The organism is Legionella moravica DSM 19234, from assembly GCF_000423305.1.
Lineage (GTDB): Bacteria > Pseudomonadota > Gammaproteobacteria > Legionellales > Legionellaceae > Legionella > Legionella moravica.
The window spans coordinates 1-57,671 of record NZ_KE384000.1 but is presented as its reverse complement, the minus strand read 5'-3'; the positions used below and the strand labels follow the sequence as shown (position 1 = coordinate 57,671).

Here is a 57,671-nt window from a genome sequence, read left to right as displayed (position 1 = left end):
CTTGTCTGCTTCCAGCTAATGGAACCTGTACATTAACCCTCATCATTAATGGTGCTACTCTGCAAGGAGATGTGTTAGGGGGGCCTGTTCTATGTCAGGCAGGTAATAATTTGATGTGTTACAGCCCGAGTCAGACTAATCAATTGCGTATTCATCTGGCAGAAGAACCTCCACCGCCTTTAGAGTATACGGTCACCCCCATAGCTGGCGCTAATGGAGCCATTGTTCCTGCCGTGCCACAAGTGGTCAATCCAGGATCCAGTATCCTTTTTACCGCAAGCCCAGATAGCAATTTTGGCGTCGATCAATGGTTTTTGGATGGCAACGTAGTCCAAAATGGCGGTACGACCTATCAGTTGAATACTATTAATAGTAACCACACCATTGAAGTAACTTTTAGCCAGACCACATTATCCCCGTTAACTCAAAATTTGGCTTTATCAATTAATAGCCCCTTACCAATTTCTGATCCGGCACTGATTGGCAATCCCCGCATCATCCGAATCCAAAATACTGGCACCATACCTGCAATTAATCTTCAAGTGAGTTCAACTGCATTTCCGGTTGGTACTTCAATAACCAACAATACCTGCACCGGCACACTCAATCCAGGTGCAACCTGCGATATCAGGATTACCCCTGGAGGTACATCAAGCCCAAATGTGAGCGCTATTTCTTGTTCTACGGCACCGGGAACTGCCCCTCTGGCGACCGTAGTGACTGTCGTTGCGGATAATGCCTCACCAACGGACATCAATGTACTTCTTTTGGGACAAGGTTGCATTTATCAGGGGGGGTATTTGTTCTCTGTGGATGATACTACTCCTGATACGGGCAGTATTGGCGGTAAAGTAGCGGCTTTGGCTAATGGGCCAACCTCGGTATGGGGTCCCGGATCCAATATTACTGGAGCGGATAGAAATTTCGATGGCGTTTACAATACGAATATCCTGCAAGCCCCTGCTGGGCAATATCCACCAGTACAGTTTTGTTTTAACAGTGTTGATCAGGGATTTTCTGACTGGTATGCCCCTGCAATTTGCGAGTTGACACGATATATAGGTGTAGGTAGAGATCCTTATTGCTATACCGTTACCTACCCAAATTTGTATTCAACGCTAATAGCGAAGGGTAAAGGTAATTTTCCTTATCAGGACTTATTCAGTTCAACTCAGGCTTACCAATTCCCAGCCAACGATGTGTTTGCAATGCGTGCGTTAAATGGAGTACCTTCCATGGATGGAAAACAGAACCCTTATGGTATCCGTTGCATTCGCTCTTTTACTCCTTAAAACGCAAACAAAAGAAAGTGAATAATGGTTATTTTAACCCAAGTCATTTTCAGCAATGATTGGGTTTTATTGGCGAGGTGAGGAATTAAAGATCTCTCATTGATTTTAATAGATAAAAAATGCAATATGATTAAGAGAAGGGATGACCGGTGGCGCATAGTATTTTGTGCGTTAAAGCTCTGTTGTCTTTTGGGTATACAAAAGATAGCCTTGGGTTTAATTGAATGTTTTACGTAGGCATAAGGACAGTGAGCATGTACGAAACACCAGGAACTTTATTTACAAGGGTGATCGGTAGTTTCTTCTTTTTTCTCTTTTTTATCTTCCTGTCCAGTGCTCAGGCTGCAAAGCCATTATGGACTTTTGCCCCGCAAACACCAATCGATCTTACAGTATATAAAGGCAGCAATACGCAGGTTATCTACACGGTGAAAAATCAATCGACCAGTTCTAAAAATCTGGTGATGAAACAGATTCCAGGAATATCGCAAAGCCAACCCTGCCAGCTTCCTGCTAATGGAACCTGTACATTAATCCTTAACATCAATGGTTCTACTCTGCAAGGTGACGTGCTTGGAGGACCTATTTTATGCCAGCAAGGTAATAACTTGATGTGTTACAGCCCGAGTGAGACTGATGAGTTACGTATTCGTCTGACAAATCAACCGCCATCTCCACCACCACCGCCACCACCACCGCCTGCTTATTACACCGTGATTCCCTTGGCTGGTGCTAACGGAGTCATTGATCCAGTAGTGGATCAAGTGGTTCTTTCCGGATCAAATATAGCGTTTACTGCAACCCCGGATGCCAATTTTTTAGTCGATCAATGGTTACTGGATGGTAATGCCGTTCAAAATGGCGGTACCAGTTATCAGCTCATTAATATTCAGGCCAATCATACTGTAGAGGTAATTTTTACTCCCGTAAAATACACCATCACACCTTCGGCGGGGGCGAACGGAGCCATTTCTCCCGCAGTGCCTCAGTTGGTTAATTACGGATCCAGTATTGCGTTTACCGCAACTCCCGATGCTTATTTTGGCGTTGATCAATGGCTACTTGATGGGAACGTAGTTCAAAATGGCGGCACCACCTACCAGTTGAACACAGTTCAAGCCGATCACACGATTGAGGTGACTTTTAATCAGACCACATTGTCTCCATTAACCTCAAATCTGACCTTATCCATCAACAGTCCCTTACCCACATCTGATCCGGCATTAACCCTCACTCCACGCATCATCCGAATTCGGAATACAGGAAGTATAACTGCTACGAATCTTCAGGTGAGTTCAAGCACCTTTCCATCGGGATCTTCAATATCGAGTAATGCCTGTACTGGCACTCTGACCTCGAATGCAACCTGCGACATCACGATTACTCCCGGAGCTACTGCAAGTCCCGATGCCACTGCCATTTCTTGCAATACATCGCCTGGAAGAACCCCTGTGCCTACTGTAGTGACGGTCAGCGCGGATAATGCCACACCAATCGACATTAATGTACTGATATTGGGCTATGGTTGTATTTATCAGGGAGGATATTTATTCACAGTAGATAATACTACTTCAAATACGGGGAGTATTGGCGGGAAAGTGGCAGCATTACTCGATGAGCCATTTCCATATGCGTGGGCGACATTATTCAATGACACCCTGGCAAACAGTCTTCTGGATGGATTAACCGATTCCAATGCTCTTGCAACTCCCGTAGGTCAATATCCAGCAGCGCAAATCTGTCTCAATAAGAGTGATCAAGGATTTACAGATTGGTACTTGCCAGCGATTTGCGAGTTGGGTCGCTATGTGGGTATTAATACCAATGCTGGCTGTGGGAATTTTAGACCCAACTTATACGCAACACTGTCTTTGAAAAATTTAGGTGGTTTTGTGACTTCTATTTATTGGAGTTCATCCGAGTATGTTCTTAATGCTCAATTCAGCGCCTGGGCGCAGTACTTTGGCTTTGGAGACCAGTTTTTCAACAGTAAGACCATTAGTAGTAGCGTACGATGTATTCGGGTTTTTGTCCCTTAATCTGGTGTTTACAGTATATTGAGGCAGCTTGGCTGCCTCAATATAATTGACAGGACTTTTCCTTTTATCCTTTAATCGAACAAACTGAGGATGAAATCAATGACATTATCCTTGTTTATCTGCTGTGATTCGTGAGCTGACCGTGCCTTGTATTCAACACAATCCTGATCCAGGTTCCGATCGCTAACCACCAGACGATGCGGTATGCCAATTAAATCGTTGTCGGCAAAGAGAACCCCGGGTCTTTCATTACGATCATCCAATAAGACGTCCAAACCTGAATTAGAACACTGTTGGTATAAATACTCCGCATATTCAGACACCTTCTGGGATCTTTGCCCATTTATCGGGATGATGACCAGTTGGAATGGGGCAATGGCCTGGGGCCAGATAATGCCATGTTCATCATGGTGCTGTTCTATAGCCGCTGCAACCACACGACTAATCCCTAATCCATAACATCCCATCAGCATGGTCTGTAATTGTCCTTGTTCATTAAGTACTGCTGCATTCATGGCTTTGGCGTATTTGTCGCCTAACTGGAATACATGCCCAACCTCTATACCACGGCATGAGTGAAGCGTGCCTTTTCCATCCGGACTTGCATCGCCTTCTTTGACATTGCGTAAATCAAAGGCTTCAGTGCAAGTGGCATCTCTATCCCAGGCTGCATGGATGTAATGTTTGTCTGTCTGATTGGCACCACAGACGAATGAGCTCATGGCCAAGGCATGGTGATCGACAATCACAGGTATACTCAGGTTCACTGGTCCCAGGGAGCCAACTGGAGTGTTAAGTGATTTCTTAATTGTCTCTTCATCGATGAAAATCAAAGGCGAGTGCACCATCGGGTGTTTTATTGCCTTCACTTCATTGAGTTCGTCGTCACCTCTTAAAACCAAAGCGACCATAGGATGATCTGTACCTTGGACAATTAATGTTTTGATTGTTTCTTTAGCATCGACTTTTAAAAATTGCGCTACTTCCGCTATGGTTTTTTGATTTGGCGTATCGACCAGTTCCATGGATTTGCTTGTAATATCGTTTGCTTTAGCAGGTCTTAAACTGGTGGCTTGTTCAATGTTTGCCGCATAATCACTGCCATCACTATAAAAAATCAAATCTTCACCTGAATCGGCCAGTACCTGAAATTCGTGGGATGCGGAGCCACCAATAGCTCCAGTATCTGCTTCTACAGCGCGGAATTTTAAGCCCATACGATTAAATATCCGGCTGTAGGCCTGATACATGTCTTCATAGGTAGCCTGCAAACTTTCCATACTCAAATGAAAAGAGTAGGCGTCCTTCATAATGAACTCTCGAGCACGCATAACGCCGAATCGTGGTCTGATTTCATCACGGAATTTAGTCTGAATTTGATAAAAATTAGCGGGAAGTTGTTTGTAGGAGCGAAGTTCGTTGCGCATAATATCGGTGATTACTTCTTCATGCGTTGGGCCAAAGCAATACTCCCGTTCATTGCTGTCGCGCATGGTCAGTAATTGACCGCCAAAAGTCTCCCATCGGCCTGTTTCTTGCCATAACTCTGCGGGTTGTACCGCTGGCATCAAGACTTCCATGGCATGAGTTTTGTTCATTTCTTCGCGAACAATATTTTCAATTTTACGCAGTACTTTAAGACCTAATGGCATCCAGGTATAAAGGCCGGAGCCTAGCTTACGAATCATACCTGCTCTGAGCATTAGTTGATGGGATGTGATTTCAGCATCACTTGGCGTTTCTTTTTGGGTCGCTAAAAACCATTGGGATGCACGCATTTCAGCTCCTGGAGTAGTCTAAATTCTATTTGGTGGGTTATTATATACTTATCATGAGATAATTGGCGATATCTATTAGGAATACTGATGAATACCCTGGGCTTAATTCATACTTTTTGCAAAGTCGCACAATGTGCCAATTTTAGTGCGGCAGCTAAGGTTTTGAATGTTTCTGCTGCGGCAGTCAGTAAACAAATCAGTTTATTGGAATCCAGCCTCGGAGTAATGCTTCTGCATCGTACAACACGACAGGTATCGCTTACCGAGATTGGCGAAACGTATTACCGTGAAGCCCAAAGGGTCCTGCTTGCTGTGGATAAAGCCAATGGGGTGGTTGCTGATGCAAAACAAGAGCCTACCGGTTTATTAAGAGTGAAAAGCTCACGGTATTTTGCTGATCAGTACATTCTTCCCCGACTGAAGGAATACAGGAATCGTTACCCTCAGGTTACTATTGATATACAAATTGCGGAACACATTCCCAATCTTTTGGAAGAGGATTTGGATGTGGTATTTGGTATGTCAGCGCAGGTTGCTTCTAATTCAGTTCAAAAGAAAATTACCTCTACCCGTTATGTCTTTTGTGCCTCCCCAGCCTACCTGAGCTTAAAAAATCATCCTTGCACACCCTCGGATTTATTAAATCATGATTACATCACTCATACCATGAGAACGCCTAATGATGCCTGGACTTTTCCTTCTGGTGAAACGGTGTATCTTATGCCAGTTTTATATCTGAATGATGCTCAGGCCATGCTGGATTGTGCGATTAATGGTTTGGGAATTGTTGCCTTACATCATTACCAGGTTGCGGATTCTTTAGCGTGTGGGAAACTGGAAGAGGTTTTGATCAATTTTCGAATGCCAAAGATTCCCGTATTTCTCTATTATCATCCTGGACGTTATATGCAACCTAAAGTGAGAACCTGGGTTGATTTTATGAGTCAGGGTTTGCCTGAAGAGTTGTAACAATAACGGGTGTTATTTCTCGCATTTAGAAGACGAAATCAATAGTGTTCGACTTTCATGTTGAGACTTTGTATTAAATATTGTGTTGTATTGGAACGAATAATCAATAATGAAAAATCAATGTTTAAATGGAGTTCAGGAAGGTTATAGGATTGATTCACTCTCCAGCATGACTTGAATTGGCAATTATTTTCCTGAGTTACAGTGGGTTTGTTAATCGGTTTGGGATGTACAGTCAATTTATGCGTCTTAATTGCCTGCAGTTCTTTATCAAAAAACAAGTTCATGGGTTCCCATGCTGCATGAGAGTAGTACTTTTGAACCTGTTCAATATCGGCTTGTGTGTCTTGATAGCTTGCAGTTAATGACTCCATTAAGACGTGCTCTGTCCACTGTGTTACGGCTGTGTCACTTAAATGATTGTTTGAGCTGTAACTGGATATGGACGAAATCAGGGTGAACAGCAGTGCACAATGAAGGGCAAACTTGGATAACATTGTCCAATTCCTTTTGTTAAATAAATAACTTACCTAAATAATAGTTTGAGCAAACATTAATATCCAGGATGCAATTAAAAAAATGGTGCGATCAGTGGCCAGGTTCTGTGAACACAATTCATTTTTTGCATAAAAAACGTTATTGCGAGCGATAGCATGCAATCCAGATCGAAATTTTGTGAGAATGCTAGGCTGGATTGCTTCACTTCGTTCGCGGAGCCCAGTTGATATTATGATTTATTGAGAGATTTTTGAGCAATCCTGTTTGCAAGCAAACAGGCTACAACTGCACTAGATAAATTCCGCGGAAATTCGAAATGAGGCTTGTACACACATCTCAAACGAATTCCCGCGGGAGCCAGTGTTATAGCACTGACATCCTGGTTCCACGATCAAAGCCGCTGGGTGTGGGTAAAGAAGTGATCAAGCGACAGTTGTAAGCAAACAGGCCAGGAGATAAATCTATGGGTTATTCCTGATGTACTGAGTATTATCATCCATGACGATTTGAATTCTTTCTTCGAGTTGTATTGGTTGAGAAAAGAAACTTTGTCGTGAATCGGTTAATGAGCTGCTTGCGTCAAAGTCTTTTGGGAATGGAATTACAGAAGTCATCATTTGATGATGGCACAGAGGAGGAGGCTTGTGAATTGGTTTGGTGTGAATACGGTGGTTTCAGGGAGTTGATTAACATATTTTGCTGTACGCTATCGAGTAAAGAAAATAATTTAAGGTATGCGGCAACACGCCCTTTGTCGGTTAATCCATTCTGACTCATGGCACGAGTCCAGGCACTCAGGTCATCATCAGGACGTTGGCTTATGAGTTCTGCAAGTACATGCGGGTCAAATGCAGTCATTCGTTCTAACAAATGCACTTCTATACGGATATACTTTGCTTAAGTCTTGAATTGGTTTAGAAAAGACGCACTGAGTTTTAAATTGTATCATGACAAGGATATTTGTTAAGTCTTTATGTCCATTGAATTTCCACTTTGGAATTTTGCATTTGGCCGGAGTGTTTATTTGGATGCGTTAGACATTTTGTTCACAGAACCTGGGTAACTAGGTGTTAAAAGCAACGAGAATTTAGTTTGTTATTGCCGAGGCTGTTTTAATCTGAATTCAGCAGTTCAAGGCATGAGGAATGTCCGTTTGCTGAATTCAGATTAAAGAATGCTGTTTTCTCAGACTATGCACTCAGTTTAGCTTGTTGAAGAACACTTTCGCATTTCTCAACTAATATTTTTTCTTCCATACCTTCCAGTTTAACCAGTTCAGACGCAAAGTTTTTATAATTGACTTTACCACTGTTGACATCGTATACGGCGCCAACGATACCAACCTCGTCGTTGCTTATCATCGTCTTTAAAATATCGCTTTGTGAGTATATATTGTGCAGTGTGTTGGCAATATTCAGCTCAGTTACTCGAGTAACAAAAGAGGTATTCTGGCCAGTGCGATTCTCAGTTGTTTTAGTTTCAGCCTGAATTGCTGGCTTTATTTTTGAAAGCAACTGGGTAATGTGTCCTTTTTCGATGTTATCGCATGCGGATTGGATTGCGCCGCATCGGGTGTGTCCAAGGACGACGATTAATTTAGCACCAACTACATTACAGGCGTATTCGATACTGGCAAGAACGTCATCATTGATGACATTTCCTGCAATTCGGACACAAAATATATCCCCGAAACTCATATCAAAAATAGTTTCCACAGGAACTCGAGAATCAATACAGCCCAGGACAACCGCGATTGGGTGCTGCATTTTGGCTGTATGTTTTATGTCGATTCGATTCGACCTATGTATGCGTGTGTCATGCAGGAAGCGTTGGTTGCCCTCATGCAATATATTAAGCACCTCAGCAGGTGACAGATTGGATTGAACGTCGTAAGTAGTGACATTAATAAAATCAATGTAGTTATGAATTTTATAATGATCTTTAAAACCGGTCATGTTTAATGCGATATGTTTACTGGGTGCCATATCTTCTTTGTATTCTTTTAAGAATTCCAGAATTTCTTTATCTATGTATTGGGTATATCGGGCATCGATAATCAATTGAGCGTGTTTGGGTATGGAATTTAGTTCAGCTACCAGAGCTGCCTTGTTAAGAAAAGTCATTTGTTGAGGTAGAATAATCCGGCTGGTTATGCCATTCGGGTATATTTCTTTGATAATGTCTATCCGTGTCTGGCTGTTTGATTTTAAGATATAAAATAGAGAGATGGATAAACCGATCAGGATTCCTGCCAGCAAATTAAAGGCAATAATGCTGATTACTGTTACTATAAAAGGGATAAAGCGATCGCTTCCCTGGAAGTATATATTACGGTAAATGGAGGGTTTATTCAGTTTGTATCCAGTATAAATCAGGATTGCGGCAAGAGATGACAGCGGAATTTTGTTTAATGCTCCTGGTACCATCATTACGGCAAACAAGATAAAGAGACCGTGTAAAATTGTTGACATTTTTGTTTTGGAACCGGCCTGAATATTGATAGATGTCCTTACAATTACCGAAGTAATCGGGATGCCTCCAATAAGGCCCGCAGACATGTTACCCACTCCTTGCGCAATTAATTCACGATTGGTAGAGGCATGCAATCTTCTTTTATCGATACGTTCTCCTGCTTTTAAATTCAGCAGAGATTCCAATGATGCGACTATTCCTATGATTAATGCATACAGATACACTTTGGGTTCTGTCCAGGAAGACCATTGTGGGTATTGAAGCTGGCTAAAAAATTCATACAGCCCGGTTGTTTCTGGAATGTTCACCAACTGCGGTGAGTTTTGTACCAGGGGAGAATCGAGCCATTGAAACAGATCGTTAAGAAAAACTCCCGCAACTACCACGACGATCGGGGCTGGAATTTCTTTTAAGAGTTTTATTTTTGTGTATTCGAAGTAAATTAAAATGGACATTGATATTGCAGTAATCAGCATAGCCCCAGTATTAATATGATTCGATAAAGCCAGAAGAGGGCTGAGGGTAATAACGTCTGCAGTTTCCAATAGGTGAGTTTTCAGTTCATCAAAATCGGAGGAAAGGGTAAATGCCAAGGGTAATTGTTTGATTATTAATAAAATTCCCACCGCACAAAGCAAGCCCTGCACAACATTTGTAGGGACGTAATCGGCTACAAAACCCGCTTTAAAACTGCCGATGATGACTTGCAACACACCTGCTAGTAGCAGTGCGAGTAAAAAGGAATTAAAATCACCAATTTGAGCTATTGCAGTGACTACAACGGCCGCCATACCAGCAGCAGGTCCACTGACACTTATATGTGAGCCACTGATACAGCCAACGACTATACCGCCGATAATCCCACTTAAAATTCCAGAAAATAGTGGGGCGCCGGATGCGAGTGCGATACCGAGGCATAAGGGAATAGCCACGAGAAATACAACGATGGCAGCAACAAAGTCAAATTTGAAGTAGCGTTTAGTATATACACGAAATTTACGCGGATTTATAATTGTTCTATTGATCATCGAAAAGTTCCTGTATCTAATTATAAGCCTAAGATTGGGCAAACCAGTCCATTTTATTCGAGGTAATTTGACTACTCATCAAATTGAACACAACTTCATGTACAGCAGGGGTAGGTCGGGCCTTGGCTCGACAATTCCTTATATACAGTCGAAATCAGAATAGTCAACACACACTTTGTATAAGTTAGTCCATTTCAGTCATCACAGGGCATTAAACGCATGCTATGATGATTCATTATGGTTAGCTTGTGCAAATCATATACTATACATTATGTAATATATTTGTAAAGAATGTTACGTATTTTTTTCTTAGGCAGATAGGCAACATTTCTCACACTCTATTACAGTTCTCCCAGACTAAATCTGAGCACAGATTTTTCAAATAACTTCTATCTGCTCTCTCTCCCGCGCTAGGAATTTGACGAGTATGATGATGCTTTTTCGCGGGACGAGGGTTGGGGAGAGGGAATGGAACAATCTGTGCTAAGACCACAAGTTCGCAATTTAGACACAAGTACCTGATCCTGTTATCAATAGGCTGTACGTGATGAAACGTGTCGCTGGCATTATTCTCATTTTAAAGCCGATGTTGCCTAATTAATATGCCAGCGTCGCTAGGGTAATGATGTTCAGTCTTCCAATATTTCAAATTCCTCTATCTCAATTTGAGCACAGATTTTTCAAATAACTTCGATCTGCTCCCTCTCCCGCGCTAGGAATTTGACGAGTAGGATGATGCTTTTTCGCGGGACGAGGGTTGGGGAGAGGGAATGGAACATCTGTGCTAAGACCAGAAGTTCGCAATTTAGACACAAGTACCTGATCCTGTTATCAATAGGCTGTACGTGATGAAACGTGTCGCTGGCATTATTCTCATTTTAAAGCCGATGTTGCCTAATTAATATGCCAGCGTCGCTAGGGTAATGATGCTCAGTCTTCCAAAATTTCAAATTCCTCTATCTCAATTTGAGCACAGATTTTTCAAATAACTTCGATCTGCTCCCTCTCCCGCGCTAGGAATTTGACGAGTAGGATGATGCTTTTTCGCGGGACGAGGGTTGGGGAGAGGGAATGGAACATCTGTGCTAAGACCAGAAGTTCGCAATTTAGACACAAGTACCTGATCCTGTTATCAATAGGCTGTACGTGATGAAACGTGTCGCTGGCATTATTCTCATTTTAAAGCCGATGTTGCCTAATTAATATGCCAGCGTCGCTAGGATGATGATGTTCAGTCTTCCTGAATCTCAAATTCTTCTGTTTTAAAAACCTCCATCTCTGAACTGTGATTAGAAGTGATTAGCTCCTGCTCAAGATTTTTAAAATTCCACATACTTTGATCCATCAATTGACTTGGTTTTAAACTTTGCAGTGCATGGAGAATATTGCTTGGCACTTTAGGATTTTCTTCGGCCAGTTGATCAATTAAACGCGCTACTTTTTTGCGCATCAGATTTTCCTGAGAACCACAAAGGTTACACGGAATGATAGGGAAAGCCTGTTCTCCAGCAAAGGTAATAATGTCCTTTTCCTGCACGTAGCACATTGGGCGAATGACTATATGTTTTTTGTTATCGCTCAATAATTTGGGGGGCATGGAGCGTATATCGCCATTATATAATATGGACATCATTAAAGTGCGAATCATATCATCCCGATGATGCCCCAGGGCAATCTTGTTAAACCCATGTTCCTCTGCGTAGCGGTAAATAATGCCACGACGTAATCGTGAACAAAGTGAACAATAAGTTTTACCTTCAGGAACTTTTTCCTTGACGATGCTGTAGGTATCACGTGTCAGTATTTCATGTGGAATACTTCGGTCAGCCAGCCATTGGCGAAGTATGGAATCATTCCATCCCGGTTGTGCCTGATCGAGAGTAAAAGCGAACAGCTCAAATTTGTTGCCTGACCGGCGTCGTAATTGATCCAGTATGGTTAGCATGGTAAATGAATCTTTACCACCGGACAAACAGACCATTACGCGGTCTCCTCGCTGAATCATGTTAAAATCAGCGATGGCTTTACCGGTATAGTGCAATAATTTTTTTTCTACTAATGTGGGATTGGACGACATATAACAACCTAATCAAATTATTTAGTGGTAGCGCTAGATACTGAAGCTATTCCATTAACCCGAGTAGTCGCTAACCATGAGTTGACCAGCTCAATATCATTTACATTTAAAGTGCCGGCGAGATATTTTAAAGTTAATATAGCATTAATCAAATCGTACTGATCTTTTGCCAATTGTTCCTGAGCCTCAAACAATTTTTGTTGGGCATTCACTACATCCACCATGGTTCGGGTACCGACTTCAAATTGTGCTTCAGTACTTTCCAGGGAGTTCTGTTGTGAAATAATGGTTTGTCTGTCGGCTTTGACTTTGCTGATTCCATCCGTAATTGTATTGAACGCGATACGACTGTTTACAACGACGTCTCTGTAGGTTTGCTCCAGCTGTTCACTGGTCGATTGAAAACCATATTGTGCTTGTCTTGTTTGAGATTGTACCAGTCCGCCCTGGAAGACCGGAAAATTCATTGCCAATGCGACATTGGCCTGTGTTTGCTTTGTTGGCGCAAAGAACGAAGTGCTGTCTACAGTATTATGAGTCTGGGCTGCGTTAGTCTGGATGGAAAATACAGGCCAGTTACCAGCAGTTAATGATTTTACATTCTCTTTTGCTACCTCAAGACTGTATTTGGCAGCATATAGTTTATAGTTCTGTCTCAGACCTGTATCAATCCATTGATCCACATTGTTGGGTTCAGGTTTTATTAATGGAATTTTACTGTCGCGAAGAGGGGCCAATGACTCATAAACGTGGTTTGTGAGTTTTCGTAAATTTTCACTTTGGTTGATCTGATTGTTACGGGCTGAAATCACGGTTGCAACGGATTGATCATAGGCTGCTTTGGCTTCATAAACTGAAGTTATGGCATCCAGACCTACCTGAAAGCGTTGGGTTGCTTGATCGAACTGCCTTTTGTTCGCCCGTTTCTTGGCTTCAGCAAAATCCAGAGTGTCTTTGGCAAATAATACATCAAAATAGGCTTTTGCGGTTCTGAGTATCAGATTTTGTGCGGCATCATTAAAATTTGCCTGCGCAGCTTTTACAGAAGCTTTTGCTTGCGCCACTTTGGCCCATGCCTGGTAGTTAAATACTGCCTGGGAGGCGGTAACTTGCCAGACTGTATTACCATAGGCAAGGTTCGTACTAAGTCCACCCGCTTGTACAAGCTGAAGATTACGACCGAGTTGACCGTTTATTCCCACTTGAGGAAAAAGCGCAGCTCGAGCCTGCGGGATCGCTTCTGTACTGGACATATAGGTATCATAAGCATTTTTGAATACGGTATCGTTCTCAAGAGCCTGTTGATAAATATCCATTAGATCAGTTGCATGTGTATGTGCAGACAGACCTAGAGTTAATATACAGAACAGCAACGATCTCTTCATTCGAGCTTTCCCTAGAATACAAATTCTTTTGGTTTTAATTGATCTACAAGCTGAGGAATATCGGTTTCAAAAAGCAGAGCTTCTGTCCAGATATCGTTATGATCAAGATTATATAAACGAGCCTGCATTATAGGCGATTTACCTTCTATAGTGAATAACGTTCCACCCGGCAATATCTGTAGTCTGTGGGTTTCTGTTACTTGTTCTATCGCACCGGTAAACACCATAACGTCATAGGGTGCGCTTTGCAGCCATCCACGGCATGCATCACCTGTATGCAATTCGACATTAGTACATTTATGGGCTTCCAACTTTTGTTTGGCATACTGGGTGAATTCAGGATAACAATCGATACTGATTACTTTTTTACATAACTTGCTCAACATTGCAGTAAAAAAACCAGTTCCAGTTCCAACTTCCAGCACTGTTTCGTGACCTTTAAGGTTCAGACCCTGTAAAATTAATCCCTCTTCAAGAGGTGTTAACATTTTTTGGCCATGCGCCAAGGGAATCTGCATGTCTGAATATGCAAAATGAGTATACAGTTCTGGTACGAATTCATGACGAGGAATGAGATCATACAAATCAAGTATGGATTCGTTTAAAACATCGCCAGTTCTTAATTGTTGTTTGACCATATTAATGCGTGCGCTTTGATTGCTCATTTCTTCTACCGTGTTAATTATCTTTGATAGGTTAAAACTTTGGGTCAATTTTAGCAAGAATTCATCTTATGTGCTAAGTATTAATGTCTTAAAATGAAAGTTCTTATTTTTCTTATCGGTATTTCATGGTGACTATGTCTAAAATTTGTTATTATTTATAACTTTGTCAACAGCCATTGGAGAGAATAGTGCTTGAGCGATTTATTAATCATCTGCAAACAGAACTGGATGGTCTTAAAAATGAAGGTTTATTTAAATCAGAACGCATTATTTCCAGTCAGCAACAAGCTGACGTAAAAGTAAATGAAAAGGAAGTAATCAATCTTTGCGCTAATAATTATTTAGGTTTGGCGAATGATCCTGCGCTTATTGCTGAAGGACAAAAAGCTCTTGAACAATACGGTTATGGTATGGCCTCCGTTCGTTTTATCTGCGGAACTCAAACTCCTCATAAAGTGCTGGAAGAGAAAATCAGCCAGTTTTTGAGTAAAGAAGATACTATTTTATATTCATCCTGTTTTGATGCCAATACCGGCCTTTTTGAAACCTTGCTGGGCGAAGAGGACGCTATAATCAGTGATGCACTGAATCATGCCAGCATTATCGATGGGATCCGATTGTGTAAGGCTGCACGATATCGCTATGCGAATAATGATATGAGTGCTTTGGAAGAACAATTAATCGCGGCTAAAAATGCACGTTTTCGTTTGATTGCTACAGACGGTGTTTTTTCAATGGACGGTATACTGGCCAATCTACCTGCAATTTGTGACTTGGCAGATAAATACGATGCCATGGTGATGGTTGATGATTCCCATGCTGTCGGATTTATGGGTGCGACAGGGAGAGGAACTCCTGAGCATTTTGGTGTGACTGATCGTATTGATATTGTTACAGGTACGCTTGGCAAAGCCTTGGGAGGTGCTTCAGGCGGATACACTTCTGCAAATAAGGTCATTGTTGAATGGTTGCGTCAACGCTCCAGACCTTATCTGTTTTCCAATACTTTAGCGCCTGTTATAGCCCATACTTCATCCGTAGTGTTGGATAAATTAACTCAAAGTAATTCTTTGGCTGAAAAATTAAAACGCAACAGCCACTATTTTCGGAAAGGAATGACTGAATTGGGATTCAAATTGATTCCAGGCGAACATCCCATTATTCCTGTGATGCTTGGTGATGCCAGTTTGGCAGGGCGTATAGCCAATCGATTGTTGGAATTGGGTATTTATGTTGTTGGATTTTCTTATCCAGTTGTGCCAAAAGGTTTAGCTCGAATTCGAACACAGATGTCAGCCGCTCTTGAATTGCATCATTTAGACAAGGCATTGCATGCATTTGAAACGGTTGGAAAGGAATTTTCCGTAATTTAATTGGATACTCCAGGACAAAAAGAGACGTTGAATATCAAGGATAAAACCGCTCCTGTTGTTTTCAAGCAGGATTAAATTAACTCATTATTATTCTGAGGTACTGAATGAAATCGCTAGTCAAAGCTAAAAGAGAACCCGGAATTTGGATGCAGGATGTACCAGTTCCAGAATACGGTGTAAATGACGTATTAATTAAAATTAAAAAAACAGCAATTTGTGGCACAGACATTCATATTTATAAATGGGATGACTGGGCTCAGGCAACAATTCCTGTGCCTATGACCGTTGGCCATGAGTTTTATGGTGAAATTGTTGAAGTGGGTAAGGAAGTTCAAGGCCTAAAAGTTGGTCAAAGGGTTTCGGGTGAAGGTCATATAACCTGTGGCTTTTGCCGTAATTGTCGTGCTGGCAAGAGGCATTTATGTCGTAATACCTTGGGTGTTGGTGTCAACAGACCAGGATGTTTTGCCGAATATCTGGCTATTCCAGCTACAAACGTTATTGCACTTCCCGATAATATTACAGGTGATCAGGCTTCAATACTGGATCCGCTGGGTAATGCAGCGCATTGCGCCCTGGCATTTGATGTGGTGGGTGAGGATGTATTAATTACCGGCGCTGGTCCAATCGGCATCATGGCTGTAGCAATAGTAAAACACATTGGTGCCCGGCATATAGTCATTACTGATGTGAATGATTATCGTCTGGATCTGGCTCGAAAAATGGGAGCCACTCGCGCGGTGAATGTGAGCAATGAAAAACTGGATGATGTTATTGCCGAGTTAGGTATGGTGGAAGGCTTTGATATTGGTCTGGAAATGTCAGGTAATCCTGCCGCCTTGAATGATATGATGAGAACAATGAACCATGGAGGGCATGTTGCTATTCTGGGGATTCCTCCTCAGGCAACTCCAGTTGATTGGAATCAGGTCATTTTTAAGGGTTTAGTAATTAAAGGAATCTATGGTCGAGAAATGTATGAAACCTGGTATAAAATGATAGCCATGCTACAAAGTGGATTAACTATTGAACCGGTAATGACTCATCATTTTCCGGTAGATCAGTATGAACATGCGTTTCAAATTATGGCATCAGGTCAGTCAGGAAAAGTAATTCTTGATTGGTAATTGAGCCAGATTAAAAGAGGGTTGGAGTATTATGGCACAGTATATTTTCACCATGAATCGGGTGAGCAAAATTGTTGAAAATCAACGATTTATTTTAAAAGATATTTCATTAAGTTTTTACCCTGGGGCTAAAATTGGGGTATTGGGATTAAATGGTTCGGGTAAATCTACTTTATTGCGAATCATGGCAGGCGTTGACACGCAGTTTGAAGGTGAGGCAAGACCTCAACCTGGAATTCGAATTGGGTACCTGGAGCAAGAGCCGCAACTTCATCTGGAAAAAACTGTTCGAGAAGTAGTGGAAGAAGGTGTTGCTGAAATCAAAGATAAATTGGTGCGTTTTGATGCGATCAGCATGCGTTTTGCTGAGCCAATGAGTGACGATGAAATGAATACTCTGCTCGCTGAGCAGGGTGAGCTGCAAAATGAAATTGAAGCGTGCGGTGGCTGGGATCTGGATAGAAAACTGGATATTGCTGCTGATGCGTTGAGATTGCCTGAATGGGATGCGGTGGTTGGCAAGCTTTCTGGAGGGGAGAGAAGACGGGTGGCTTTATGCCGTTTGTTGCTTTCCAATCCTGATATGTTATTGCTTGATGAACCGACTAACCATTTAGACGCAGAAAGTGTTGCCTGGTTGGAACATTATCTTGAAGGATTCCCAGGTACTGTAGTAGCGATTACCCATGATCGATATTTTCTGGATAATGCGGCAGAATGGATACTTGAGCTGGATAGGGGTGAAGGTATTCCCTACAAAGGTAATTATACTTCCTGGCTTGAACAGAAAGAAGAACGTTTGAATATGGAGAAAAAACAGGAAGATTCACACCAACGAGCGATAAAAGCCGAGTTGGAGTGGGTTCGAACCTCTCCAAAAGGACGACATGCCAAGAATAAGGCTCGACTTGCCCGATTTGAAGAAATGAATTCCAAAGAGTTTCAAAAACGTAATGAAACTAATGAAATTTATATTCCACCAGGTGAGCGTCTTGGCGATTTGGTGTTGGAAGGTGAAAAAATTTGTAAAGCCTTTGGAGACCGTATTCTTATTGATAATCTGGATTTTGTTCTTCCAAAAGGTGGTGTATTGGGCATTATTGGACCGAATGGCGCAGGTAAGTCAACCTTTTTGAAAATGATCACGGGTCAGGAAGAGCCTGATAACGGCACCATCCGCGTCGGAGAAACCGTGCAAATGGCTTATGTGGATCAGATGCGCGATGACTTGAATGCGAACAACTCAGTCTGGCAGGAAATTTCTGATGGTCATGACATCATGCAAGTGGGTAGTTTCCAAATGCCTTCCCGTGCTTATGTTGGGCGATTTAACTTTAAGGGAACGGATCAACAGAAGAAAATGTCCCAATTGTCCGGTGGAGAACGCAATCGGGTGCATTTGGCCAAATTATTGAAAAGTGGTGGTAATGTATTATTGCTTGATGAACCGAGTAATGATTTGGATGTGGAAACTTTAAGAGCTTTGGAAGAAGCAATACTTAATTTTCCGGGTTGCGCTATTGTTATTTCGCATGATAGATGGTTTTTAGATAGAATTTGTACTCACTTGATGGCTTTTGAAGGAGATTCACAAATTACCTTCTTTGAAGGAAACTACAGTGACTATGAAGCCGATAGGAAAAAACGTTTGGGTGATGAGGCAACTCGACCATCGCGGATTAAATACAGACGACTTAAAGATTGATCTTATACCCGCTCAGATGAGCGGGTATACTGTATTTTGAGTTTATCCATCATTCAGGATTATTTGAATTAATTTTTGAATGATTTGGGATTATATAATGGAGAGTAAAATTAAATGAAAAAGCTGTTTTGGTTTGGCATGTTCTTATGCCTTGGTCTTACGTCCTGTGTTGAATACGACGAATCTACATTAATTACCGATGATGCGGGCTATGTGCATAGAACAACCCACTATTTAAGAGACAAGCGGGGACGTGATTATTTTCCAATGCAAATTAAAGCATCTGGAGAGCGTTTGTTTGTCTTCGATCCTAAAGCCTCTGCATGGGCTGCATACGATGAAGAAGGAAACAGGGTCATGACAGGAAGTGGTTCTGCTGGGGTTGATGTGTGTGAAGAAAACCCTAATCAATCGTGCAGAACAATTACTGGTACGTTCCGTGTTTATAATAAACATGGTGCTGAATGTCGTTCTGGAGAATATCCTGTAGACACCAAAGGCGGTGCAAAAATGCCTTATTGCATGTACTTCTATCAAGGATTCACCATTCATGCTGCTTACGAAGTTCCTGATCATCCATCCAGCCATGGTTGTGTGCGCGTTCTTCCTAGTGCTGCAAAATGGTTGAATGAAGAATTCATGCGAATTGGAACCAAGGTCATTATTCTTGCGTATCCAGATCAAAATGGTGTGAATAAGCCAGCGGTAGTAAACCGTTAATTTGTTAAATATTAATAGTTTAGGTTTTGTTGGCGGGTATGACTTTGATGCAATGCGCCTTGTTTCTGAGCGAACATCGCGCTTTGTAGGCCATTATCGCCAATTGCTTTATTCCCTCACAATCGAAGCCTGATATTATTTAATGCAAACAGCAAATGTAGCCTGTTTGCTTGCAAACAGGGTGCTTTTTTCTCAAGCACTCTAAAACGAAGTTTAGCTAGTGCTCTTAAAATCCTGGTTGCGCGCAACCAGGCTACTTAACTCACCGAATTCCCGCGGCGAAGACCGCGGGATCCATGGTGGCGGACTAGCAGTTTAAAAAATTGGATCTCTTGGTCTTCGCCGCGGGAATTCGGTTGAGATTTATTTAACCACAGGAACTGCCTCATGCTGAGGCATACTTGAGCCAAACAATGCTATTGATGCAAGAAAAGTAAAATAAAAGCTTAGGGGGACTGTGCATTAAGCACAGTACCTGAAAGGTTAATTTTTTGTGCGGAACATTCAATGGCAGGCTGTGCACAAGGGAGTAATGCAGGGTCAATAGACCCTGAACTTATGCTTCAATTTTTATTTTAAGATCCACGACATTGGCGTTGATGTTCACAAATCCTGTAGTGAATGGGACGGAAGCGTTATTTACCATAACCCTGTTCTGAATAGAGGGATAGGAGAATACATGCCCATAAATCAGTTCGACTGTAGTATTGGCATTGACATGATAGTCTCCAATCAACCCAAGGAAATATTGGGTATCTGAAGGAAAAACAATGGTTCTTAAACTGTCATGTTCAGGCCCATCATCAATCATCCCTGCCAGAGTGATTCCCAATTTCTCAGAAAATTGATTGCGTACTGCAGCTAGATAAGCATAGGATTTGCTGAAATGCATTTCAAAGACAAAGTTACTGAATGGAGGTGGGGCTGCAGTATTGAAAAGACGGGCATATTGATTCACATTCCACTCGCTTTGAAACACTTGAAGGTTAATAAGCCAGGTAGGATTGAAAATATGAACATAACTTGCAATCGTGGTTGCTGGCATATTGAAATTGAATGACAGATTGTTACTGTAATTGGAGCCAAGAACACTATAACCCGTTGTTTTTTGGACAATTCTTGAATAATAAGTCAAACCAAAAAAGTTGGTTTGATTGATGATATACGTAGCTCCGAGGTTGTAACCTAACCCAAAACTGTGGGTTTTATTAACGAGGTTAGAATAGGTAAACGGGCCTGTAGGAAAAGCCCAGTTTATTTCATTATTGAGCAGAAAATTCAAATTTAAACCGCCGCCTAACTGAAGTTTGTCACTGAAGGCGTAGGACATTTTGGGACTAACGTCTACATCATTAAGATAATTTTGCGTAACTGCATATTTAGTAAAGGCATTGTTGCCCCAATTCAGATTTGAATTGAACGGTTCCGTTACATCCAGAGCAAAAACGGTTTTATCATTGAATCGTTTGGCAATACGTCCATAGGGTAAAAGAGTATAAGTTCGTGAATGACTAACACCCGTATCGTATTGAAAGGTATTAAAATTAAGCGCGCTGCCTTTAAATGTTAAATCACGCCGTTTCAACAGTGAAGTGCAACAGTGGAACTAGGATTTAGTCCAGCAAAGAAGACCTCAAAGGGTGTTTTGTATTGTAGCACTTTTCTGGGGCGATTGTTCAAGCGATTTTCAATAGCCTGAATTTCATCATCAGTCACCCCTGTAAATTCAGTTGATTTTGGCAGGTATTGCCGCACTAAGCCATTCGTGTGTTCATTAAGTCCACGTTCCCATGAATGGTATGGAGTCGCGAAGTAACAACTTGTATTTAAAGCGCTTGCAATGTCTTTGTGGGCTGCGAACTCTTTGCCATTATCATACGTGATTGTCCTTACTGGGTGGGGTAAATCGGCCATTTTATCAACCGTTGCCTGCGTTACAAGGTCAGCCATTTTTCGGTCAATTTTTTTAAGCAAAGTAAACTTTGAATGCCGTTCGACATACGAAACAATAGCCCCCTTATGCTTTGCCCCAATGATAGTATCGCCTTCCCAATCACCTATGCGAGATTTTGTTTCGACAATCGGTGGTCGTGCTGTAATGTCGACTCGATCGGGGATGCAACCACGGCCTGCTTTTCCAGATGAGCGTTTGTTGTAGCGTTTACCTCGATGCCTTAAATGCTTATACAGCTTGCCTCCAGCGCGTTTATCACCCCAGACAAACTGGTAGATGGTTTCATGGCTTATCGCCTTACCTTCAATCTTTAATCGGCCTGATATCTGATCAGGACTCCAGTCTTCAAGGAGCTTGCCTCTTATGGTGTCTTGCATCTCTCCCGTTAGTTTTTTTTTCGCCCTGCTGGCTTCGCTTCGGCGTGCTTGTGCTTTCTCATCAGCTTGTTTAAAGCGATAACCCCGCCCGCCCGTATTCCGCGCTATTTCCCGACTAATCGTCGACTTATCCCGACCAACAACCAAGGCAATTTGTCCCAGTGATTGCCCCATTGATTTTAACGCATAAATCTGACACCTTATGTCTCGAGTCACGTGATGGTAGCCTGCTGCCATGATAATCTCCTTCGGTTTGCACCTTTGAGACTATCAACTTCACGTGACTCACTCTAGTCGTTGTTCATTTTATAACCACTGTTGCACTTCGCGGTTGAAAGGGCGTCACTATAAAAACCAGTTCCACCTAAAATCAAACTTTCATTTTTGATTTTAAACAATTCGGAGGGATTGTTATAACTGATACCTGCAAAATACTGTATCACGTTTGCATGCGCACTTAATGCCAGAATGCACAAAACTCCTGTAGATAATTTCCTCATGATGTTCCTGCCATCAGAGCAGCATCCAATATACAGGATGCTGCTTGTTTAATGTCTAGTTTGTTGAACCCGGCGTTGCATTTGTTCCTGATCCAGGATTTTGCAGATTGGAGCCATTGTTTGTTGTGGTCGGTACTGTGCCTGAATTTGCCGGTGCAGTTGGTGTAGTCGTGTTTCCAGGAGTGACCGTAACCGAATTGGAGTTTGTCGGGGTAGAATTTGAAGTAGATGGATTAACTTCTGTTTCTGAATTGGCAGGTGTTGTACCCTGATTTACAGTGTTAGGAGTGGTGGATGTATTGGCTGGGTTCGATGTCGCATTAGCATCATTAGATTGTTGCGTAGTGACTGATGTTCTTGGGGTAGCAATCATTTGAGTGATGCCCAGATCCCCTGAAACTTTACGGCCTATGGTCACATTCACGTTGAGTAATTGCGTCACTTTTTCTTTGCTGTTTTGGTAGACTACTTGTAAAGGCAGGGTTATTTTCCATTCATTTGCAGTTGCTTCAGTCACTTGAGCCTGACCATCCAGTTGACTGCTTACGGTTAAATTTTGTGTTTTAATGGCATCCACATTTCCTGATTTTTGTAATGCGGTGTTAAATCCTTGCCATCCCTGATCGGTAAAACATGCTTGCAACTTTTGAAGCTGGGCATCCAGTGAGGCCGGATCAAAATCAAATGCTTGAGTCACTGCCTGTTCAGACCAGGTTAACACCAGAGTTTGGTCTATAACTTTAGTTTCAGCAGGAATTTTATAATCACAATTGATTGGTTGGGAAGTTTGTTGCTGCTCAACCGGTACCTGTTGAGTTGTTTGGGACTCTCCATTTTGAGCTGGTTGCTGGGAAGTGGATTGCCCAGGCTGGGTCACTTGGGTTTGACTGGTTTGATTTTGTTGTACGTTTTGAGCAGGTTGCTGATTGGTGGATTGCACCTGCGATGTCGGTTGATTACTTGGGTTCGTCTGAGTAGTTGGTGTGTTTTGATTCACCGCAGGCGTTTGGTTTGCTGTCACGGCGCTATTGGTTGTATCTGGAGTTTGTGGCTGTACCGCTTGTTGGGTTGCTTCCGCATGTAATTGAGTACATAAAAGTGTACACAAAGCACCCCACAGCATCGTTTTCTTCATGAATTATACTCCTTAATTAGTATCTAACAATTCTGCGATAATAAGAGCCGCTAGTCTAGCAGTTTTTTGTTCTTGATCCAGTGGTGGAGAAAGTTCTGCAATGTCCAGACTGATTACTTTACCGCTTTGTATAATGTATTTCAGTAGAGGAAGTATTTGCCATGGAGTGAGTCCCAAGGGTTGTGGCGCACTGACCCCTGGTGCATAACACTCAGCAAATACATCAAGACAAACAGTCAGATAAATGTGATCCAGATTAAGCATAAAATCATCTAGAAAAGCGATTTGCCAGGCTTGACTTTGTTCATTGAGATCTTCTGCTGTGAGACAGTGGACATTCAATTCATTGGCACGATTGAAGAGAGAAGGGGTGTTGCCAAATTTTTGAATTCCAATGCAGCAGTATTCAAAGGGTTGTTTATTTGCTTTGCAGTGTTCTGCAATTTGCGAAAATGGTGTGCCAGAATTACCGGGTTGGCCTGACTGACAGGGACGAAGATCAAAATGAGCATCAAAATTAATGATGCCTAATTTAGAATAATGGCGCGATAAACCCTGAAAATGGGCCCAGGCAATTTCATGTCCTCCACCAAAGGCAATGGTTTTATGTCCTTGCTTAATACAACGATGGATTAATTCAGCGAATTGGGTTTGAGCAGATTCCAGATCATCATTGACGCAGAGGATATTCCCCAGATCGATAAAATGATGATCGTAGGGGCAAGGTAATTTCGCCAGATGTTGTTTCAGCTGGTCGGGTCCAAATTGTGCTCCTGGTCTGCCAAGATTTCTTTTGATTCCAGCATCACTGGCAAAGCCGAGAAAAATGGTTTTTTTGTCCTCGGTAATCAGTTCGTTTTCATCATTTAAAAATTTAATTTTTTGAAAGAAACGTTCTTCATTGACCGTATCCTTTCTTCCTTGCCAAAGAGAAGGATTTGCTCTTTGATAATTCGGTAGATCTTCAAACATCTACTGCTCCTATGTATTAAATTTATGCCAAGTTAGTTCAATGTCTGGTATTATCTGCGCATATCGTCGAATAGTGAATGAGGATCGCGTGTTTATTATTACTGGTGGAGGAAGTGGCATAGGCAAAGCTTTGGCTTTGAATCTGGCTGAACGCGGTAAATCAGTATTGATAGTAGGCCGACGTGAGTCATTGTTAAAGGAGACGGCTGCCGCATCTGCTTTGATTAAATATGTCTGTGCTGATGTATCCACCAGTGAAGGCCGTGAAATAATTAGAGTCCATTTGAATAATATACCCCAAATAAGCGCTTTGGTTAATAATGCTGGAACACTGGAGCCGCTGGTTCCTATTCAGGATATTCAATTAACCGATTGGCATCGAACCTTTGCAACAAATCTGGATGCTCCTCTTTTTTTACCGCAATTATTCATCGATAAATTACAACATGGCCGTGTGTTAAATATAGGTTCAGGAGCCGCATATTTTCCAATAAAAGGGTGGACCGCCTATTGCGTCTCCAAAGCCGCGCTGTCTATGCTGACTCGATGTTGCCAACTCGAAACAGACTCGATATCTTTTGCCAGCGTCATGCCAGGAATTATTGATACGGAAATGCAGGTAATTGCCAGAAATGGCTCCAATATGGATCCAGAGCAAGTTCATTTTTATCAGCGCTTAAAACAACACAATCGATTAATTTCTCCAGAGACAGTCGCAGAATTTTTAACCTGGCTTTTATTGGATATTGATAAGGAGACCTATGTCTCTAAAGAATGGGATATCTATGAATCATCGCATCATGCGTCCTGGCTTAAACCACCTCATCAAGTTCTTCATTGGGATTTCTAATGTTTGCCTGCGATAAATTATTAGTGAATGCAACAACGATTACTGCCCAGGGATTGCCTGTACGTAATCAGGCGATTGCGATTCAAAACGGCCGTATAAAATGGTGCGGTTCTATGGACGATCTGCCCACTGAATTTATTGAACGAGCAGGGCAACGAGAAGATTGTTCGGGTAAGGTAATCACTCCCGGCCTGATTGACTGTCATACTCATCTGGTTTATGCCGGTAACAGAGCTTCCGAATTTCAAATGAAGCTTGAAGGGGTGAGTTATGCCGAGATTGCCAAATCTGGTGGCGGAATCCTGTCTACAGTAACGCAAACTCGTGCGGCTTCAGAAGATGAGCTCATTCAGCAATCCTTACCCAGGATACGCGCTCTAAAAAATGAAGGAGTGACTACCGTTGAAATCAAGTCTGGGTATGGTCTGGATTTGGTTAATGAGATGAAAATGCTTAAAGTCGCCAGACGTTTGGGTGAGCTAAGCGGATTGCGTGTAAAAACCACTTTTTTAGGTGCTCATGCGATAGGCCCGGAATATAAGGGAAACAGCCAGGCTTATGTCGATCATCTTTGCCAGGAGATGTTACCGGCAATCAGTGAAACGGGATTGGTTGATGCTGTCGATGTTTTTTGTGAATCGATTGCTTTTTCATTAAAACAGACAGAACAGATATTTGCAGCAGCGCGTGCATTGAATCTACCGATAAAATGTCATGCAGAACAATTATCCAACCTGGGCGCAAGTATTTTGGCTGCAAATTCAGGCGCATTATCCTGCGATCATCTTGAGTTTCTGGATGAAGCTGGGGCTGCTGCCATGGCAAAATCAGATACCGTAGCCGTTTTGCTCCCGGGGGCGTTTTATTTTTTACGTGAAAAGAGAAAACCTCCTGTTGACTTATTGCGACAAGCAGGTGTTCGTATTGCCATCGCTACTGATTCCAATCCAGGCTCCTCCCCTACGACATCTTTATTGCTAATGATGAGTATGGCCTGCCAGTTTTTTGGAATGTCCATTCCTGAAGTCTTGTCTGCCGTCACTACTCATGCGGCAAAAGCTTTGGGTCTGGAACATGAAACAGGCCTCATTGAGCAGGGTAAGGCAGCAGATTTGGTATTATGGTCTATAACTGATAGTGCATCTCTTTGTTATTATTTTGCATACCCACTTCCTCATAGGACAATGATCGCGGGTGAGTGGTTATCCAATAAAAATATTGATCAGGAGTTAAATAATGATTAATCGAATGAAACGGATAATTAAAACGGGTTTGATTTTAGGCCTTACAGTCAATTCATTGATGGCTTACTCCATCACTCCTGTAGTGATTAAACAGGAAACCGCGCAATACATTCTTGATATTAAATATCCTCAGGGTTTTAAATCACCCACAGTGAATGCGTCCATAAAAGAATTTATTGCCAGCACTCAAAAAAGTTTTATGGGCGAATTATCCGAAGATGCATCCACTCCTGTTGATGCTCCAGGTAAAACAGGACTCAATATTACTTATTCAGTACCTTATAAAACGCCAACAGCTTTGAGTGTTCATTTTAATATATCCATTTTTCATAAAGGCGCGGCACATCCTTCAAATACTGTTGTCGTGAAAAATTATGTAAATGGAAAAAGCATGAATCTGGCTGATTTATTCGTATCAGGGGCTGATTATTTGACGCCGATTTCCGCTCTGGCTAAAAAAGACATTACCAAAAAGAATATTTCAGATGAACAGTGGATCACGGAAGGTACCAAACCTACCGCTGAAAACTACTCGGTCTGGTATTTTACTCATAAAGGCATAGCCATTATCTTTAACAGTTATCAGGTTGCTGCATACGTTTATGGCGAACAAACGGTAACGATTCCATTGCCATTAATTTCCAGGTTGGTTAAATCTGAAATTGCGCAATCAGTGTGGGGGAATTAATGTCTGATACCCCTTTTATAGCCGCGGATCAGCAGGTAGCAGAATTAACGCTGAGAGTTATTTTTCTGGCAATAATACTTACTGTCTTATTAGCAATGTCTAACGCTTATCTTGCCCTCAAATTAGGCATTTTAACATCAGCATCCATTCCTGCTGCCATTATTTCGATGGGGATTTTGCGCTTTTTTAAGAATTCCACCATTCTTGAAAACAACGCAGTGCAAACTGCTGCTTCTGCCGGTGAGGCGGTTGCTGGCGGTATTGTCTATACAATTCCTGCCCTGATTATTATTGGATTTTGGAACCATTTTGATTATCTGACCAATTTCTTTATTGCTGCCTGCGGCGGTATATTGGGGGTTCTGTTCTCAATTCCACTGCGTCGAATTTTAGTAAACGATCACTCTTTAAAATTTCCTGAGGGGCGTGCGATTGCTGAAGTATTGAAATCTTCTGCAGAAAAGGCCGGTATAAGGGATATTTTTATAGGTGGTGCTGTAGGCGCGGTTATAGAATTGCTGCAGATTGGATTTAAACTGGTAGCCAATAGTTGGGGTTATTGGTTTGTAGTAAAAAGGTCCTTGTTCGGACTGGGTGCCGGCTTCTCTGCAACAATGATAGGCGCAGGGTATCTTGTTGGGCATGATATGGCCATCAGTATTTTTCTTGGGGCTGTTCTGTCCTGGTTGGTAGCTTTACCCGTAGTCAGCCAGTTTTACCCGGATTTTATAACTCACTATCCTCCAGAGCAGGCGACGACCTTATTATGGAATAGTGAAATGCGCTATTTGGGTATTGGTGCCATGTTGTTTGCAGGAATGTGGACTTTTGTTAAATTAATAAAACCTCTTACCAAAAGCATTAGGGGTTCACTAAGCGCTTTTATTGCGAAGAATAAAGCGGATAAAGAGGTTCTGCGTACAGATAAAGACATCCCTTTGCCTTTTATTTTTATGGGTATAGGAACCGTTGCTGCCATTTTGTTTTTATTTTTTCAGTTTATCTTTCCCTTGGGCCAGGCAGGTCTTGATAACACCTATTCTCCCACCATTGTTTTTTTTGGCGTGGTTTATGTTTTGGTTATTGGATTTTTGTTTTCCGTTATCACCGCCTACTTCTCTGGAATGGTGGGAGTGACAGCAAGCCCTGGCAGCTCGGTAGTTATTTCTGGAATGTTGTTTGCCGCGTGGTTGCTGTTAACCGCCATTGATCATGTGTTACCCCTTCCTTTAAGTACTCACCAAATCCAGGCTGCAGAAGCGATTACCATTATTATCGGCTCGGTCGTGACGGGTATTGCAGCAATTGCCAACGACAATACTCAGGATCTGAAAGTAGGGCAATTAGTTGGCGCAACACCTTGGCGGCAGCAAGTAATGTTATTGCTGGGAGTAGTCGTTTCTGCTTTAGTTATTCCGCCAGTAATGCAATTATTGTTTAATGTGTATGGAATCGCTGGAGTGATGCCTCATCCGGGTATGGACGTCACTCAGACCTTGCCGGCTCCTACTGCCGCATTGATGGCCGCAATTACCGAAGCTGTTTTTAGAAATTCATTGCCTTGGAATATGATGTTCTTTGGGGCTTTAATCATTTTATTTGTTATCGTTTTGGAGCGTATATTTAATTTTAAGCGTTATTTGAATTTATCTATTTTGGGAATAGCCATCGGAATGTATTTGCCTTTGTCTTCCTCATTCCCATTATTCATAGGCGGAATGATTGCATTATTTGTGCAAAAACGTTTGCAGAGAATGAAGAAAGATCAAGAAGAAACAATCATCCGTAAACAAAAAGGGACTCTAATCGCCTGTGGTTTAGTCGCTGGCTCAGCAATAATGGATGTAGTACTCGCCATACCGTTTTCTATATTTCATAGTCCGGATGCATTGCAACTGGTAGGCCCCGATTGGAAAGATAAAGGCGTCTATTTGGGGGTGATTACCACATTCGTTCTGGCATGGTGGATCAGTCAAAGAGTGTGTAAACATAAAATCTGAAGGTAGAGTATTTTGTAAATCCTAGATTTGCGCTAAGTAAACTTTTTGCAGCGTGTTGATTTAATGTGATGGCATAAAATAGCTTTCTCTTCTTGAACAGGCGATATGAACTTATAAAAAAGATAAGATCAAACTTAAACGTGTATAAGGATAACTTTTTCGTGTACGACCAGGCTCGGCAATTAGTTTTGTTTAAGAAGGTTATTATAGTTTTTTGGGCTATTTGGTGGCTTTTAGCGTTTTGGACTGATTTCATTGGTATGTTCGCGCATATGAAGCTGATTCAGACAAGCTGGGCACCGGATGCTAATTACCCGTTTCTTGTCGACTCTTTAAAAATGTACCAGGTTTCAGCTCTAATTCCCCAGATATGTTTTGCCGGAATTATGATCTGGACTTTCATCTCTTCAATCGCATTTATCTGGGCTTGCTGTGCTTTGAATATGGATACCCGACGATGGATGAACAGAGCAAATACAGCCTTTATCATTTCCCTCTCTTTTTGGCTAGCAATGTTTCTTGCTGATCAATTGATTATGAAGTTTGATCTGGAAGAAAATCATATGGTACAAGGAGGTTTTCAATTATTAACTTATCTGGCTCTCTATATTTTGCCTTCAGATGCTAAAAGCGATTGATTGTTTTGTCGAGTGTGCTTGCTATCGGGCTATGTCTCAGTTAAGTTGCCTGGTTGCTCGCAAACAGGATTTTATGCACCAAACGCTAGAGAAACCTGAGCCTGTTTGCTCGCAAACAGGCTACAATCCCGCAGTCACTGCCGCGGGAGTTCGCTTGAGATGCGAGTACATGCTGCATTTCTAATTTCCGCGGCTGTGGCCGCGGAATCAAGAGATTAGCACTGAACTGGTTTTTCGATGATGTGTAGAAGATTTAGTCGTCCGAGTTTGACAATGGTTCATACCCCTCCTAGATTTAAAATAACATTGAAAGGGGTGCTTTGTATGAAACTGTGTGTGGCTATCTTATTTTTATGTGGTTCTCTTTTTGTGCATAGTGCTCCAATATACATCGGTGTAATTCCTTTTGCCCCTCCATTTTCTACTTCCACCGATGGTGGTAAAAGTTTTTATGGATTTCACATTGATTTAATGAATGCTCTTTGTAAGCGGATTAAATTGAAATGCATGTATAAAGCGACAAAATTATCCGATCAAATACAATTACTGAATCAAGGCACTGTTGATTTGATCTTTTCGGCAACTCCAATAGAAACAACAAGCACAGGAAATTATATTTACAGCTTGCCGTATTTAAATAGTGATGCTCAATTTGTGACATTAAGTACCAATGACACGCTTAATGAGGTCAAAGATATCAAAAATCTGACTATAGGTGTTTTAACGAACACATTATATTACCCTTTTATAAATACTCAATTTAGTACAAAGGATGCAATCAAACAGTTCTCAGCCATGTCCGAGATGATTACCGCATTAGTTAATCATGATGTTGATGTCATTATTATGAACAATAATTTGGCCAGATATTTAATTATAAATCATATGAACACATTTAAACTGGTAGGGGCTCACATAGCAATAGGTAATGGTTATGGTTTATTAGCCCTGAAAAAGAATAAAACATTGATCAATAAAATCAATTCAGCTTTATTGCAAATGGTCTCTGATGGTTCCTATCTTGCTATTTATAACACCTATTTCAGTCGCGATATGAAATAAATTATCGATTGGTCTGCGAGAATAATGCATCCATGATTCACATTGAAGCATCTCTATTGATGGCTTTTGGGGTAGATATGAGGCAGCTTCGCTGCCTCAAAAGGGTTAACGTGTTTAAGGAGTAAATGCTCGAATACATCTGACGTAATTACTCAGGGTCTTACCGTCATAATACTGGTCTCCCCAGCCAAAATATTGCACCCAGGCGCTGTAGATAGAATTGCCTGTATACTCGGAAGAACTCCAGTATTTGACAGTGGTTAAACCACCTAAACTTTTCAAATAAAGTGTTGTATACAAATTGGGTCTGTTCGATCCACAGCCTGCATTCGTATTAATACCTACATAGCGCCCCAACTCACAAATCGCCGGCAAGTACCAGTCAGTAAATCCCTGGTCGCTTTTGTTGAGACAGGATTGTGCTGCTGGATATTGACCTACTGGGGTTGCAAGAGCATTGGTATTGCTTAATCCATCGAGGAGACTGTTTGCTGCGGTGTCATTGTATCCTCCCGACCACAGATAGGTTGGACCTGGCTCATCGCTTAATGCTGCAACTTTCCCGCCTATACTGCCCATATTAGAAGTGGTATCGTCTACAGAAAACACATATCCTCCCTGATAAACACAACCATGTCCTAACACCAGAACATTAATATTAGCAGATGGTGCAGTATCTGAAGAGACAGTCACTACAGTCGGTACAGGGGTGGAGCCTGGTGAGGTGTTGCATGGAATATTACTTGCATTAGCACTGGCAGTGCTTCCGGGAGTAATCGTAATGTCGCAGGTTGCTGCTGGGTTAAGGGTGCCGGTGCAGGTATTACTGGTTATTGATGTGCCTGCAGGAAAAGCGGAAGAACTTACCTGAATATTACTTGCAGGTATAGACCCCGTATTTTCTATGCGAATAATCCGCGCAGTTCCTGTCAATGCGGGATCTGAGGCGGGATAAGGACTGTTAATCGACAGAGTGAGGCCGTCAATCATCGGCGACAAAGTGGCCTGACTGAAAGTCACTGCAATTGTATGATTGGCATTTATATCACTCAATTGGTAGCTGGTGCCGCCATATTGTACTGCGTTGCCATCTAATAACCACTCATTGACCCCAAAGCTGGTATTAGGATTGGCGGTAAACGATAGGCTTGTTCCCTCATTCACTACTTGTGGTGTTTCTGGCGTTATAGTGCCATTAGCATCTGCGGAGGGTGTAATCGTATATTGCTGTACAGGCGGTTGTTCATTCAGATGAATATTTAAAGCATCTGCTGTGCTTGGTCCTTGGCACTTTAATTTATTAGCCAGCTTACATAAAATAGGCCCGCCTTGCACATCGCCTTGTAAAGTAGAACCGTCTATGATGAGCTTCAATGTACAGGTTCCTTGGGATGGAGCTTTACAGGGTTCGCTTTGGGTGATGCCTGTAATAGGTTTCATCACCAGATTTTTACTGGTGGAAGTGTAGTTCGTGATAAGATAACTAACCTGAGCTGTTTCTCCTCTTGATATAGTAAGTTCAGTTGGTGTTTGCGGTGTAAACGTCCACAAACGATTGGCAGCCTGAACACTTGACAGCATCAAACAGGTGAGAACCGATATGAGTATTGCATACTTGATATAATGTCGTTGAATTCTTTGCATAGTCACAATCCTTATGCTTAATAGTGTTGAAATGAATATCAAGGCCATCCTTGCGACATCCGATAAATAGCCTGTCCCCAGCGCACAGTATCCCGCACGCATTTAACTTCATAACCTTATGTCAATTCGGTTATGATGTTGATACTTTTACATCTAACATTGTTTTACTACGTTCATTCCTCTACTTTAACCTAATCATTTCTGATATGGCTAAATCAAGCAAAGAAATCAGGTTTAAAAAGACAGCACTATTAACCTTAGTTTCTAATGAGTTTAATAGCAAGTCATTGACCAAGTGTCTCGGGTATGATCTGTCTCCAGCTTATGAGGCAGCTGTGCTGCCTCAATCCATCACACTATTCCCTCTTGTAATATAGATGTCAACAGGTGTTTTTGGTTCAAATGTACTAACAGGCTTGGATGCTTTTACACTCGGCAAAAGCTTTCATTACTCTTTAGTCTGGATGAGTGTCAGGTCATTTGTATCGATAACTGTACTTATTTGATTGAACATATAATAATATTCCAGAACGCGCATGGAGCACAATTGACTACTTTGGGAATGGTGTTTAACTCCTTTAATGGACATTGGTCTGACATGAACAAGCGAAATAATAATCGGTTCACAGAACCAGGGGATGGTTATGAAAGTTATGGTAATTGGAGGTACTGGTTTAATTGGCTCTGCAGTGATTGCAGAATTAAAAACGCGTCATGAAGTCATTTGTGTGGGGCATTCACGTGGCCAATACACAGTCAATATTGAAGAGCCTGATTCCATTAAAGCACTTTATCAGAAGGTGGGACGAGTCGATGCGGTAGTTCTGAGCACGGGGCGAGTGTCTTTTCTTGGTTTATCTGAAATGACTGCCAGCGAATTTTATGTGGGATTAAACAGCAAGCTGATGGGGCAAGTGAATTGTGTCTTAATCGGCTTAAATTATATGAATGATTCGGGATCGTTTACCCTCACAAGCGGGATTTTAAATCACGATCCTATTGCTGCCGGAACTTCTGCTGCAATGGTTAATGGCGGCATCGATGGATTTGTTACGGCTGCAGCAATCGAAATGCCCAGAGGCATTCGAATCAATGCTGTAAGTCCAACGGTAGTAACAGAAGCATTGGATGTCTATGGATCTTATTTTCGAGGCTTTGAACCCGTTCCAGTTCAGCGGGTAGCTCATGCATTCAGTAAAAGTGTCGAGGGATTACAAACGGGCAAGATTTACCACGCCCGATAATAACGGCATACCGATTGAGTGTGGCGCTGTCCGTCAGACAATCATGAACGGATCATTGTTGGGATCAGTATTGAGATTATATTCGGCTCTTTTTGCAATATCATCACGTACTGATTCACCAAAAAGTCGTGAAATGGCATAGAGACTCATATCAATGCCAGCTGAAATTCCTGATGAGGTAATGATCTTGCCATCATCTACCCAGCGAGCTTTCTTAATCCATTGTACGTCTTGGCCTTGTTTGCTTACCCAGTCAAAGGCTAATTTGTTTGTTGTTGCCCTATGTCCATCCAGTACTCCTGCTTTGGCAAGCAAGGCTGCCCCTGTACAGACTGATAAAATCATTTCAGCCTGTTCGCAACGATGTTGGAGCCAATAGATTAACTGTTCATTATGGATTTCTGTGCGTGTTCCTATCCCTCCAGGAATGAGCAGAAGATGTAAATGAGGTGCTTCCTGCCAGCTGTAATCTGAGAGAACTGATTGACCTTGTGCTGATTTAACCAATCCTTTGTGTTCGGAAATTAATATACTGTTCAGCTGATTGGGAAGCATTCCGAACATCTCCAGCGGCCCAAATACATCCAGTGTCTCAAAGTTGTGAAACAGCACTATTCCCAGATTTTTAACCGATGTTGTTTGTGGGTTCATAAGCCAATCCTGATTTGTGTAAAGTCCTATTGGGCATTCAATTTATTGAATACCAAACCAACCACCGTTATCTCTGCTACTCCAACGATCATTATTTTTATAATCCGAGATTTTATCGGCACAAAGTTGAGTGAAGGTATCCCCTGCATGGATATCTATACCGTTAAAGCCCACAAGTTGGCAAATACTATCCGATAATTCTGTTTATTCATTATAGACCCGGTTGATATGGCAGAGATAGATATTGGGACAAGCTGATAAAGTTATTATTGATTAAACAACGTTCTAAAATATTTATTATGATTTTCCCAGACTCAATGGAAGCACAGCTTGTTCAAATTACTCCAATCTACTCCCTCTCCCGCGCCGGGAATTTGAGGCGAGGTGATGATGGTTTTTCGCGGGACGAGGGTTGGGGAGAGGGAAGGCTTCTAATGTGTACTGATAATGAACTCTGGTCTCGTTTAGAAAAATCGCTTACAGGCATTGTTCATTGCGAACAAAAATCAGTAAATAACGAGCTTGTTGCCTTAACACAGAATGTCCCATTCCCTCTCCCCAGCCCTCGTCCCGCGAAAAGGCATCTTTGTATTATTCAAATTCCCGGCGCGGGAGAGGGAGTAGATTGGAGTAATTTGAACAATCGGTGCTTCCATTCAGTCCGGGAACATTATAATAAAACTTTAGGGACATTGCCTATTAGGAAGCATTATTTTTTGGGAGGAATGTAGCCATGTTTTATCTTCCATAAGGCGTGCGATCATCATACTGCTTACGCTATTGCCTGTTACATTGATCATTGTTGCGAGCGGGTCAATGATAATGCTGATGGCAGCGACAGCTATTAAAACAGAGGGGGGAAAACCATAAACATTCAAAATCAATAATTCCCCAAGCATTCCTCCGCTGGGTATTGCGCCCATGACTGTACCCACCAGCAGGGATATCCCTAATGCGGTGAGAATAACTGGCAAGCTCGAAAAATTTAAATGAAAAACCCCAAACAAAAAGGCAATTTTAAACATTCCACCAATTACTGAACCGTCTTTATGGATGAGGGTACCAAGAGGAACTGCAGTTTCATAAATTTCGGGGGCTACCTTCATTTGTTTTGTCGCTGCTAAATTTGCGGGGATACTGGCAGCGCTGCTGCAGGTAGCTAAGGCAGTAATCATCGGTAAAAAGGCGTTAGACCAGAATAATTTGATACCTGGTATTTTCCCAGCTAAATAGGCATAAAAGGAAAAGAACACTAAAAAATAGATTAAGCCCGATGCATAATACAATACGGTGATACGAAGGTAACTGTCCAGCAATTGCGTTCCCAACTCACTGACCATTACCGCGAAATAAGCATAAAATCCAATGGGGGCGTAATACATAATAAGCCCAAAAAACCGCATGAATATTTCTTCACCTGATTGTAAAAAGGATTTAAAAGCCGTCCCTTTTTCTTTAGAACTGGACACAGCGAGACCGACAAGAATTGAAAACACGATCAATGCAAGAATGTGTTTGTGCGATAACAGATCAGAGAAATCAGATACGGTGAATATATTGGCAATTTGGTCGGAAAAATGGATCGTTTCCACTTTTTCTGGCATAACCAGTTGCAAAGTTACCCCTTCAGCAGGAGGGAATAATTGAACAGTCAGCATCGCGTACAGGGCAGCCATGAGTCCTGTAAAAAGAAATACCAGAGCCATATAAACAATGAGTGACTTAAGTTTCTCAATGGAACCTGCACGAGCAATTGCAGACGAGACGCTAAAGAAAATCAGTGGGACTATTGCGGTAAAAATTAAATTAAGAAAAACATCACCAAGAGGTTTTAACTTCAGTGCAGTGTCATGATCAAGACAGGAGCCTGTAAAACCACCCAATGTAACGGATAGGAGCAAAATAATGGGGAATGCATAGGCTTTTAGGGTTTTGTGCTGGGTCATCACCTGTCAGGGCTTCCTTTCGTTTTATGAAAATCATGCATTGCCCAAGAGAATCTTGAGCAACGCATGGATTAAGTCATTATAAGGTTTCAATCCTGATTTTATGCTGTAACAGTTTGTCTTTGGCAATTTGAGCTTGAGCCAATTTCTCTTGTTCCTTGGCAATAATTTCTGCAGGAGCCTTATCAGTAAATTTGGGATTATTCAATTTGCCCTGAGCAAGAGCAATATCTTTATCCAGCTTGGCTACTTCTTTTGCCAGTCGAACTAATTCAGCTTCCTTATCAATTAAATTGGCCATGGGAATGAGTAATTCAATTTCCCCTAAAACAGCCGTTGCTGAAACCGGGATTTTTTCATCTGCCGCCAAATAATAAATATCCGTCACTTTACTTAATGCTTTAAGCGTTTGCTTATATTTCTCTACGCGCTGTTCTAGCGCAGGAGTTATATTACGAATGGATAACGGGATTAATTTGGCAGGTGAAATAGACATTTCACTTCGAATAGTTCGAATCGCCTGAATTGCTGCTTTGAGCCAATCCAGTTCTTCTTCAATGGTATCATTGATAAATTGCTCATCGACTTGAGGATAGCTGCTTAGCATAATGCTATTCCCATTTTCATTAGTAAATTTGGTTGTTCTATGCCAAATTTCTTCTGTAATAAAAGGCATTAACGGATGCAGTAGTTTCAATATCTGATCAAGAACGTGGATGAGCGTTCTTCGCGTTCCTCTTTTCAGAGCGCTCAGTGCATTTTCATCCTGTAAAACCGGTTTGGATAACTCCAGATACCAGTCACAATACTCATGCCATACGAATTCATAAAGAGTATTCGCCAATAAATCAAACCGATAGGTTTCAAAATAATGGTGTACTTTTCCTATCGTTCGTTGCAGACGTGAGAGTATCCATTGATCGGCAGGACTGTATTGGAAGGCGCCGTCACCAAAATCAATGTGTTCTTCATCGATATTGAGCAGCACATAGCGGGCAGCATTCCATATTTTGTTACAGAAGTTTCTATAGCCTTCAACGCGGCCTACATCAAAACGAACGTTACGCCCGGTCGACGCAAGGGAGCAATAGGTAAAACGTAAAGCATCCGTACCGTAGGCATTGATGCCTTCGGGGAATTCTTTCCGAGTCGCTTTAATTATTTTGTCACGCACTGAAGTGAGCATGAGATTGGAGGTTCGTTTCGCAACCAGAGACTCAATGTCTATTCCATCGATTATATCCAGCGGATCAAGGACATTTCCCTTGGATTTGGACATCTTGTGTCCTTCGCTGTCTCGAATTAATCCAGTAATAAAGATGTCTTTAAAGGGAATTTTTCCTGTAAATTTCAAGCCCATCATGATCATACGAGCGACCCAGAAAAATATAATATCAAATCCTGTCACCAGTACTGACGTAGGGTAGAACTGCTCCAATTCTGGAGTGCGTTCCGGCCAGCCTAAAGTAGAAAAAGGCCAAAGTGCAGATGAAAACCAGGTATCGAGAACATCTTCATCCTGTTTCAGGGGGGTGGCATCATCTATTTTGTATTTAAAACGAACATCGTTTTCACTGTACCCTACATAAATGTTTCCATGGTTATCGTACCAGGCAGGTATTCTGTGTCCCCACCACAATTGACGACTGATACACCAGTCTTCAATATTATCCATCCATTGATAATAGGTTTTAGTCCAGGTCTCAGGTATAAAGCGAATATCCCCCTTTTTAACTGCAGCTATGGCGGGTTCAGCTAATGGTTTCGTTTTTACATACCATTGATCGGTTAATAAAGGTTCAATAACAACATTGGATTTTTCACCGCGTGGAACTTTTAACTGATGAGGTTCTGTTTTAACTAATGCCCCTGTTTCTTCCAGATCTTTAATTATTTGTTCTCGGGCAACAAACCGGTCCATGCCCTGATATTTTAATGGGGCATTTTTATTAATTGTTGCCTTTTTCGTTAAAATATTGATGAGCGGTAATTGATGGCGTTTGCCTACTTCATGATCATTAAAATCATGTGCGGGTGTGATTTTGACGCAACCACTACCGAATTCTTTATCGACATACTCATCGGCTATAACGGGTATGGTTCTATCGCAAAGCGGGAGATGAACCTGCTTGCCAACCAAATGTTTGAATCGAGGATCATCAGGGTGAACTGCAACAGCGGAGTCGCCAAGAAGGGTCTCAGGCCGCGTGGTTGCTACCACGACAAATTCATTGGAATCGACTACTGGATAACGAATATGCCATAGCGAGCCTTCTTCATCTTCAGACAGCACTTCCAGATCAGAAACTGCAGTACCGAGTTTGGGATCCCAGTTTACCAGGCGAGTACCCCGGTAGATTAATCCTTCATCATGGAGCTGAACAAATACTTTCTGAACGGCTGCAGACAAACCTTCATCCATAGTGAATCGTTCACGACTCCAATCCACGGAATCGCCCAAGCGTCTCATCTGCTGGGTAATCGTGTTGCCTGATTCATTCTTCCATTTCCAAACGCAATCCAGAAACTCTTCTCGAGTGAGATCTTTTCTGGAAATTCCTTGGGCTTCTAATTGGCGCTCAACGACCAGTTGAGTTGAAATTCCGGCATGATCAGTCCCCGGCTGCCAAAGGGTTTTGTCTCCAAGCATACGATGATAACGAGTTAATGCATCCATAATGGTGTGTTGAAAACCATGTCCCATATGCAAGCTGCCTGTAACATTGGGAGGAGGTAGCATAATGCTAAAGCGTTTTCCATCACCTCGGGGTTGAAAGTAATTTTGACTTTCCCATTTCTTATAGGAAGCCTGTTCTATGGCTTCGGGGGAATAGGTTTTTTCCATGTTTGAGCCTGTACTGGTAAAACGAAGAATATTATCACAGACTAAGGGAGTATGGCCAATATTACAGCGGATAACGTGAGGTTCAAACAGTTGTTTTCGAGTAGAACAGTGCCATCGATATTGACGACACTGTTTTAAGTAGTGATCTAGTTCACTTCAGCCGGCTCATCAGGCTTATGACGATGATCTTCTGCAATATAGGTGTACATAGTTGGAACGACAAACAGAGTAAATCCGGTACCAATCAAGAGTCCAGTTGCAATCACCAGGCCTATATCGAATCGGCTGACCGCACCAGCTCCAGTAGCAATAAGAAGGGGCACAACACCAAAAACCATTGCTGCAGTAGTCATTAATATTGGTCTTAATCTGATTGCGGCGGCCTCTTCTACAGCAGCCCGTTTATCCAGATTTTTTTCTCGCTGAAGATGGTTTGCAAAGTCAACAATCAGAATACCGTGTTTACTGATAAGTCCAATTAAGGTGATCAATCCCACTTGGGTATAAATGTTGATGGTTGCCAGGCCTAAATTCAGTGGAATTAATGCTCCACAGATTGACATGGGTACGCTGATCAAGACAATCAAAGGATCACGGAAGCTTTCGTACTGAGCGGATAGCACTAAAAAGATGATGACGATTGCAAACAGGAATGCAAATATCAGCGCACTTCCTTCCTGCATGAATTGTCTTGATTCACCTCCGTAGTCATAGGTAAATCCTTTGGGTAAGGTTTCATCCGCTGCTTTTTGTAAAAATTGAAGCCCATCCCCCAGAGTTTTTCCAGGCATCATAACCGCTTGAATGGTGGCTGAATTTAATTGCTGGAAGTGTGTTGCCGCATTGGGTTGCGTTTTTTCAACCGGAGTTACTACAGTGGAAAGAGGAACCATAGTACCGTTTGCTGTTTTAACGTAGATCTGTCCTAATTGCTCCGGGGTTAAGCGATATTTTCTATCCAGTTGAGGTATGACCTGATAACTTCGTCCCTCCAGGTTAAAATAATTAATGTAGTTGCCTGAGAGCGCGCTGGTTAAACTGCTCCCTATGGCACGCATATCCAATCCCATTTCTGAAGCTTTGGCGCGATTGATTAAGTATTCAACCTGAGGTTGATTAAACTTGAGTGAGTTATCAATATAGATAAACAAACCGCTTTTTTTAGCACGCTCTGTTAGTTTATTCGAGACATCAAATAAACTTTGGAAGTCATTTGTGGTTTTTATGACAAACTGAACGGCTGGACCGCCGCCTCCACCAGGAAGGGGAGGGGGAACTATGGCGAACGCATTTAATCCCGCAATACTGGATAATTTATCCTGCAGTGGTTGCTTTAAAGCAAATTGGTTGGTTGATCTTTGATCCCAGGGTTTCAGAACCATACCTGAAATGGGTTGAGCCATATTTACGGTAAAATAGTTCTCTGTTTCAGGAAAACTCTTGTAGATTTCATCAAAAGGTTTGGTAAATGCTTCGATGTAATTGAGTGTTGCTGATTGAGGTGCTACTGCCATAACAAAAAAGAACCCTTGATCTTCGTCTGGAGCAGTTTCAGAAGAGGTATTGGTATACAAGTACGGCAGCATTAACAAGATGACTGCAGCAAAAACAAGCATAATCGATCGGGTATTTAATAAACTATGTAGCGCGTTCTGATATTTAACTTTAAGGTTATTAAATAAATTATCGAGAAAATGTACAAATTTTCCACTACTGATTTCTTTTGTTAATACTTTAGAGCACATCATGGGTGATAAGGTTAAGGCTATAACCCCTGATATGATTACGGCACAGGCCAAAGTAAAAGCGAATTCTTTAAACAGAGCCCCCGTCAATCCGCCCATAAATCCTATAGGTGCATAAACCGCAGCAAGCGTAATGGTCATTGCGATTACCGGTGTAGCAATTTCCCGCGCTCCTATAATCGCTGCTTCATAGGGTGATTTTCCTTCTTCAATATGTCTATGGACGTTTTCGACAACCACAATCGCGTCGTCAACCACCAGACCAATAGCCAAAACGAAGGCTAACAGAGTAAGAAGATTCACACTGTACCCAAGTATCAGCATAAGCGTACACACACCAACCAGGGAAAGCGGTATGGTGACTACTGGAATCAACACTGAGCGAATGGAGCCAAGAAATAAAAAGATAACAACAATTACAATCACACCCGCTTCGATAATAGTATGCATGACCTCACTTATGGATGCTCGAATAAAAGCGGTCGCGTCATAGACTATGGTTCCTGTCAGTGATGGAGGGAATTCTTTGACAATAGAGGGCATCAGTTTTCTGGCATCGCTGATCACGGTCAGTGGATTTGCTGTTGGAGTAGGAGTAATTGAGATAAATACGGCTTTTTTACCGTTAAATGTTACTGAACTGTCGTAATTTTGAGAGCCTAGTGTAACATCGGCAATATCTCGGAGCCTGACTATAGAACCATTGGAGCTTCTTACGATGAGTTTGCTGAATTCCTCGGCGTTGTTCAAATCGGTTTTTGCGGTCATGTTGATGGCAACGTATTCACTTTTAGTGCTGCCTGCTGCAGTGAGGAAATTGTTACTGGCCAGCACTGAGGCTACATCTGCGGGAGTAACATTCAATGCCGCCATTTTAATCGGATTCATGAAAATCCGCATGGAATAGGTTGCTCCGCCTAATATCTCAGCTTTGGCTACTCCATCAACAGTTTGCAATTGAGGTTGTACCACTCGAGTTGCATAGTCTGTAATTTGTTGAGGAGTCATCTCTTTACTGTCCAGGCTGATGTACATCAAGGCAGTAGAAGAATCTGATTTTTTAAGAATTACAGGTTGCTGTGATTCTTTAGGCAATTGGTTAATAGTTTGTTGAACTTTACTCATTACATCGGTAAACGCGATTTGCGGATCAAAATTTAGTTTTATAGTAAGCGTGATGGTGCTTAAACCTAGATTACTGGTTGAGGTCATGTAATCTATACCTTCAGCGCTTGCCACAGCACTTTCCAGTGGGGACGTAATAAATCCGGCAATTAATTCAGCGTCAGCACCAGGATAGGCAGTAACGATGGTAATCACTGTATTGTCCATGCGTGGGTATTGACGAATCTGCATTTTATTTATGGAGTTAATTCCAAAAAGAAAAATCAGCATGCTGACTACTATGGAAAGCACTGGGCGCTTGATGTATAAATCTGTAAATTTCATAAGTTATCCCGCAAATAAACCAGCAATTATTAAATTAAAGAGCTTAAAATATGGAGCTCTGTACTTGAAACAGGAGAAATCTCAGGATTTCTATTAGGTTCTGTTGCCAATGGTTCTATAACGCCTACATGTCATTGCTTGTCCTTGTCGTCCAGAAGATCGTGACATACCGCGGATGAACCCGGATCAAATCCGGGATCGGTACACCAGTGTTTTCGATTAATGAAACAAGTAAATGACCAACAGACTCTATTGTCCCATGCTGTCCGGATTACTGATATCAGTCAGTTGGACACTGTTATTAATTACAACAGGAGTTCCATTTTGCAGTTTGAGATCTCCAGTGCTGACAACCAGTTGTCCGGCCTTTATTCCTTTTTTAACCACCGTGTAATTTCCCTGTTGTTCACCAGTAGCAACAAATACGCGATTTACTATCAGTTGATCCGATCCGTCTTTGTTCTTTTTGCCTTCGGAATTTTTTTCAATGATGTAAATTGAGTTTCCATAGAGACTATAAGATATTGCTGTAGAGGGAACTATAACTGTATTGGGTTCTGCCGGTTGAGGAATTTCAATGGAAGAGAACATACCTGGAATAAATACATATTCACTAATATTGTTCTGACGATTAACTTCACTGTTACAGGTGACTATGAGTTTGCTTCCTCTGACTTCTTTTCGTGTTTTAACCAGAGTTGATTTTGTTGGATCCTTGATTGCCTTGGAAGGGCAGTTAGGCAATGTCGCCTGAATCAGGATGTTATGTGTGTTCAGGTCTATTTTGGAGTTTATTGCGGAAATCGTCCCTTCAAATATCGTATTGGGGAACTCTTCAACTGAAAAATAGATGCTTTGATTCAACTGGATTCGTTTATAAAATTGTTCGGGTATATAGAATTCCAGATACAGCGGATCCAAAGACTGGAGGGAAACAATGGACGTTTGTCCCGGTGTGACGTACTGTCCGAGATTTACCCCACGAATACCCAGGCGTCCAGCAAAAGGTGCTGTGATGTGTTTCTGATTTATCTGGGCTTGTATCTGCTCGACTTTAGCCTGAGCCTGTTGCAGATTCGCTTTGGCTTCATCAACACTTGAACTGGGAGTAGCGCCTCGCTTAAACAGATCTGTTTGCCGTTTGTAGTTCAGCTCCTTTAGGGTCAGTTCAGATTGATTAAATTTAAGCAATGCTTGATCAATACTGTCATCGATTGTAATCAGGGGGGCATCTTTATTAACAAATTGACCTGACTCAAAGTCAATTTTAACCACGTTTCCTGATGCTTCAGAGTTGACATCAACACCGTTGATTGCAACGAAATTACCAATAGCACTAATGGTAGGCAACCAGTCTACTGATTCGGCTACTGCTGAAGAAACCGTTACAGCAGGGGGCTCATAGCTGGCAAAAAATTGCTTGATCATCATTGCCTTAATCAAATTGAAGGCAATGATTCCACCGAAAACAACCAATAAGGCAATTCCCATGATCATCATACGCTTTTTCATTGTCTTTCCCTGCGGATATTCGCTAAATTTTTGAATTTGCCAAATATAACATAAAGATATACTTTATCACCTTATTGTTTTGATATGTTTCAATTTTTATTTATTTCATGGATATAAAAATATCCTATTGACTAAATTGAAGACTTTGTTACTATGCGGCTTCCATCTTAATAAGGGGGTAAACCATGAAGTTGAAGTCGTTCTTGTTTCTAGTTTGTTTTAGCTTATTTAGTCATGTTTTTGCGGCAAATGTTCATCTTAATCCCAATGCTGATACTAAAGACAAACAATCCATACAAAAAGGCGTAACTTATCCTGGATATTGTCAAATTGAAATCATTAACCAAAGTTACACTGACGTTAATGTCTTCGGAACTTTTGATGATGGTTCTACTGTCGATTTTAATATTTATCGTTATGAATCACCTCACTATATTAGTTTATTCTATAATTTTTACTGCCATAGTGGCATGTACATTACGATTACTTCACCGTTCTACACTATTTACTCCGGTTGGACTAACGTAAACAGCACTATTCGTGTAGTTCCCTTTTTGAAAGAAGCAAAAGCCGAATTATCAACCCGATAAATCACTCAAAAAAGGTCCATCATTGATGGACCTTTTTTAATTCTGAGGAGTTTTTCATGAGATACCTCGTCTCAAGTCTGTTAGCCCTGCCTTTATTGACCTCTTGTACCGTTGTTGAACAGCAATATTATGATCGTGGTTATTCTATTCCTGCTCCAATGGTTGAAGTGAGGCCAGTTAACCCTCATCGTCATTTCCATGCTAATCCTGTATACCGGCCAGCCCAGGCGGGGGGAGTTTATCATGGGCATCCAGATGCTTATGCAAATAAAGTGCTGATATCACCACGTCCTCGTCCAGCCCAGATTGATGTAAAGAACAATGTACATGGTCATACTGGAGCTGTTGGAACAGTCCACGGTCATGCTGGGAATTCTGGAACAGTCCATGGTCATGCGGGAAGCGCAGGAACGACTCATGGTCATACACCAACTGATAATCGTGCTGCTTTGCAACATTCTCAAAATCATGGTGTTTCCAATCAAGCCAAGGTTAACCCGTCTGGAACGATTAATCGTGGTAATGCCCAGGTACATAATAAAAATCAGGATGTTCATACTAAGTCGCATGGACATAGATAGGGGGCGCAGTTAGTTTTCATTGGTATCGTCTGAAGACTTGCTGTCGCTCTCGCGTTATTGTTTCATAATTAACCCTGGAATCTGAGATGAGCGTACAGGGTTTTTGCTTATATAGAATTGAGGGTTAATCACCGTATTTTATGTCCTGTTCAAGGAATAAACCCGCGTGAATACCCCTTCGTATCTGAAGACATTTTGTGGTACTCTAGTAAGGTTTTTTCTTTAAGGAGCCTTTATGATTGACTCACTGAAGATGTTACTGGTGGGAGCTGTTTCCATGATCATTATTGCTTGTGCTGCTTCTCCTCAAGCTGAAAGTACTGGAGAGTATCTTGACAGTACAGCAACAACTACACGAGTGAAAGCAAGTTTGGTTGATCAATTAGGTACAGATGGATTTGCCGTTAAAGTTAAGACATATAAAGATCAGGTACAGCTAAGTGGTTTTGTAGATTCACCACGAATTAAACAAAGAGCCGCAACTATTGCTGCCGGAGTAGGTGGTGTAAAAAGCGTTCGTAATGACATTATTGTTAAATCACGATAGTTATTATCCAGGCTAAGGAATTTCACATGTTTGATGAAAGTTATACCATAGAACATTTTGATGATGCGCTGTTTCAGGCCATTGAAAATGAAAAGCGTCGTCAGGAAGATCATATAGAGCTCATCGCTTCTGAAAATTATGTGAGTCCCAGAGTATTGCAGGCTCAGGGGTCTGTACTTACTAATAAATATGCAGAAGGCTATCCTGGTAAACGTTATTATGGAGGATGTGAGTATGTAGACATCGCTGAAGAACTGGCTATAGAAAGAGCAAAAAAATTATTCGGCGCGCATTATGTTAATGTCCAGCCGCACTCAGGATCCCAGGCTAATGCCTCTGTCATGATGGCTTTATTATCACCTGGTGATGTTTTTATGGGAATGGCGCTGCCTCATGGCGGTCACCTGACTCACGGTTCGAAAGTCAATTTCTCCGGTAAATTGTATCAGGCAGTAGAATATGGCGTCGATGTCAATACGGGTTTAATTGATTATGATGTTGTAGAACAACTTGCCATACAGCATAAACCCAAGTTAATTATTGCCGGATTTTCAGCTTATTCGAGAACGCTTGATTGGGCAAGATTCAGAGCGATTGCTGATAAAGTAGGTGCTTATTTAATGGCGGATATGGCACACGTCGCCGGTTTGGTTGCTGTTGGACTGTACCCATCTCCCTTACCTTATGCTGATGTTGTTACAACCACCACGCATAAAACGCTAAGAGGCCCTAGAGGTGGTTTGATACTGTGCAAAGAAAATGAAGAAATTGAGAAAAAATTAAATTCTGCAGTGTTTCCAGGCATGCAGGGCGGGCCGTTAATGCATGTTATTGCAGCGAAGGCCGTTGCTTTTGCAGAAGCTTTATTGCCTGAATTTAAAGCCTACCAACAACAGGTTCTCGTCAATGCACGAACCATGTGTGATGTGTTACAAAGCCGAGGCTATAACATTGTTTCAGGTGGAACCGATAATCATTTAGTACTGGTAGATTTGATTAACAAGGATATTACCGGAAAAGAAGCAGATGCTGCTTTAGGCCGAGCTAATATCACTGTTAACAAGAATTCGGTACCCAATGATCCCCGTTCGCCTTTTGTAACCAGTGGATTACGATTGGGAACACCTGCTGCAACGACACGAGGATTTAAAGAAAAAGAAATAACGCTTCTTACCAATTGGGTGGCAGACATCCTGGACAATATAAATGATGAAACGATCAACGCACGAGTAAAAACTCAGGTTTTGCTTTTGTGTCGTGATTTTCCGGTTTATGGTTAATCATGTACTGCCCTTTTTGTCATGCTGAAGAAACCAAAGTGGTCGATTCTCGTTTAGTCGCTGATGGTGCTCAGGTGCGCAGGAGGCGAGAATGTCTTCTTTGTCATGAGCGGTTTACTACTTTTGAGACTGCTGAATTGATTATGCCCTTAATCATCAAACGTGATGGACGACGGGAACCCTTTAACATCGATAACCTGCGCTCAGGCATGCTTCGCGCTCTGGAAAAAAGACCGGTAAGTGTGGACAGTCTCGAAGCAGCGATTATTTCCATTACTCAGGAAATTCGTCGCAGAGGTGAACGTGAAGTGGATTCTCAACTGATTGGTGAATTGGTAATGAATGAGTTATTCAGGTTGGATCATGTTGCTTATGTGCGATTCGCATCCGTATATAAGCGCTTCAAGGATGTGAGCGATTTTAGACAGACTATAGATCAAATGAAACACGATAAAGAGTGACTGCGTTTATTCCTCAATAAGATATAGAACCCACATATCAAATGAAATGAGGGATATGAGAATGAGTCATTTTTAAAAGGGTAAATTGATTTAATGTCTTTAGGTTTTTATAAGGTCATTATCCTTGCGAAAGAGGGGATCCATCCTCAAAATGAGCACTATACTGCCTATTTGCATGGATCCTTGCTTTGCAAGGATGACGCATAGATAGTGACGAATGTTCAGGATCGGGGTCTTTAAAGCCCGATCCATTCAAAAGTACGAGGTATAAGTGGAAAAGCAATCAATAAGTGGTAAAAGGAAAGCACGTAAATTAGCATTACAGGCATTGTATCAATGGTTAATGTCAGGTTCTGATCTTCATGAAATTGAAGCACAGTTCCGGGTTATCAATAATATGGATAAAGTAGATGTCGATTATTTTACCCGTTTGCTCCACGGAGTCCCGGCGCATGCTGAGGCTTTGGAGGCGAGCTTCTCTCCATTTCTTGACCGGGATGTTAGTGGATTGAATCCTATCGAGTTAACTGTACTGCGTATTGGTTCCTTTGAACTCTTTCATTGTCCTGAAATTCCTTATAAGGTAGTACTTGATGAATCCATTTCCCTGACCAAGGAGTTTGGATCGCAGGATGGGCATCGCTATGTCAATGGAGTATTGAATAATCTGGCACAGCAGGTACGTTCAGTAGAAATCAGTCTTGGCAATGAATGAATTTTCTCTAATTGATTTTTATTTTAAGTCTTTTCCTGTTCGGCATAAGGAAGTTCTGTTTGGTATAGGTGATGACGCCGCCTGTTTGCATTTACCACCAGGAACTGATTTATTAGTCAGCACTGATACTTTGGTTTCAGGAGTTCATTTTCTTCCCGAATGGGATCCTTATGATATTGCCTGTAAAGCGGTGATGGTTAATGTGAGTGATATGGCCGCGATGGCCGCAGAACCTTGCTATGTGACTTTAGCATTGACACTTCCAGAAATTCAACAACCCTGGCTTGAGGGATTTTCAAAAGGTTTAAGGGACTCGCTAAATCGCTTTAATATTGACTTGATTGGCGGAGATACGACACATGGTCCTTTATCGATAACATTGACCATAATGGGTCATGCACCGCATCAACAAGCAATCAGACGTTCCGGGGCGAAGCCAGGAGATGTCATCCTGGTTTCTGGACTTCTGGGTGCTGCTGCGCTGGGTGTTAAATCGCTGGGCGAGCTCACTATTCCCGCCTATGATAAAACCGAATTAATGCGTCAGTTATTACATCCTAATCCTCGGGTTGATTTGATTCATTTGCTTCGCAAATATGCAACATCTGCTATAGATATTTCAGATGGCTTAAGTGCAGATCTAAATCATCTATGTATTGCCAGTGGCGTTGGAGCCTGTTTAAATAAAAGAGATATTCCCGTTCATCCTTTGGTTAACAAATATTTGAGTGCTCAGGCTGTTGACTTGGCTTTAACAGGGGGCGATGATTATGAGCTATGTTTTACAGTTAATTCCTCGCAGTTGGGGCAATTAAAGGATGAGTTGTATGAAATTAACTTAGAGTGTTATCCGATTGGAGTTATAGAAGAACTCCCTGGTTTAAGGATTATAACCTCAAATGATCAGCCGGAAGAATTAAAACCAGTTGGTTATTCTCATTTTTAAATTGGATAAATAGAGTATGAATCAGGTAAATTTGGTTAATCGTGTATGGCAGGATCCTGCTTATTTTATAGCCTTTGGCTTTGGTAGCGGATTGATGCCCGTAGCACCCGGAACCTGGGGGACTCTTGCCGCAGTTCCACTTTATCTTTTAATGATGAACACTCATTGGGGTATTTATCTGGCTTTGACCATCCTTGCTTTTATTCTAGGAGTCTGGGTCAGTGATAAAGTATCACGGGATTTGGGATTACACGATTATAAAGGCATAGTCTGGGATGAAGTTGTAGGTTATTTATTGACTATGTTTTTAGCCCCAAAAGGTGTGCTTTGGATGATTCTGGGCTTTATTTTATTTCGTCTTTTCGATATATGGAAACCTCAGCCAGTACGGTATATTGATCAAAAAGTACACGGAGGCCTGGGCATCATGCTGGATGATGTCGGGGCTGCAGTTCCTGCCTGGTTGATTATGCAACTTTTAGCCTGGAGCTTTTCGTAATGAATGAAAATCATAAAGAACTCATCAGTATGGGTTTGACGGTTAGCATCGTAATACTCTCCATTTTCATTGTTCATAAATTCATCCCATCAATGATTTGGGCGGCAATTATTGCTATTGCAACCTATCCTTTATATAAAAAATGGTGTTATTTTTTTGGTAAGAAAGATAATGTATCGGCATTATTATTTACTACGCTTATGGGCTTGCTGTTTCTTATTCCTTTAAGCTGGCTTGTCGGGATCCTCATTAAAGAGTCGCAGCTGTTTATCAATTTTTTGCAACAAATTAATAAGGACGGTGGAGCAGCACCGGAGTTTTTTAAGAATTTCCCTTTGATTGGTAATGATTTGGTACAATACTGGGATGAGAATATTGGTAAACCTGGCAATATAAAAGATTTCTTATCCAATCTTCATGTTACCCTTACTCCAGCAAGTTATTATATTAAGCAAATCGGATTTAATCTGGCCCATAGAAGTTTTCAGGTTGGATTTACTTTATTAACCTTGTTTTTTTTCTACCGCGATGGCGATAAGTTATTGTCGCAAGTTCATCATGTGGGGGAATACTGTCTGGGAACCCGGTGGTTTCGTTATTCGGATCGATTGCCAAGGGCATTGCGTGCAACAGTAAATGGAACCATAGTCGTAGGCATTGGCGTGGGTATCCTGATGGGGATTTGTTATGCTCTTGTCGAGTTTCCCGCACCTACATTGACCGGATTTATTACCGCCTTGGCCGCGATGATTCCTTTTGTCGTGCCTATAGTATTTATCGCTGTGGCATTGGTTTTACTTTCTGTGGGCAGTTTGATAAGTGCGATTATAGTTTTGGTCTGGGGCACTTTGGTTATGTTTGTTGCTGATCATTTTGTTAAACCGGTACTGATTGGTGGGGCTATTGAATTGCCATTTCTGGCCGTTTTATTTGGTATCCTGGGTGGAGTTGAGACTTTAGGGCTACTGGGACTATTTTTAGGACCTATGGTCATGGTTTTGTTTGTTACCCTGTGGCAAGAGCCTCAGGGTAAACAAAATGAAACAGCTTAAGTCCCGCTTTTATCAAAGGATAAACTGACGGTAAAATTAAGTGAATTAATGGCATACCGCTTATTACCATAATCTTTCAGAGTATTGGTCGTGAGATAGCGGTAATCCATTCCGGCCCAGGTGAAATCATCCATAAAGAGACCTAAGCCAAGAATGCCTTGGGCTGCGCCACTGGTGAACGTTCTGCTTGAGCCACGAGAGGTAACATCCAGGGTGTAATAGTTTCGAATGAAATTACCTCTGCTTGTAAGACGGGCGTAACCAATACCCAATCCTACATAGGGGAACACAGTTGCATTGTCGCTGTCATAATTTATAAAATCCCAAAATACGTTTGCCAAACCGTACATGGTGGCAACACTGCCGTTAAATCCCAGGTTATTCGCCTGAAAATGATCCTGAGGACAAATACCGGTGGGAGTCTGCACAATGGGACTTTGCAGGGTACAATCGCCAATATCTACAGAACCGGATCCATTCCAGTTATAGAGAAATTCACCCTCAACCCGGAATTGATGGTATCGGTAGCCCAGCATAGCGCCACCACCGCCGCCAATCCGGCTGTTATCTACTTTTCCCACCCAAATGGTTGGATCAGGTGGTTCTATAAAGGCAATTTCATGATTTGCAGGACCAGAACTCATTTCTCCCAGCAGGCCCATATAAAATCCTTGCTCAGGGTTCACTGCAAAGGCTGTACTGTTGATTAGCAGGTTTGATAACAATCCCAGTTGAATTAGCTGCTTCATTAAAAATCCTTACTTATAATTAACCTGATCAAAACGATAAACTGCCCCAGCACTCGCAATATGTGCCTGGAATATTTCGCCAAATCCGTTCGGCTTATCCGTTGCTACATAGCGATACGCCAGGTTCACCGCGTAATTTTCCGCAAAGTTATAAGTAATTCCCGCGGTTCCCTGATAGGCAAAAGCACTATCGCTCACTGAGAAAAAGCTTGGAGCGATTGGGCCTGAACTGGAAAGATTTGCTTGAAGATAGGCATAACCAATACCCAATCCTAAATAAGGAGAAATGGCGGGTAACATTTCAGGAAAATCATAGTAGATGTTTGCCATTAAAAAGTTACCGGATGAATAACCTGATGCATCCCGTTGATTAATATGATCGATATCAAAATGCTTCAGGTTAGCACGAAGATAGGTATATTCCGCTTCATAACGGAGTGGATTACTTTGAAATCCGATACGACCCCCGGCATTATAACCGCTATTATAACCAGCCCGGTCTCGATGAATGTAATCTATTGTATAATTATCAATATTACCAGGTATAAAAGTATATCCACCGAATACGCTGGTATACCAACCGTCAACCGGGGTTGCTGCTGAAGCAATCCCAGTGGCTAATAGAGCCGCTGAAAGTAGTGAAATTCTCATGACATCCCTTTGTTATTATTTTTTAACTAAACCATGTTAGCGATTTACTTTAAATTTGCAAGCCTTCTGTGGTGCTTTACTTCGAGCAGTGCTGAATTTTATTAGCCCCTGGAGGGAGCAGGCTAAAACAAGCAAATTAACGCATAACTCTTTTGAGGTTAAGAATTTTGTTACTTGTATAAAAAAATTATTGAGGTAATATGAAAGATGGACATAAAAAGGAGCTTATATGCCTCTCAAGGATGGTAAGAAGAGATTAGTCATTCTGGATAATTTGGATGTATTCGTTGAAAAATTATTAACTCGAATTGCAGAAGAATCGGAACAAGGTCGTGCTGAACTAATTGAACTGTGTGAAACCGCCAAAAGAAAATACAACCAACCAATTCAATCCTGGTTTATTGGATGGGTTTATCAATATACAAGAGCCAGAGGTCCCGAGGTGGACTTGGCAATCAAGAGCATGGAAGAATTTCATGATACCTTTACTCGCTTGCAGGAAATTAAATTATTAGTCACTAAAGGCAAATGGAATGTTGGCTCATTTAATTATTATCTGCTTGATGGATTAATTGGTAGCGTTCCTGGCTATATGCCTCTCACAGATAAAAACCGTGATGCAGTCATTGAGCGGGTTAGTGAATTAATTATCGATAAAATAGATTCTTTTATAGTTCAATACCGGGCAAATCGTAAATTGATTGAAGCCAAGGAGTTAGAACTGCAAAAAGCGCAGCAAAGCATTAAACAAACTGTGGATAATGTACTTATTGCTAAAAATTTGGAAGATGCTATTCGTTCAGCTAAAGAATCCCCGGATAAAATTCAATTTTCTATCTTTCTGCAAAAAGGCGTTTGGACCTTGCATTGGGTTGATGTTCAGGGCAAAGCATACACCATGCAACCGAGTGAAGAATGGATCGTTTTGCTTCTTAATAACCAATCAGAGGATTTGGATAAAATAAATCCTGTGCATATGAAGCGCTTGAAGAAGGAATGTGTTAAAGCAAGAGACATGTTCCTTGATAGAGTTCAGGTGTTAGTAAATCCTCTAGATCCCCGTTCTAATGCTGAGATGAGTAATGATACACTGGTGAAAAATGGAAACCTGACTACGTTTGTTTTGCGTGGCAACCCAGGTCATTATTCTCTGTACTGGATCAATTCGTTAGGGGATGTAAAAACTATTGTTTTAGATCAATACCCTCAAATGGTAAGCTGGCTTGAAGAACAAGACGCGTTAACTGAGGAGCACATTTATCAGTTGAGAGCGTATTTGATGTATGTTAATACTTCAAAATCGATTGGCATGAGTGAGTTTAAAACTCAGCTCATGAGCTGTCTGGGTAAAAGAATGCAATTAACCACTGATGAGCCGGAGCCTGTTCCTGTTAAAACTCCAGTCGTTGTTAATAAGCTGAACATGGCTCAGTTCGCTGATCTTGAAGCCTGTTTGAGCAAGGGAAAGAAAGCACACGGTACACAATCTCCGCTTCCTGAAGAAGGGCACTCTTCAAAATTACCTCTACCAGGCAAACTCAATATGAAAATGTTCAGTACTGTTGTCGCCACATTGGGAGGAGAACAGAATACTGAATTAGATGAATACGCGCCTGCTCAATCGTCCACACCCTTATAAAACCATTATTTATCGGATGTAGCTAGTCTTTTCCGAATGCCACTGGGCTGATTTTGATTCCTGGGTCAGCCTGGCGGTGGTTGCTATCATTGTGTTTTAATAATTTACTCACATGACAAAAAAGCTGTCTTGCCCGCCCAGGCGGAAAATAGCAATGGGCCTTAAGCATTTCTTGACGAAATGCAAAATCTTTAGTTCCCAATGTTATCGAAATCTCGCTAAAATGTCCTTCTCCCTCAGCCAGGAGGCACGGCTGTCCCATTAAAAATATGACGTCTTTCCGAGCGTAGCGAGGAATCTCCTGTAAGGTTGCACGATCCCATTACAATGCGGCCATTAAAATCATATCAAGAGTTGAGTCTCCCCAGCCAGCCTTTTTCTGCGGGCGCCTAGTGCTCATATCCTTAAATTTCTTTTTGGTATTCTGTAACCTGTTCAAAATAATATGCCGAACCATCGCCCTATTTTCAGGAGCATGATCTTTGCATACGCGAGAATCCTCTTCACGTAATGTAACGTCCAAGACCCAATGTAGACTGTTCTCGACAGCCCAGTGACTACGAATAGTCTGAGCAATTTGTTTCGCATTTGCAGCCAAGCTGCTGATAAGGTAATGATAATTAATACATTAAATCAGATTGTGCCAATTTGCAGGAGATTCCTCGCTACGCACGGAAAGATGTCATATTTTTAATGGGACAGCCGTGAAGCCCGGAGGGAGAAGGCGATCCTGGTGGGAACTTGATAACCTATTTTTGTGAGGATCTTCGCTTTTGCGTGGATTACCTATCAGAAGAGAGGAACGTTTAGCGCCTGCGCGGGTACAGAGATTAAATTGATGACGTTATTGACTCCCTTCCTGGTCTTAAGTCCAGAGGGAAGTCAACTGTCTATTGAACAAGCAACTCCAACCTAAGACCCTGGCTTTTGAGGTGTCTCGCTACTGAGGGCTCTATGTTCAGGGTTTGAGGTGGACGATGAATGCTCGTGACTAAAAAACGAATGAGAGGAGGCCGCAGCGCTTTTTGCTTTTTCAGCATAAGGCTGAAGGATTCGTTGGGATTCCCATTTTACTAATGCGTAGTCCAGTACTGTTTTGTTATTTTTGTCCTTTGCCATCAATAATTCTGGTATTTTATCCTTTGGCAGACAGGCCAAAACAAGCTTTAGGGATTCTGGATAACCCGCCGCTTTGTGCAAAATAGTCCTGCCACATTCGTCTTTCATCATCATAACATCAGCCTGTTCTCTTTCTGGAATGCAGGCCAGAAGGAGGCTCAATGATTTTGGATTGCTTACCGCATAGTGCAAAATGGTACTGTTATATTGGTCTTTAGTCATCACAGCTTCAGTCTGTTCACCTTTGGGAATGCAGGCCAGAAGAAGTCTCAGTGATTCGGGATATTCTGCTGCCCAATGCAGTGCGGTCTCTCCCTCAATATTCCTTGCCATCACTTGTGATGTTTTTGTTTGCTCGGGCAATTCATTCAGAAAGAGTTCCAGAAATTTCGGCTCATCTGCTGTGATATGCAGTACCGTATTGTCATTTTCTCTCTTTTCCATCACGGTTTGTAATTTTTCTTCCATTGTCAGATAAGACCAAAGGACTTCCATAGCTTGCAAATAGCGAGGCGTATAATCCAGTAGGGTCTTGCCATCCCTATTCTTTGCTAACAAGGCCTCTGCCCTTGTACCTTCGGGAAGGCAGGCCAGAAGATGGCTTAGGGAGCGGGGATTGTCCACCGCATATTGCAGTAGATTGTCTCCATGAAAACAATTCCTCATTTCGTTGAATGTAAGTGGATCCAAATATTCTTTTGCAAAATTCTTCTCTAATATGAACGGTATTCTACTTTCCTCTGGCAAACAGGTTATAAGTGAACGCAAAGCTTCCGGATTAGATAGTGCTCGTTGAATAGGGGTGCGATACCCGTCCCTGTTTTTCGTCATCAAGAGTGCTGCTCTTTGGGCTTTGGGGATGAAGTCCATAAGGGAGAGCAGGGATTGAGGATCGCCTGCTACTTTGCTTAGTACGGAGTTATTCTTTCCATTTACCTCCACCAGTGCCTCTACCCTTGATTCCTGCGGTAAGCAGTTCAACAGGAGTCCCAGGCATTTTGGATTCGATGCTGCGTTGTACAGTAAGGTCGCGCCTTGAGTATCTTTTGCCATCACTACATCTGCCCTAACTTCCTCCGGTAAACAGTTCAACAGGATTTCCAGGCATTTTGGATCCCCCTCTGTTTCATGTAGAATGGTCCTGCCGTAATTGCTTTTTGTCATCACGGCTTCAGCCTGTTCATTTTCTGGAATACAGGTCAGAAGGAGTCGCAGCGATTCTGGATTCTTTGCCGCCTTGTGCAGCACGGTTTCGCCATGAAAGTTCTTTGCCATTACTTGTGATGCTCTTGTTTGCTTGGGCAATTCACTCAGAAAGAGTTTCAAAAATTCCGGCCTCATCGCTGCCTTATGCAGTAGTGTGTTGTCATCTCTTCTCTTTTCTGTCAGGGCATTTACTCTTTCTTCCATGGTCAGACAAGACCAAAGTACATTTACAGAATTCGAATATATAACCGCATAATTCAGCAGGTCGTCCCCATACCTATTCTTTGTTAACACAGCCGCTGCCCTCGTATCCTCGGGAAGACTGGCCAGAAGTTGACTTAAGGAGTCCGGATAGAGTACTGCCCGTCTCAATAGAGTGTCTCCATCAAAATTCTCCCCTAATATAAAAGGTAATCTGGATTCCTCAGGCAGACAGGCCAGAAGTGTAGCTAAGGCTTTCGAATTAGATAGCGTCGGTTCAATAGGGGTTATGCCATTCCGGTCTTTCGTCATTAAGAGTTCTACTCTTTTGGCTTTTGGGATGCAGTCCAGAAGGGCAAGCAGGAATTCGGGGTTATTTGCTGCTTTGCTCAGCACGGTCATATTGTATCTATTTGCCTCCAGCACGGCATTTGCCCTTTCTTCCTCCGGTAAGCAACTCAAAAGAAATCCCAGGCATTCCGGCTTCGATGCTGCTTCATGCAGCACGGTCATGCCTTGATTGTCTTTTGCCATTAAGGCTTCCGTGAATTTTTTTTCAGGAAGGCAGTCCCTAAGGAGCGTTAGGGATTCCAGGTTTGTTGCCGCATAGTGCAGCACGTTTTTGCTATAATGGTCTTTCGCCATGATGGCATCAACCTTTACGTGTTCAGGTAAACAGCCTAGAACAATGTTCAGTGTTTTCGTCTTGCTTGCTGCATAGTGTAGCACCGTGCTTTGATATCTATCTTGACTAAGCAAAGCCACTGCCTTTTGGGCTTCCGGTACATAGGTCAGCACGAGTTCTAAGGATTGAGGGTTTCTTGTTGCTTCATGCAGCAAGGTTTTTTTACCCTTATCTTTCGCAAGTATGGCTTCCATTCTTTTGTCTTCGTCCAGGGCGCCAAGGAACCATTGTACAAAAGACAGATGCTCCTGACTTAGCGCTGTGCTGAGTGGAAGGTAAGAACCAGCTTTCATTGCAAAGCAGTTGGCACCCCTTGCAAGCAGAGCAGCGGCCAGGGGGACGTGGCCTTCCTCGGCAGCAAGATAGAAAGGCGTCACCCCATCTTCATTGGCAACATCTGGATTGAAATTTGGATGTTCAATGAGGGCTTGAATGACGCCTTCCGGCGTGTCTTTGGAACTTGCCAGTAATTGTGCAACATCAAAGCTGGTGGATGGAGCAATATTCCCTGGTGTTAATATTGGCGGCATGGTTTCTGGCACCACTCCGTTAGCCATACTTTCGACATAGTCAAGGAGCGTATCCGGATAGGAGTCGCGCGCCAACGCTAACGCACCGACGCCCTGCGCCTCATTGAAGCGGTTGCGCAGGAATCTTAGAAGGATGCGAAGGTTCATAGTAAACGTTTCTGACCAGGTGTCTTGGGTATAGCACAATGCATGGAGCAGGATACGGTTTATCTGGTACGGTGTAATATCGAGTACGCCGTCTTCGTTCATTCGGCCGGTCCATTCCGCGAGCTTACTGTCCGTGACGCGGATTGCAGGCATGGCGTTCTGGGTTCTTGCGTTTTCTCGAAAAAAAAGCTCACTAAGTTTGGTGAACAGATTCGCGCGTACTGCTAGCCCGGCTTCTCCAGTTGCGGCATGCCAGTTGGCAAAGTAATTACTGATAAAATCGTGAAAGGACGAGTTTTTCCACATCCCCAGTCCGTGCTCAAATGCTTTAATAGTGCGCTCTAGTGTCTCGGTGTCGGAGAGAAGCTCCTGAAGGGAAGGGGCTTGGTTTCCGAGGCATCTGGCCATAAAACCTAAGGAATGTTCCCAGGCACGATGGTCTTCTGCATGAATATCACCAATATCCAGCAGGGTTTGGTGCGTCTTATA

Annotated in this window: 46 protein-coding genes (1 of these 46 running past the window's edge); 24 read left to right on the top strand and 22 right to left on the bottom strand. The window is 42.0% G+C overall.

The features are described from left to right. A protein-coding gene (locus tag G543_RS18475; RefSeq protein ID WP_115343547.1) for an InlB B-repeat-containing protein crosses the window boundary here: on the top strand, positions 1 to 1,292 show its 3' portion. The gene continues 238 nt to the left of window position 1, outside the view; 1,292 of the gene's 1,530 nt are visible here — the last part of the coding sequence; its start codon lies off the left edge, out of view; it ends in the stop codon at positions 1,290 to 1,292. Between the two features lie 254 nt (positions 1,293 to 1,546). Further along, positions 1,547 to 3,331 (top strand): InlB B-repeat-containing protein, encoded by a 1,785-nt coding sequence (locus G543_RS19360; RefSeq protein WP_238584787.1) that lies wholly within the window; start codon positions 1,547 to 1,549, stop codon positions 3,329 to 3,331. A gap of 71 nt (positions 3,332 to 3,402) precedes the next feature. Here G543_RS19360 and G543_RS0112185 read toward each other — a convergent pair whose 3' ends face one another. Beyond that, entirely contained in the window at positions 3,403 to 5,109 is a 1,707-nt protein-coding gene (locus G543_RS0112185; protein WP_028384769.1) for a proline--tRNA ligase, read from the bottom strand. 87 nt (positions 5,110 to 5,196) lie between these two features. Between G543_RS0112185 and G543_RS0112180 the strand changes: the two genes are divergently transcribed. Further along, entirely contained in the window at positions 5,197 to 6,078 is an 882-nt protein-coding gene (locus tag G543_RS0112180; protein ID WP_028384768.1) for a LysR family transcriptional regulator, read from the top strand. A gap of 38 nt (positions 6,079 to 6,116) precedes the next feature. Here G543_RS0112180 and G543_RS0112175 read toward each other — a convergent pair whose 3' ends face one another. From G543_RS0112175 to G543_RS0112150, 6 genes are all read right to left on the bottom strand, one after another. Further along, a complete protein-coding gene (locus G543_RS0112175; protein ID WP_035922214.1) occupies positions 6,117 to 6,575 on the bottom strand; it encodes a DotI/IcmL/TraM family protein in 459 nt (152 codons plus the stop codon). A 580-nt stretch (positions 6,576 to 7,155) separates the two neighbouring features. Then, positions 7,156 to 7,434, bottom strand: a complete 279-nt coding sequence (locus tag G543_RS0112170; RefSeq protein WP_133141389.1) for a hypothetical protein — start codon at positions 7,432 to 7,434, stop codon at positions 7,156 to 7,158. A gap of 332 nt (positions 7,435 to 7,766) precedes the next feature. Next, on the bottom strand, positions 7,767 to 10,076 hold the full coding sequence (locus tag G543_RS0112165; protein WP_028384765.1) for a bifunctional SulP family inorganic anion transporter/carbonic anhydrase: 2,310 nt from the start codon (positions 10,074 to 10,076) through the stop codon (positions 7,767 to 7,769). A gap of 1,231 nt (positions 10,077 to 11,307) precedes the next feature. After that, a complete protein-coding gene (gene ttcA, locus G543_RS0112160; RefSeq protein WP_028384764.1) occupies positions 11,308 to 12,153 on the bottom strand; it encodes a tRNA 2-thiocytidine(32) synthetase TtcA in 846 nt (281 codons plus the stop codon). 17 nt (positions 12,154 to 12,170) lie between these two features. Continuing rightward, positions 12,171 to 13,538, bottom strand: coding sequence for a TolC family outer membrane protein (locus tag G543_RS0112155; protein ID WP_028384763.1), 1,368 nt, complete (start codon positions 13,536 to 13,538; stop codon positions 12,171 to 12,173). Positions 13,539 to 13,549: 11 nt separating this feature from the next. Beyond that, complete coding sequence (locus G543_RS0112150; RefSeq protein ID WP_028384762.1) at positions 13,550 to 14,203, bottom strand: protein-L-isoaspartate O-methyltransferase family protein; 654 nt, start codon at positions 14,201 to 14,203, stop codon at positions 13,550 to 13,552. A gap of 188 nt (positions 14,204 to 14,391) precedes the next feature. Here G543_RS0112150 and G543_RS0112145 point away from each other — a divergent pair, with 188 nt between their 5' ends. From G543_RS0112145 to G543_RS0112130, 4 genes are all read left to right on the top strand, one after another. Beyond that, the gene (locus tag G543_RS0112145) at positions 14,392 to 15,576 is read left to right on the top strand and encodes a glycine C-acetyltransferase (protein WP_028384761.1); all 1,185 of its coding nucleotides are present in this window, start codon (positions 14,392 to 14,394) and stop codon (positions 15,574 to 15,576) included. A gap of 104 nt (positions 15,577 to 15,680) precedes the next feature. Next, complete coding sequence (gene tdh, locus G543_RS0112140; protein WP_028384760.1) at positions 15,681 to 16,703, top strand: L-threonine 3-dehydrogenase; 1,023 nt, start codon at positions 15,681 to 15,683, stop codon at positions 16,701 to 16,703. Between the two features lie 31 nt (positions 16,704 to 16,734). Then, a complete protein-coding gene (gene ettA / locus G543_RS0112135) occupies positions 16,735 to 18,408 on the top strand; it encodes an energy-dependent translational throttle protein EttA (protein WP_028384759.1) in 1,674 nt (557 codons plus the stop codon). Positions 18,409 to 18,522: 114 nt separating this feature from the next. Next, positions 18,523 to 19,128: a L,D-transpeptidase gene (locus tag G543_RS0112130; protein WP_028384758.1), complete on the top strand. Its 606-nt coding sequence runs from the start codon at positions 18,523 to 18,525 to the stop codon at positions 19,126 to 19,128. Positions 19,129 to 19,684: 556 nt separating this feature from the next. Here G543_RS0112130 and G543_RS17850 read toward each other — a convergent pair. Genes G543_RS17850 through hutG form a run of 5 tightly spaced genes read right to left on the bottom strand, consistent with a single transcriptional unit; the run spans position 19,685 to position 24,066 of the window. Beyond that, a complete protein-coding gene (locus tag G543_RS17850) occupies positions 19,685 to 20,713 on the bottom strand; it encodes an OmpP1/FadL family transporter (protein WP_238584786.1) in 1,029 nt (342 codons plus the stop codon). Beyond that, positions 20,710 to 21,696: an IS30 family transposase gene (locus G543_RS17845; RefSeq protein ID WP_035922212.1), complete on the bottom strand. Its 987-nt coding sequence runs from the start codon at positions 21,694 to 21,696 to the stop codon at positions 20,710 to 20,712. The genes G543_RS17850 and G543_RS17845 overlap by 4 nt, the downstream gene beginning before the upstream one ends. Positions 21,697 to 21,749: 53 nt before the next feature. Continuing rightward, on the bottom strand, positions 21,750 to 21,959 hold the full coding sequence (locus G543_RS0112115) for a hypothetical protein (RefSeq protein WP_028384757.1): 210 nt from the start codon (positions 21,957 to 21,959) through the stop codon (positions 21,750 to 21,752). A 55-nt stretch (positions 21,960 to 22,014) separates the two neighbouring features. Beyond that, entirely contained in the window at positions 22,015 to 23,094 is a 1,080-nt protein-coding gene (locus G543_RS17840; protein ID WP_065236053.1) for a DotI/IcmL family type IV secretion protein, read from the bottom strand. 12 nt (positions 23,095 to 23,106) lie between these two features. Further along, positions 23,107 to 24,066, bottom strand: a complete 960-nt coding sequence (hutG, locus tag G543_RS0112105; protein WP_028384756.1) for a formimidoylglutamase — start codon at positions 24,064 to 24,066, stop codon at positions 23,107 to 23,109. A 40-nt stretch (positions 24,067 to 24,106) separates the two neighbouring features. On the opposite strand from hutG, the gene G543_RS0112100 reads away from it, so the two are divergent. The 6 genes from G543_RS0112100 to G543_RS0112075 all read left to right on the top strand — a co-directional run bounded on the left by G543_RS0112100 (position 24,107) and on the right by G543_RS0112075 (position 30,548). Beyond that, on the top strand, positions 24,107 to 24,916 hold the full coding sequence (locus tag G543_RS0112100) for an SDR family NAD(P)-dependent oxidoreductase (protein WP_172463058.1): 810 nt from the start codon (positions 24,107 to 24,109) through the stop codon (positions 24,914 to 24,916). Beyond that, positions 24,916 to 26,160: an imidazolonepropionase gene (gene hutI / locus G543_RS0112095; RefSeq protein WP_028384754.1), complete on the top strand. Its 1,245-nt coding sequence runs from the start codon at positions 24,916 to 24,918 to the stop codon at positions 26,158 to 26,160. Before G543_RS0112100 ends, hutI begins: the two co-directional genes overlap by 1 nt. Further along, positions 26,153 to 26,848, top strand: a complete 696-nt coding sequence (locus G543_RS0112090; RefSeq protein ID WP_028384753.1) for a DUF3298 and DUF4163 domain-containing protein — start codon at positions 26,153 to 26,155, stop codon at positions 26,846 to 26,848. The genes hutI and G543_RS0112090 overlap by 8 nt, the downstream gene beginning before the upstream one ends. After that, positions 26,848 to 28,848 carry an OPT family oligopeptide transporter gene (locus tag G543_RS0112085; RefSeq protein ID WP_028384752.1) on the top strand — a complete coding sequence of 667 codons (2,001 nt, stop codon included), beginning with the start codon at positions 26,848 to 26,850 and terminating at the stop codon, positions 28,846 to 28,848. The genes G543_RS0112090 and G543_RS0112085 overlap by 1 nt, the downstream gene beginning before the upstream one ends. Before the next feature lie 272 nt (positions 28,849 to 29,120). Next, on the top strand, positions 29,121 to 29,486 hold the full coding sequence (locus tag G543_RS0112080) for a hypothetical protein (protein ID WP_133141369.1): 366 nt from the start codon (positions 29,121 to 29,123) through the stop codon (positions 29,484 to 29,486). Positions 29,487 to 29,810: 324 nt separating this feature from the next. Next, positions 29,811 to 30,548 (top strand): transporter substrate-binding domain-containing protein, encoded by a 738-nt coding sequence (locus G543_RS0112075; RefSeq protein ID WP_028384750.1) that lies wholly within the window; start codon positions 29,811 to 29,813, stop codon positions 30,546 to 30,548. 114 nt (positions 30,549 to 30,662) lie between these two features. Here the strand turns inward: G543_RS0112075 and G543_RS0112070 are convergent, their stop codons facing one another. Beyond that, complete coding sequence (locus G543_RS0112070; RefSeq protein ID WP_028384749.1) at positions 30,663 to 32,192, bottom strand: Lcl domain-containing protein; 1,530 nt, start codon at positions 32,190 to 32,192, stop codon at positions 30,663 to 30,665. Between the two features lie 644 nt (positions 32,193 to 32,836). Between G543_RS0112070 and G543_RS0112065 the strand changes: the two genes are divergently transcribed. After that, complete coding sequence (locus G543_RS0112065; RefSeq protein ID WP_028384748.1) at positions 32,837 to 33,436, top strand: short chain dehydrogenase; 600 nt, start codon at positions 32,837 to 32,839, stop codon at positions 33,434 to 33,436. Between the two features lie 33 nt (positions 33,437 to 33,469). On the opposite strand, the gene G543_RS0112060 is transcribed toward G543_RS0112065, so the two are convergent. The 5 genes from G543_RS0112060 to G543_RS0112035 all read right to left on the bottom strand — a co-directional run bounded on the left by G543_RS0112060 (position 33,470) and on the right by G543_RS0112035 (position 43,584). Then, positions 33,470 to 34,087 (bottom strand): DJ-1/PfpI family protein, encoded by a 618-nt coding sequence (locus tag G543_RS0112060; protein ID WP_028384747.1) that lies wholly within the window; start codon positions 34,085 to 34,087, stop codon positions 33,470 to 33,472. Between the two features lie 683 nt (positions 34,088 to 34,770). After that, a complete protein-coding gene (locus G543_RS0112055; RefSeq protein WP_028384746.1) occupies positions 34,771 to 36,036 on the bottom strand; it encodes a dicarboxylate/amino acid:cation symporter in 1,266 nt (421 codons plus the stop codon). Between the two features lie 76 nt (positions 36,037 to 36,112). Then, positions 36,113 to 38,878: a valine--tRNA ligase gene (locus tag G543_RS0112050; RefSeq protein ID WP_028384745.1), complete on the bottom strand. Its 2,766-nt coding sequence runs from the start codon at positions 38,876 to 38,878 to the stop codon at positions 36,113 to 36,115. Between the two features lie 146 nt (positions 38,879 to 39,024). Beyond that, positions 39,025 to 42,072: an efflux RND transporter permease subunit gene (locus G543_RS0112045; protein ID WP_028384744.1), complete on the bottom strand. Its 3,048-nt coding sequence runs from the start codon at positions 42,070 to 42,072 to the stop codon at positions 39,025 to 39,027. Between the two features lie 249 nt (positions 42,073 to 42,321). Continuing rightward, positions 42,322 to 43,584 (bottom strand): efflux RND transporter periplasmic adaptor subunit, encoded by a 1,263-nt coding sequence (locus G543_RS0112035; protein WP_028384743.1) that lies wholly within the window; start codon positions 43,582 to 43,584, stop codon positions 42,322 to 42,324. 185 nt (positions 43,585 to 43,769) lie between these two features. Between G543_RS0112035 and G543_RS0112030 the strand changes: the two genes are divergently transcribed. The 9 genes from G543_RS0112030 (at position 43,770) to G543_RS0111985 (ending at position 50,255) form a co-directional block, all read left to right on the top strand. After that, positions 43,770 to 44,174 carry a hypothetical protein gene (locus G543_RS0112030; protein ID WP_028384742.1) on the top strand — a complete coding sequence of 135 codons (405 nt, stop codon included), beginning with the start codon at positions 43,770 to 43,772 and terminating at the stop codon, positions 44,172 to 44,174. Positions 44,175 to 44,230: 56 nt separating this feature from the next. Further along, positions 44,231 to 44,755: a hypothetical protein gene (locus G543_RS17835; protein ID WP_051190692.1), complete on the top strand. Its 525-nt coding sequence runs from the start codon at positions 44,231 to 44,233 to the stop codon at positions 44,753 to 44,755. A gap of 235 nt (positions 44,756 to 44,990) precedes the next feature. Continuing rightward, positions 44,991 to 45,302, top strand: a complete 312-nt coding sequence (locus G543_RS0112020) for a BON domain-containing protein (protein ID WP_028384741.1) — start codon at positions 44,991 to 44,993, stop codon at positions 45,300 to 45,302. A 26-nt stretch (positions 45,303 to 45,328) separates the two neighbouring features. After that, positions 45,329 to 46,582: a serine hydroxymethyltransferase gene (glyA, locus tag G543_RS0112015; protein ID WP_028384740.1), complete on the top strand. Its 1,254-nt coding sequence runs from the start codon at positions 45,329 to 45,331 to the stop codon at positions 46,580 to 46,582. Between the two features lie 2 nt (positions 46,583 to 46,584). Continuing rightward, positions 46,585 to 47,043: a transcriptional regulator NrdR gene (gene nrdR, locus G543_RS0112010; protein ID WP_028384739.1), complete on the top strand. Its 459-nt coding sequence runs from the start codon at positions 46,585 to 46,587 to the stop codon at positions 47,041 to 47,043. 271 nt (positions 47,044 to 47,314) lie between these two features. Beyond that, complete coding sequence (gene nusB / locus G543_RS0112000) at positions 47,315 to 47,758, top strand: transcription antitermination factor NusB (RefSeq protein ID WP_028384738.1); 444 nt, start codon at positions 47,315 to 47,317, stop codon at positions 47,756 to 47,758. Beyond that, positions 47,751 to 48,704: a thiamine-phosphate kinase gene (gene thiL, locus G543_RS0111995; RefSeq protein ID WP_028384737.1), complete on the top strand. Its 954-nt coding sequence runs from the start codon at positions 47,751 to 47,753 to the stop codon at positions 48,702 to 48,704. The genes nusB and thiL overlap by 8 nt, the downstream gene beginning before the upstream one ends. Positions 48,705 to 48,720: 16 nt before the next feature. Further along, complete coding sequence (locus G543_RS0111990; RefSeq protein ID WP_028384736.1) at positions 48,721 to 49,203, top strand: phosphatidylglycerophosphatase A family protein; 483 nt, start codon at positions 48,721 to 48,723, stop codon at positions 49,201 to 49,203. Then, complete coding sequence (locus G543_RS0111985) at positions 49,203 to 50,255, top strand: AI-2E family transporter (RefSeq protein WP_028384735.1); 1,053 nt, start codon at positions 49,203 to 49,205, stop codon at positions 50,253 to 50,255. Before G543_RS0111990 ends, G543_RS0111985 begins: the two co-directional genes overlap by 1 nt. On the opposite strand, the gene G543_RS0111980 is transcribed toward G543_RS0111985, so the two are convergent. Together G543_RS0111980 and G543_RS0111975 are read right to left on the bottom strand one after the other, a co-directional pair. Continuing rightward, entirely contained in the window at positions 50,252 to 51,004 is a 753-nt protein-coding gene (locus G543_RS0111980; protein WP_028384734.1) for an outer membrane beta-barrel protein, read from the bottom strand. The genes G543_RS0111985 and G543_RS0111980 overlap by 4 nt on opposite strands. A 9-nt stretch (positions 51,005 to 51,013) precedes the next feature. Next, positions 51,014 to 51,655 (bottom strand): outer membrane protein, encoded by a 642-nt coding sequence (locus G543_RS0111975; RefSeq protein WP_028384733.1) that lies wholly within the window; start codon positions 51,653 to 51,655, stop codon positions 51,014 to 51,016. A 229-nt stretch (positions 51,656 to 51,884) separates the two neighbouring features. Between G543_RS0111975 and G543_RS0111970 the strand changes: the two genes are divergently transcribed. Continuing rightward, positions 51,885 to 53,294, top strand: a complete 1,410-nt coding sequence (locus G543_RS0111970; RefSeq protein WP_028384732.1) for a hypothetical protein — start codon at positions 51,885 to 51,887, stop codon at positions 53,292 to 53,294. A 322-nt stretch (positions 53,295 to 53,616) separates the two neighbouring features. Here the strand turns inward: G543_RS0111970 and G543_RS19450 are convergent, their stop codons facing one another. Together G543_RS19450 and G543_RS19130 are read right to left on the bottom strand one after the other, a co-directional pair. After that, positions 53,617 to 53,919 (bottom strand): ISAs1 family transposase, encoded by a 303-nt coding sequence (locus tag G543_RS19450; protein WP_115343546.1) that lies wholly within the window; start codon positions 53,917 to 53,919, stop codon positions 53,617 to 53,619. 287 nt (positions 53,920 to 54,206) lie between these two features. Continuing rightward, the coding region (locus G543_RS19130) for an ankyrin repeat domain-containing protein (RefSeq protein ID WP_035922204.1) at positions 54,207 to 57,671 on the bottom strand (3,465 nt) is incomplete at its 5' end.

What these genes read in the sequence shown, in the direction of transcription:
- G543_RS19360 (WP_238584787.1), top strand. Translation starts at nt 1,547, where the DNA reads ATGTACGAAACACCAGGAACTTTATTTACAAGGGTGATCGGTAGTTTC.
- G543_RS0112185 (WP_028384769.1), bottom strand. Translation starts at nt 5,109, where the DNA reads ATGCGTGCATCCCAATGGTTTTTAGCGACCCAAAAAGAAACGCCAAGT.
- G543_RS0112180 (WP_028384768.1), top strand. Translation starts at nt 5,197, where the DNA reads ATGAATACCCTGGGCTTAATTCATACTTTTTGCAAAGTCGCACAATGT.
- G543_RS0112175 (WP_035922214.1), bottom strand. Translation starts at nt 6,575, where the DNA reads ATGTTATCCAAGTTTGCCCTTCATTGTGCACTGCTGTTCACCCTGATT.
- G543_RS0112170 (WP_133141389.1), bottom strand. Translation starts at nt 7,434, where the DNA reads ATGACTGCATTTGACCCGCATGTACTTGCAGAACTCATAAGCCAACGT.
- G543_RS0112165 (WP_028384765.1), bottom strand. Translation starts at nt 10,076, where the DNA reads ATGATCAATAGAACAATTATAAATCCGCGTAAATTTCGTGTATATACT.
- ttcA (WP_028384764.1), bottom strand. Translation starts at nt 12,153, where the DNA reads ATGTCGTCCAATCCCACATTAGTAGAAAAAAAATTATTGCACTATACC.
- G543_RS0112155 (WP_028384763.1), bottom strand. Translation starts at nt 13,538, where the DNA reads ATGAAGAGATCGTTGCTGTTCTGTATATTAACTCTAGGTCTGTCTGCA.
- G543_RS0112150 (WP_028384762.1), bottom strand. Translation starts at nt 14,203, where the DNA reads ATGAGCAATCAAAGCGCACGCATTAATATGGTCAAACAACAATTAAGA.
- tdh (WP_028384760.1), top strand. Translation starts at nt 15,681, where the DNA reads ATGAAATCGCTAGTCAAAGCTAAAAGAGAACCCGGAATTTGGATGCAG.
- ettA (WP_028384759.1), top strand. Translation starts at nt 16,735, where the DNA reads ATGGCACAGTATATTTTCACCATGAATCGGGTGAGCAAAATTGTTGAA.
- G543_RS0112130 (WP_028384758.1), top strand. Translation starts at nt 18,523, where the DNA reads ATGAAAAAGCTGTTTTGGTTTGGCATGTTCTTATGCCTTGGTCTTACG.
- G543_RS17845 (WP_035922212.1), bottom strand. Translation starts at nt 21,696, where the DNA reads ATGGCAGCAGGCTACCATCACGTGACTCGAGACATAAGGTGTCAGATT.
- G543_RS0112115 (WP_028384757.1), bottom strand. Translation starts at nt 21,959, where the DNA reads ATGAGGAAATTATCTACAGGAGTTTTGTGCATTCTGGCATTAAGTGCG.
- G543_RS17840 (WP_065236053.1), bottom strand. Translation starts at nt 23,094, where the DNA reads ATGAAGAAAACGATGCTGTGGGGTGCTTTGTGTACACTTTTATGTACT.
- hutG (WP_028384756.1), bottom strand. Translation starts at nt 24,066, where the DNA reads ATGTTTGAAGATCTACCGAATTATCAAAGAGCAAATCCTTCTCTTTGG.
- G543_RS0112100 (WP_172463058.1), top strand. Translation starts at nt 24,107, where the DNA reads ATGTCTGGTATTATCTGCGCATATCGTCGAATAGTGAATGAGGATCGC.
- hutI (WP_028384754.1), top strand. Translation starts at nt 24,916, where the DNA reads ATGTTTGCCTGCGATAAATTATTAGTGAATGCAACAACGATTACTGCC.
- G543_RS0112090 (WP_028384753.1), top strand. Translation starts at nt 26,153, where the DNA reads ATGATTAATCGAATGAAACGGATAATTAAAACGGGTTTGATTTTAGGC.
- G543_RS0112085 (WP_028384752.1), top strand. Translation starts at nt 26,848, where the DNA reads ATGTCTGATACCCCTTTTATAGCCGCGGATCAGCAGGTAGCAGAATTA.
- G543_RS0112080 (WP_133141369.1), top strand. Translation starts at nt 29,121, where the DNA reads ATGAAGCTGATTCAGACAAGCTGGGCACCGGATGCTAATTACCCGTTT.
- G543_RS0112075 (WP_028384750.1), top strand. Translation starts at nt 29,811, where the DNA reads ATGAAACTGTGTGTGGCTATCTTATTTTTATGTGGTTCTCTTTTTGTG.
- G543_RS0112070 (WP_028384749.1), bottom strand. Translation starts at nt 32,192, where the DNA reads ATGCAAAGAATTCAACGACATTATATCAAGTATGCAATACTCATATCG.
- G543_RS0112065 (WP_028384748.1), top strand. Translation starts at nt 32,837, where the DNA reads ATGAAAGTTATGGTAATTGGAGGTACTGGTTTAATTGGCTCTGCAGTG.
- G543_RS0112060 (WP_028384747.1), bottom strand. Translation starts at nt 34,087, where the DNA reads ATGAACCCACAAACAACATCGGTTAAAAATCTGGGAATAGTGCTGTTT.
- G543_RS0112050 (WP_028384745.1), bottom strand. Translation starts at nt 38,878, where the DNA reads ATGGAAAAAACCTATTCCCCCGAAGCCATAGAACAGGCTTCCTATAAG.
- G543_RS0112045 (WP_028384744.1), bottom strand. Translation starts at nt 42,072, where the DNA reads ATGAAATTTACAGATTTATACATCAAGCGCCCAGTGCTTTCCATAGTA.
- G543_RS0112035 (WP_028384743.1), bottom strand. Translation starts at nt 43,584, where the DNA reads ATGAAAAAGCGTATGATGATCATGGGAATTGCCTTATTGGTTGTTTTC.
- G543_RS0112030 (WP_028384742.1), top strand. Translation starts at nt 43,770, where the DNA reads ATGAAGTTGAAGTCGTTCTTGTTTCTAGTTTGTTTTAGCTTATTTAGT.
- G543_RS17835 (WP_051190692.1), top strand. Translation starts at nt 44,231, where the DNA reads ATGAGATACCTCGTCTCAAGTCTGTTAGCCCTGCCTTTATTGACCTCT.
- G543_RS0112020 (WP_028384741.1), top strand. Translation starts at nt 44,991, where the DNA reads ATGATTGACTCACTGAAGATGTTACTGGTGGGAGCTGTTTCCATGATC.
- glyA (WP_028384740.1), top strand. Translation starts at nt 45,329, where the DNA reads ATGTTTGATGAAAGTTATACCATAGAACATTTTGATGATGCGCTGTTT.
- nrdR (WP_028384739.1), top strand. Translation starts at nt 46,585, where the DNA reads ATGTACTGCCCTTTTTGTCATGCTGAAGAAACCAAAGTGGTCGATTCT.
- thiL (WP_028384737.1), top strand. Translation starts at nt 47,751, where the DNA reads ATGAATGAATTTTCTCTAATTGATTTTTATTTTAAGTCTTTTCCTGTT.
- G543_RS0111990 (WP_028384736.1), top strand. Translation starts at nt 48,721, where the DNA reads ATGAATCAGGTAAATTTGGTTAATCGTGTATGGCAGGATCCTGCTTAT.
- G543_RS0111985 (WP_028384735.1), top strand. Translation starts at nt 49,203, where the DNA reads ATGAATGAAAATCATAAAGAACTCATCAGTATGGGTTTGACGGTTAGC.
- G543_RS0111980 (WP_028384734.1), bottom strand. Translation starts at nt 51,004, where the DNA reads ATGAAGCAGCTAATTCAACTGGGATTGTTATCAAACCTGCTAATCAAC.
- G543_RS0111975 (WP_028384733.1), bottom strand. Translation starts at nt 51,655, where the DNA reads ATGAGAATTTCACTACTTTCAGCGGCTCTATTAGCCACTGGGATTGCT.
- G543_RS0111970 (WP_028384732.1), top strand. Translation starts at nt 51,885, where the DNA reads ATGCCTCTCAAGGATGGTAAGAAGAGATTAGTCATTCTGGATAATTTG.